This window comes from Polynucleobacter sp. UB-Raua-W9, from assembly GCF_018687435.1.
Taxonomy (GTDB): Bacteria; Pseudomonadota; Gammaproteobacteria; order Burkholderiales; family Burkholderiaceae; genus Polynucleobacter.
The window spans coordinates 171,532-229,202 of sequence record NZ_CP061290.1 but is presented as its reverse complement, the minus strand read 5'-3'; the positions used below and the strand labels follow the sequence as shown (position 1 = coordinate 229,202).

At 46.3% G+C, this 57,671-nt stretch carries 55 protein-coding genes and 2 pseudogenes (1 of these 57 running past the window's edge); 25 read left to right on the top strand and 32 right to left on the bottom strand.

Annotated features, from left to right (window positions below; genetic code table 11):
* The 3 genes in view from leuS to AOC07_RS01210 are tightly spaced (at most 56 nt apart) and all read right to left on the bottom strand, a layout consistent with a single transcriptional unit that may run on beyond the window.
* Positions 1-234 carry the start of a leucine--tRNA ligase gene (leuS, locus tag AOC07_RS01220; protein ID WP_215357814.1) on the bottom strand. 2,439 nt of this gene lie to the left of the window's left edge, so only the first 234 of its 2,673 coding nucleotides appear in the window; the start codon lies at positions 232-234; the stop codon falls past the left edge of the window.
* A gap of 56 nt (positions 235-290) precedes the next feature.
* Positions 291-1,091, bottom strand: a complete 801-nt coding sequence (gene dapB / locus AOC07_RS01215) for a 4-hydroxy-tetrahydrodipicolinate reductase (RefSeq protein WP_215294259.1) — start codon at positions 1,089-1,091, stop codon at positions 291-293.
* A 33-nt stretch (positions 1,092-1,124) separates the two neighbouring features.
* The gene (locus AOC07_RS01210) at positions 1,125-1,766 is read right to left on the bottom strand and encodes an outer membrane protein assembly factor BamE (RefSeq protein ID WP_251369657.1); all 642 of its coding nucleotides are present in this window, start codon (positions 1,764-1,766) and stop codon (positions 1,125-1,127) included.
* A gap of 136 nt (positions 1,767-1,902) precedes the next feature.
* Between AOC07_RS01210 and fur the strand changes: the two genes are divergently transcribed.
* Positions 1,903-2,358, top strand: coding sequence for a ferric iron uptake transcriptional regulator (fur, locus tag AOC07_RS01205; RefSeq protein WP_215294257.1), 456 nt, complete (start codon positions 1,903-1,905; stop codon positions 2,356-2,358).
* Between the two features lie 102 nt (positions 2,359-2,460).
* On the opposite strand, the gene gap is transcribed toward fur, so the two are convergent.
* Both gap and tkt read right to left on the bottom strand, forming a co-directional pair.
* Positions 2,461-3,489, bottom strand: a complete 1,029-nt coding sequence (gene gap, locus AOC07_RS01200; protein WP_215357813.1) for a type I glyceraldehyde-3-phosphate dehydrogenase — start codon at positions 3,487-3,489, stop codon at positions 2,461-2,463.
* A gap of 34 nt (positions 3,490-3,523) precedes the next feature.
* The gene (gene tkt / locus AOC07_RS01195; protein ID WP_215357812.1) at positions 3,524-5,527 is read right to left on the bottom strand and encodes a transketolase; all 2,004 of its coding nucleotides are present in this window, start codon (positions 5,525-5,527) and stop codon (positions 3,524-3,526) included.
* Between the two features lie 44 nt (positions 5,528-5,571).
* Between tkt and AOC07_RS01190 the strand changes: the two genes are divergently transcribed.
* The gene (locus tag AOC07_RS01190; protein WP_215357811.1) at positions 5,572-6,333 is read left to right on the top strand and encodes a 16S rRNA (uracil(1498)-N(3))-methyltransferase; all 762 of its coding nucleotides are present in this window, start codon (positions 5,572-5,574) and stop codon (positions 6,331-6,333) included.
* Between the two features lie 34 nt (positions 6,334-6,367).
* Here the strand turns inward: AOC07_RS01190 and AOC07_RS01185 are convergent, their stop codons facing one another.
* Together AOC07_RS01185 and AOC07_RS01180 are read right to left on the bottom strand one after the other, a co-directional pair.
* Positions 6,368-6,988 carry a barstar family protein gene (locus tag AOC07_RS01185; RefSeq protein ID WP_215293588.1) on the bottom strand — a complete coding sequence of 207 codons (621 nt, stop codon included), beginning with the start codon at positions 6,986-6,988 and terminating at the stop codon, positions 6,368-6,370.
* 128 nt (positions 6,989-7,116) lie between these two features.
* Positions 7,117-9,438 carry an NADP-dependent malic enzyme gene (locus AOC07_RS01180; protein WP_215357810.1) on the bottom strand — a complete coding sequence of 774 codons (2,322 nt, stop codon included), beginning with the start codon at positions 9,436-9,438 and terminating at the stop codon, positions 7,117-7,119.
* A gap of 84 nt (positions 9,439-9,522) precedes the next feature.
* Here AOC07_RS01180 and thiL point away from each other — a divergent pair, with 84 nt between their 5' ends.
* From thiL to AOC07_RS01165, 3 genes are read left to right on the top strand one after another with little or no spacing between them, the layout of a single operon-like run.
* Positions 9,523-10,548 (top strand): thiamine-phosphate kinase, encoded by a 1,026-nt coding sequence (thiL, locus tag AOC07_RS01175; RefSeq protein WP_215293586.1) that lies wholly within the window; start codon positions 9,523-9,525, stop codon positions 10,546-10,548.
* Complete coding sequence (locus AOC07_RS01170) at positions 10,545-11,105, top strand: phosphatidylglycerophosphatase A (protein ID WP_215357809.1); 561 nt, start codon at positions 10,545-10,547, stop codon at positions 11,103-11,105. Before thiL ends, AOC07_RS01170 begins: the two co-directional genes overlap by 4 nt.
* Positions 11,102-11,596 (top strand): CinA family protein, encoded by a 495-nt coding sequence (locus tag AOC07_RS01165; protein WP_215357808.1) that lies wholly within the window; start codon positions 11,102-11,104, stop codon positions 11,594-11,596. The genes AOC07_RS01170 and AOC07_RS01165 overlap by 4 nt, the downstream gene beginning before the upstream one ends.
* On the opposite strand, the gene corA is transcribed toward AOC07_RS01165, so the two are convergent.
* Entirely contained in the window at positions 11,597-12,562 is a 966-nt protein-coding gene (gene corA / locus AOC07_RS01160; RefSeq protein WP_215293583.1) for a magnesium/cobalt transporter CorA, read from the bottom strand.
* 73 nt (positions 12,563-12,635) lie between these two features.
* Here corA and pyrF point away from each other — a divergent pair, with 73 nt between their 5' ends.
* Positions 12,636-13,478, top strand: a complete 843-nt coding sequence (pyrF, locus tag AOC07_RS01155) for an orotidine-5'-phosphate decarboxylase (RefSeq protein ID WP_215293582.1) — start codon at positions 12,636-12,638, stop codon at positions 13,476-13,478.
* A 16-nt stretch (positions 13,479-13,494) separates the two neighbouring features.
* Here the strand turns inward: pyrF and mtgA are convergent, their stop codons facing one another.
* The 6 genes from mtgA to mpl are packed head-to-tail and all read right to left on the bottom strand — an operon-like array spanning position 13,495 to position 20,250.
* The gene (mtgA, locus tag AOC07_RS01150; RefSeq protein WP_215357807.1) at positions 13,495-14,247 is read right to left on the bottom strand and encodes a monofunctional biosynthetic peptidoglycan transglycosylase; all 753 of its coding nucleotides are present in this window, start codon (positions 14,245-14,247) and stop codon (positions 13,495-13,497) included.
* A gap of 24 nt (positions 14,248-14,271) precedes the next feature.
* Entirely contained in the window at positions 14,272-15,177 is a 906-nt protein-coding gene (aroE, locus tag AOC07_RS01145; RefSeq protein ID WP_215357806.1) for a shikimate dehydrogenase, read from the bottom strand.
* Between the two features lie 44 nt (positions 15,178-15,221).
* Positions 15,222-16,076, bottom strand: a complete 855-nt coding sequence (locus AOC07_RS01140; protein ID WP_251371683.1) for a TonB family protein — start codon at positions 16,074-16,076, stop codon at positions 15,222-15,224.
* Between the two features lie 16 nt (positions 16,077-16,092).
* Entirely contained in the window at positions 16,093-18,096 is a 2,004-nt protein-coding gene (locus AOC07_RS01135; RefSeq protein ID WP_215357804.1) for a ribonuclease catalytic domain-containing protein, read from the bottom strand.
* A 2-nt stretch (positions 18,097-18,098) separates the two neighbouring features.
* Positions 18,099-18,833, bottom strand: coding sequence for a beta-ketoacyl-ACP reductase (locus AOC07_RS01130; protein WP_215293577.1), 735 nt, complete (start codon positions 18,831-18,833; stop codon positions 18,099-18,101).
* A gap of 16 nt (positions 18,834-18,849) precedes the next feature.
* Positions 18,850-20,250, bottom strand: coding sequence for a UDP-N-acetylmuramate:L-alanyl-gamma-D-glutamyl-meso-diaminopimelate ligase (gene mpl / locus AOC07_RS01125; protein WP_215357803.1), 1,401 nt, complete (start codon positions 20,248-20,250; stop codon positions 18,850-18,852).
* A gap of 26 nt (positions 20,251-20,276) precedes the next feature.
* Between mpl and AOC07_RS01120 the strand changes: the two genes are divergently transcribed.
* The 7 genes and pseudogenes from AOC07_RS01120 (at position 20,277) to AOC07_RS01095 (ending at position 25,929) form a co-directional block, all read left to right on the top strand.
* Complete coding sequence (locus tag AOC07_RS01120; RefSeq protein WP_215357802.1) at positions 20,277-20,804, top strand: TlpA disulfide reductase family protein; 528 nt, start codon at positions 20,277-20,279, stop codon at positions 20,802-20,804.
* A 191-nt stretch (positions 20,805-20,995) separates the two neighbouring features.
* Positions 20,996-21,445, top strand: a complete 450-nt coding sequence (gene aroQ / locus AOC07_RS01115) for a type II 3-dehydroquinate dehydratase (protein WP_215293574.1) — start codon at positions 20,996-20,998, stop codon at positions 21,443-21,445.
* A gap of 36 nt (positions 21,446-21,481) precedes the next feature.
* Positions 21,482-21,943: an acetyl-CoA carboxylase biotin carboxyl carrier protein gene (gene accB, locus AOC07_RS01110; protein WP_215293573.1), complete on the top strand. Its 462-nt coding sequence runs from the start codon at positions 21,482-21,484 to the stop codon at positions 21,941-21,943.
* A gap of 44 nt (positions 21,944-21,987) precedes the next feature.
* Positions 21,988-23,352 carry an acetyl-CoA carboxylase biotin carboxylase subunit gene (gene accC / locus AOC07_RS01105; RefSeq protein ID WP_215293572.1) on the top strand — a complete coding sequence of 455 codons (1,365 nt, stop codon included), beginning with the start codon at positions 21,988-21,990 and terminating at the stop codon, positions 23,350-23,352.
* Between the two features lie 16 nt (positions 23,353-23,368).
* Positions 23,369-24,286 (top strand): annotated as a pseudogene (prmA, locus tag AOC07_RS09380) (50S ribosomal protein L11 methyltransferase); the annotation flags it as partial.
* Positions 24,278-24,898, top strand: a complete 621-nt coding sequence (locus tag AOC07_RS09375; protein ID WP_251371734.1) for a DUF3426 domain-containing protein — start codon at positions 24,278-24,280, stop codon at positions 24,896-24,898. The pseudogene prmA and the gene AOC07_RS09375, both read left to right, overlap by 9 nt.
* A 71-nt stretch (positions 24,899-24,969) precedes the next feature.
* Positions 24,970-25,929 carry a carbohydrate kinase family protein gene (locus tag AOC07_RS01095; protein ID WP_215357800.1) on the top strand — a complete coding sequence of 320 codons (960 nt, stop codon included), beginning with the start codon at positions 24,970-24,972 and terminating at the stop codon, positions 25,927-25,929.
* A gap of 184 nt (positions 25,930-26,113) precedes the next feature.
* Here the strand turns inward: AOC07_RS01095 and AOC07_RS01090 are convergent, their stop codons facing one another.
* From AOC07_RS01090 to AOC07_RS01070, 5 genes are all read right to left on the bottom strand, one after another.
* A complete protein-coding gene (locus AOC07_RS01090; protein ID WP_371816721.1) occupies positions 26,114-26,353 on the bottom strand; it encodes a hypothetical protein in 240 nt (79 codons plus the stop codon).
* 334 nt (positions 26,354-26,687) lie between these two features.
* Entirely contained in the window at positions 26,688-27,872 is a 1,185-nt protein-coding gene (locus tag AOC07_RS01085) for a ribonucleotide-diphosphate reductase subunit beta (RefSeq protein WP_215357799.1), read from the bottom strand.
* Positions 27,873-27,917: 45 nt separating this feature from the next.
* The gene (locus AOC07_RS01080) at positions 27,918-30,902 is read right to left on the bottom strand and encodes a ribonucleoside-diphosphate reductase subunit alpha (protein WP_215293568.1); all 2,985 of its coding nucleotides are present in this window, start codon (positions 30,900-30,902) and stop codon (positions 27,918-27,920) included.
* Between the two features lie 275 nt (positions 30,903-31,177).
* The gene (gene ampD / locus AOC07_RS01075; protein ID WP_256437847.1) at positions 31,178-31,996 is read right to left on the bottom strand and encodes a 1,6-anhydro-N-acetylmuramyl-L-alanine amidase AmpD; all 819 of its coding nucleotides are present in this window, start codon (positions 31,994-31,996) and stop codon (positions 31,178-31,180) included.
* Between the two features lie 3 nt (positions 31,997-31,999).
* The gene (locus tag AOC07_RS01070; RefSeq protein WP_215357797.1) at positions 32,000-32,848 is read right to left on the bottom strand and encodes an inner membrane protein YpjD; all 849 of its coding nucleotides are present in this window, start codon (positions 32,846-32,848) and stop codon (positions 32,000-32,002) included.
* 20 nt (positions 32,849-32,868) lie between these two features.
* On the opposite strand from AOC07_RS01070, the gene ffh reads away from it, so the two are divergent.
* Positions 32,869-34,251 carry a signal recognition particle protein gene (gene ffh, locus AOC07_RS01065; RefSeq protein ID WP_215357795.1) on the top strand — a complete coding sequence of 461 codons (1,383 nt, stop codon included), beginning with the start codon at positions 32,869-32,871 and terminating at the stop codon, positions 34,249-34,251.
* 23 nt (positions 34,252-34,274) lie between these two features.
* On the opposite strand, the gene AOC07_RS01060 is transcribed toward ffh, so the two are convergent.
* A complete protein-coding gene (locus tag AOC07_RS01060; protein WP_215357793.1) occupies positions 34,275-36,017 on the bottom strand; it encodes a proline--tRNA ligase in 1,743 nt (580 codons plus the stop codon).
* A 48-nt stretch (positions 36,018-36,065) separates the two neighbouring features.
* On the opposite strand from AOC07_RS01060, the gene AOC07_RS01055 reads away from it, so the two are divergent.
* Positions 36,066-36,665, top strand: a complete 600-nt coding sequence (locus AOC07_RS01055) for an RNA pyrophosphohydrolase (protein WP_215293564.1) — start codon at positions 36,066-36,068, stop codon at positions 36,663-36,665.
* Positions 36,662-37,231, top strand: coding sequence for a CNP1-like family protein (locus AOC07_RS01050; RefSeq protein WP_215357792.1), 570 nt, complete (start codon positions 36,662-36,664; stop codon positions 37,229-37,231). Before AOC07_RS01055 ends, AOC07_RS01050 begins: the two co-directional genes overlap by 4 nt.
* Positions 37,232-37,248: 17 nt before the next feature.
* Here AOC07_RS01050 and proB read toward each other — a convergent pair.
* From proB to rplU, 4 genes and pseudogenes are all read right to left on the bottom strand, one after another.
* Positions 37,249-38,019, bottom strand: a pseudogene (gene proB, locus AOC07_RS01045) (glutamate 5-kinase); the annotation flags it as partial.
* A 26-nt stretch (positions 38,020-38,045) separates the two neighbouring features.
* A complete protein-coding gene (cgtA, locus tag AOC07_RS01040) occupies positions 38,046-39,134 on the bottom strand; it encodes an Obg family GTPase CgtA (RefSeq protein ID WP_215293561.1) in 1,089 nt (362 codons plus the stop codon).
* A gap of 87 nt (positions 39,135-39,221) precedes the next feature.
* Positions 39,222-39,482 (bottom strand): 50S ribosomal protein L27, encoded by a 261-nt coding sequence (rpmA, locus tag AOC07_RS01035; RefSeq protein ID WP_112202866.1) that lies wholly within the window; start codon positions 39,480-39,482, stop codon positions 39,222-39,224.
* A gap of 19 nt (positions 39,483-39,501) precedes the next feature.
* Complete coding sequence (gene rplU, locus AOC07_RS01030) at positions 39,502-39,813, bottom strand: 50S ribosomal protein L21 (protein ID WP_011902040.1); 312 nt, start codon at positions 39,811-39,813, stop codon at positions 39,502-39,504.
* Positions 39,814-39,888: 75 nt separating this feature from the next.
* Here rplU and AOC07_RS01025 point away from each other — a divergent pair, with 75 nt between their 5' ends.
* The gene (locus AOC07_RS01025; protein ID WP_215357790.1) at positions 39,889-40,893 is read left to right on the top strand and encodes a polyprenyl synthetase family protein; all 1,005 of its coding nucleotides are present in this window, start codon (positions 39,889-39,891) and stop codon (positions 40,891-40,893) included.
* Between the two features lie 6 nt (positions 40,894-40,899).
* Here AOC07_RS01025 and AOC07_RS01020 read toward each other — a convergent pair whose 3' ends face one another.
* Complete coding sequence (locus tag AOC07_RS01020; RefSeq protein ID WP_215357789.1) at positions 40,900-41,835, bottom strand: reductase; 936 nt, start codon at positions 41,833-41,835, stop codon at positions 40,900-40,902.
* A gap of 55 nt (positions 41,836-41,890) precedes the next feature.
* Between AOC07_RS01020 and AOC07_RS01015 the strand changes: the two genes are divergently transcribed.
* Positions 41,891-42,658: a fumarylacetoacetate hydrolase family protein gene (locus AOC07_RS01015; RefSeq protein ID WP_215357788.1), complete on the top strand. Its 768-nt coding sequence runs from the start codon at positions 41,891-41,893 to the stop codon at positions 42,656-42,658.
* A gap of 82 nt (positions 42,659-42,740) precedes the next feature.
* Here the strand turns inward: AOC07_RS01015 and AOC07_RS01010 are convergent, their stop codons facing one another.
* Both AOC07_RS01010 and AOC07_RS01005 read right to left on the bottom strand, forming a co-directional pair.
* Positions 42,741-43,760, bottom strand: coding sequence for a 2-dehydropantoate 2-reductase (locus tag AOC07_RS01010; protein WP_215293557.1), 1,020 nt, complete (start codon positions 43,758-43,760; stop codon positions 42,741-42,743).
* A 103-nt stretch (positions 43,761-43,863) separates the two neighbouring features.
* Positions 43,864-45,279: a sodium:solute symporter family protein gene (locus AOC07_RS01005; RefSeq protein WP_215357786.1), complete on the bottom strand. Its 1,416-nt coding sequence runs from the start codon at positions 45,277-45,279 to the stop codon at positions 43,864-43,866.
* A gap of 122 nt (positions 45,280-45,401) precedes the next feature.
* On the opposite strand from AOC07_RS01005, the gene AOC07_RS01000 reads away from it, so the two are divergent.
* Entirely contained in the window at positions 45,402-46,367 is a 966-nt protein-coding gene (locus tag AOC07_RS01000; RefSeq protein ID WP_215357784.1) for a squalene/phytoene synthase family protein, read from the top strand.
* Between the two features lie 2 nt (positions 46,368-46,369).
* Here the strand turns inward: AOC07_RS01000 and AOC07_RS00995 are convergent, their stop codons facing one another.
* Positions 46,370-46,882, bottom strand: coding sequence for a methylated-DNA--[protein]-cysteine S-methyltransferase (locus AOC07_RS00995; protein WP_215357782.1), 513 nt, complete (start codon positions 46,880-46,882; stop codon positions 46,370-46,372).
* A 118-nt stretch (positions 46,883-47,000) separates the two neighbouring features.
* Here AOC07_RS00995 and AOC07_RS00990 point away from each other — a divergent pair, with 118 nt between their 5' ends.
* Genes AOC07_RS00990 through zapD form a run of 6 tightly spaced genes read left to right on the top strand, consistent with a single transcriptional unit; the run spans position 47,001 to position 52,308 of the window.
* Positions 47,001-48,290, top strand: coding sequence for an HlyC/CorC family transporter (locus tag AOC07_RS00990; protein WP_215293553.1), 1,290 nt, complete (start codon positions 47,001-47,003; stop codon positions 48,288-48,290).
* Positions 48,287-49,366: a GspE/PulE family protein gene (locus AOC07_RS00985; RefSeq protein ID WP_215357780.1), complete on the top strand. Its 1,080-nt coding sequence runs from the start codon at positions 48,287-48,289 to the stop codon at positions 49,364-49,366. The genes AOC07_RS00990 and AOC07_RS00985 overlap by 4 nt, the downstream gene beginning before the upstream one ends.
* Entirely contained in the window at positions 49,357-50,403 is a 1,047-nt protein-coding gene (locus AOC07_RS00980; protein WP_215293551.1) for a type II secretion system F family protein, read from the top strand. Before AOC07_RS00985 ends, AOC07_RS00980 begins: the two co-directional genes overlap by 10 nt.
* Positions 50,403-50,903 (top strand): A24 family peptidase, encoded by a 501-nt coding sequence (locus AOC07_RS00975; protein ID WP_215357778.1) that lies wholly within the window; start codon positions 50,403-50,405, stop codon positions 50,901-50,903. Before AOC07_RS00980 ends, AOC07_RS00975 begins: the two co-directional genes overlap by 1 nt.
* Positions 50,858-51,544 (top strand): dephospho-CoA kinase, encoded by a 687-nt coding sequence (coaE, locus tag AOC07_RS00970; RefSeq protein ID WP_371816720.1) that lies wholly within the window; start codon positions 50,858-50,860, stop codon positions 51,542-51,544. The genes AOC07_RS00975 and coaE overlap by 46 nt, the downstream gene beginning before the upstream one ends.
* An 11-nt stretch (positions 51,545-51,555) precedes the next feature.
* Positions 51,556-52,308 carry a cell division protein ZapD gene (gene zapD / locus AOC07_RS00965; protein WP_215357776.1) on the top strand — a complete coding sequence of 251 codons (753 nt, stop codon included), beginning with the start codon at positions 51,556-51,558 and terminating at the stop codon, positions 52,306-52,308.
* Here the strand turns inward: zapD and AOC07_RS00960 are convergent.
* From AOC07_RS00960 to secA, 4 genes are all read right to left on the bottom strand, one after another.
* Positions 52,305-52,721, bottom strand: a complete 417-nt coding sequence (locus AOC07_RS00960; protein WP_215357774.1) for an NUDIX domain-containing protein — start codon at positions 52,719-52,721, stop codon at positions 52,305-52,307. The genes zapD and AOC07_RS00960 overlap by 4 nt on opposite strands.
* Positions 52,722-52,735: 14 nt before the next feature.
* The gene (locus AOC07_RS00955) at positions 52,736-53,593 is read right to left on the bottom strand and encodes an ATP-binding protein (protein ID WP_215357773.1); all 858 of its coding nucleotides are present in this window, start codon (positions 53,591-53,593) and stop codon (positions 52,736-52,738) included.
* 14 nt (positions 53,594-53,607) lie between these two features.
* Positions 53,608-54,843 (bottom strand): bifunctional glutamate N-acetyltransferase/amino-acid acetyltransferase ArgJ, encoded by a 1,236-nt coding sequence (gene argJ, locus AOC07_RS00950; RefSeq protein WP_215293546.1) that lies wholly within the window; start codon positions 54,841-54,843, stop codon positions 53,608-53,610.
* A 62-nt stretch (positions 54,844-54,905) separates the two neighbouring features.
* Positions 54,906-57,671, bottom strand: a complete 2,766-nt coding sequence (gene secA, locus AOC07_RS00945) for a preprotein translocase subunit SecA (protein ID WP_215357772.1) — start codon at positions 57,669-57,671, stop codon at positions 54,906-54,908.

Here is a 57,671-nt window from a genome sequence, read left to right as displayed (position 1 = left end):
GTTAAAACCCTGCATACGGAGCTGACGCGCCATTACATCATTGATGGTGTAGTTACGTACATGCCCCATATGCAACTTACCAGACGGGTAAGGCAACATAGAGCAAGCGTAGTACTTTGGCTTTTTCTTACCAAAGGAATCTACCGCATTCTCAGTAACTGTATAGACTTGCGCACTTTCCCAATCAGCCTGCGCTGCCGCTTCAATTATGCGGTAGTCGTAATCCTTACTCATTCAAGACAACTCTTTTCTTCTATTTTTAATGATTGGCTAATTGCTTAAGCTGACTCTTATTTACGCAGACCCAAAACATCTTGCATGTCATACAAACCAAAAGTTTGTGTTTGCAAAAAGCGTGCGGCCCTCAATGAACCCTGTGCGTAAGATTGACGGCTGGAGGACTTGTGACTAATTTCAATACGTTCACCATCACCGGCAAATAGAACGGTGTGATCGCCAACAATGTCGCCGCCACGGATAGTGGCAAATCCGATTGAGCCTTCCTTGCGCTCGCCCGTATGACCTTCGCGTGCATACACAGCGACGTCGTCTAACTTTTCGCCCAGGGCGTCTGCAATCACTTCTCCCATCTTCAGCGCCGTACCTGAAGGCGCATCTACTTTGTGGCGATGGTGAGCTTCAATAATTTCAATGTCGTAACCTTGATTGAGCATCTTGGCTGCAATCTCTAGCAGCTTGAATGTGGCATTGACGCCAACACTCATATTGGGAGCAAAGACAATTGCTAATTTTGCCGATGCTTTCTGAAGATGAGTAATTTGCTCTGCACTTAACCCCGTTGTACCAATAATCATTTTGGTTCCGGTTTTCTCTGCAACAGCTAAATGAGTCATCGTGCCTTCAGGTCTAGTAAAGTCAACTAAAAACTCAGCGCCTGCCAAAACCTGCTCAACATCGGAAGAAATTACCACGCCTGTTTTCTTACCCAAGAATGCTCCAGCATCCTCGCCCAGTTGCGGGCAAGAAGCATGCTCAAGCGCACCAACCAATTGGGCATCGGGCGTATTGAGTACCGCCTCAATCAACATCTTCCCCATGCGGCCAGTTGCTCCAGCAATTGCAATCTTCATCATTTATTTCATCGCTTAAGTTATAGGTAATTCTTACTTCTTGGTCTCAGTGGCCTGCGGAATATTCATAGCACCAGGCCCTAAAGTTTCTGACGCTGGTACAGCTTGCCCATCTGGCTGTTTTGAGAAACTGAAGTAATCCCAAAATGAACCTTTACTTGCAGCAGGCACTGCTGGCACAGCCGCACCCTTAGGTAAGTTATCTGTTGGGCTTGCTACTAATAACTCTGGTTGTTGTAAGGGCGGAGTAACAGGCCCCTTACCTGTGCCAGTAATCATCTGCCAAAATGAGCGCTTCGTTTTAGCATAGCCATCAATTTCAGCAACCAGCTCGACATCAGTCGGCAAAGCGTCGCCCTCAAACTTCACAACCTTATCTCCATCAAAAAATACCGTGACTCGACGCTCTTTACCGATGACCTGATTCTGTCGCTTAAATTCAAAAATATAGTCCCAACGATTGGCATGGAAATAGCTTGCCAATAAAGGTGTGCCTAAAATTTGACGCACTTGCTCACGGCTCATGCCTAATTCCAACTTTGCATATTGCTCGCTAGAAATAAAGTTGCCTTGCACTATATCTGGGACATAGGGTCTGAATACTTTATTCATCCAAGCGCGTTGGGTTTCATCAACAGCGGAAGTGCAACCCGTAACCCCCAATAAAGCGCTCATGGCAATAGCGGCGAACCCGAGGCGGGCAGGACTGAAAATACCCTTTAAAAGGGTCTTCAAAAAACGACTAAAAAGTTCAAGGCAATTTTGCATGGCTGGCCGTATCATTAAGACATTGATTTTAGCTCCCAAAGCCATGAATATGAACCAAAACCCTACGCCCGCAGATTTGCGAGACATTGGCCTAAAGGCCACCGGTCCGCGCATGAAAATTCTGGATTTTTTTCATCAAAATGGCGGTACCCACTTTAGCGCTGAGGATGTTTTCATGGCCTTAGCCAAGGAAGACCAAGAAATTGGTTTGGCCACGGTCTATCGTGTACTTACTCAGTTTGAACAAGCGGGGCTCCTACTCCGCAGTCATTTTGAGTCTAGTAAGGGGGATGGCAGAGCGATCTACGAACTCAATGAGGGTCAGCACCATGACCACCTGGTTTGCCTTGATTGCGGCCACGTTGAGGAATTTGTTGACGAAGCTATTGAGAAAAGACAGCGGGATATCGCAAAGAGCTTAGGATTTAAGCTCCAGGAACATTCCCTGGCTATGTACGGACATTGCCAGAAGAAAAACTGTCGAAATAAGCAAAAATAGGCACTTTTAAGGGCTTTTTACTGCCCCCAAAATGAAAAAAGACCTCAAATTGAGGTCTTTTATATTTTTTAGCTACTTTTAAAAGATTTTAAATACTTTTAATCACTTTACAGCCATTAATGCTTCAGCAGCATTGAGCATTTGGACCGAGTAACCCCACTCATTGTCATACCAGGCCAATACCTTGACCAACTTGCCATCAGCAGAAACACGAGTTTGGGAAGCATCATAAATACTCGGGCGAGGATCATGATTGAAATCAATCGAAACCAAGGGCAAAGTGTTAAAGCCCAAAATACCCTTGAGCTCACCCTCGCTCGCAGCCTTCAGAATGGAATTCACTTCGTCTACGCTAGTAGCGCGGCTAGCCGCAAAAGTGAGATCGACCACAGAAACATTAATGACAGGAACGCGCATTGCAAAACCATCGAAGCGCCCTGCTAATGCTGGCAAAACCAAGCCAACTGCTTTTGCAGCGCCGGTTTTCGTTGGAATCATGCTGGTTACAGCAGAGCGTGCACGACGCATATCCTTATGATAGACATCAGTTAATACCTGGTCATTCGTAAATGCGTGAATAGTTGTCATCAAACCAGACTCAATGCCAATTTTTTCTAGTAATGGTTTTACCAAGGGCGCCAAACAATTGGTTGTGCAACTTGCATTAGAAACCACGACATCAGTTGGTTTTAATACATTTTGATTAACGCCATACACAATTGTTGCATCGACGTCTTTTCCACCAGGAGCAGAAATCAATACTTTCTTCGCGCCCTGTTGAAGATGAATCAGGGCTTTTTCTTTGGAAGTAAATTTTCCGGTGCACTCCAAAACTAAATCAACACCCAACTCACCCCATGGGGTTTCAGCTGGATTACGTGTACAGAACATTTTGATGCGATCGCCATTGACTACCATGCAATCGCCATCTACTGAAACCTCTGCAGGAAAACGGCCGTGTGCTGAGTCATACTGGGTCAGATGGGCATTAATGGCAATATCCCCCATGGCATTGATGGCAACGATCTTGATATCTCGACGTGGCTTACCATTAACCTGATCTTCGTATAAAGCGCGTAAGACCATGCGCCCGATACGTCCATAACCATTGATTGCGACACGAATTGTCATTTATTTTCCCTCGCTAATTTTAAATTCTTGCTGATTATTTCTTCGCGATACATTGCTTAACAGTATTGGCAATTTGATCCACTGTTAAACCAAAATATTCATACAGCTGACCCGCAGGAGCAGATTCACCAAAAGTGTCTACACCATGCACTGCTGCGCATCCATACTTCCACCAGAAATCAGTCACGCCAGCTTCAACAGCAATGCGTGGAATCTTGGCCGGCAATACTTTAGATTTGTAGTCAGTATCCTGCTGATCGAATACTGTAGTCGAAGGCATCGAAACTACCCGAACGCCAATTTTTCCTGGGCTTTGTTTTTCTAGATGCTCAGCAGTTTGTAATGCAAGCGCAATTTCAGAGCCGGTAGCGATAATGACTGCATTAATTTTTCCAACTTGAGGATCGCGCAACACATAGCCACCACGCGCAATATCTTTAACTTGCTGAACACTACGCGAAACAAATGGGCAGTTCTGACGGCTGAAGATCAGGACGCTAGGGCCATTTTTGCGCTCAAGGGCTGAACCCCAAGCGACAGCACTCTCAGTAGTGTCGCAAGGACGCCAAACCATGAGATTTGGGATCAAGCGCAAGCTAGCAACATGCTCTACTGATTGGTGTGTTGGGCCATCTTCTCCAAGGCCAATAGAGTCATGGGTGAATACAAAAATACTGCGTAATTTCATCAAAGCTGCCATGCGCAAAGCATTGCGGCTGTAGTCTGAGAACGTTAAGAAGGTACCACCAAAAGGAATGTAACCACCGTGCAAAGCGATGCCATTCATGATGGCACTCATACCAAATTCACGCACACCGTAGTTGATGTGATTACCCCATTGATCGCCACGCACCGGTTTGCATGAAGACCAATTAGTTAAGTTCGAACCCGTTAAGTCAGCAGAGCCACCCATAAATTCTGGCAGGGCTGGTGCTAATGCTTCAATCGCATTTTGACTCGCCTTACGGGTGGCAATAGTTTCCGCTTTTGCTTGGCAGGTCTTTAAATAAGCATCGAGTGTGGCCGAAAAGTCTTTTGACAAATCGCCTTGCATACGACGTTGCAATTCTGAAGCAAGTTCTGGAAATTTGTTTTTATATTTCTGAAATTCTTTATTCCACTCATGTTCAGCTGCTTGACCACGCTTCTTAAAATCCCAGGCAGCGTAAATATCTTCTGGAACTTCAAAAGGAGCATATGGCCAATTCAATGCCACACGAGTTGCAGCAATTTCTGCTGCGCCCAATGGTGAACCATGTACCTTGTCGCTGCCAGTCATATTGGGCGAGCCCTGGCCAATCGCCGTCTTGCAGCAAATCAGCGTTGGTTTATCACTCTTTTTAGCCTTAGCAATGGCAGCAGATACAGCTTCAGCATCATGGCCATTTACATTACGAATGACATTCCAGTTGTACGCCTCAAAACGTTTCGGAGTATCTTCGTTAAACCAAGAAACGACTTTGCCATCAATCGAGATGCCGTTGTCATCCCAAAGTGCAATCAACTTGTTCAACTTTAAAGTACCAGCCAATGAACACACTTCATGACTAATACCTTCCATCAAACAGCCATCACCTAAAAATACATAGGTATAGTGATCGATGATATTAAGACCGGGACGATTAAATTCTTCTGCTAATAATTTTTCAGCAAGAGCCATACCAACTGCATTGGAAATTCCTTGTCCAAGTGGACCAGTTGTTGTCTCAACACCAGGCGTAATTCCATACTCTGGATGACCTGGAGTTTTACTATGCAACTGGCGGAAATTCTTTAACTCTTCAATTGGTAAGTCGTAACCAGAAAGATGTAAGAGGGAATACAACAGCATCGAACCATGACCGTTAGATAAAACAAAACGGTCGCGATCCATCCAATGTGGATCGGTTGGATTATGTTTTAAATGATCGTTCCAAAGTCCAACGGCGATATCTGCCATCCCCATTGGCATACCAGGGTGGCCTGAGTTTGCCTGTTGAACTGCATCCATGGATAAAGCACGAATGGCATTGGCCATGCGGATTTGAAGGTTTGACATCGTAAAAGTGGTCTCGAGGAAAATAAATTGGCTATATTTCAGTAATGCCTCAATTTTATCTTCCCGAACCATGGGAATCCCAAAAGCCAACTACCCTCACCCCTGAGGTTGCCCACCATTTGCGCGTTCGGCGTATCCAGACCGGGGAATCCTTTCCAGTATTTGATGGAAAAGGTCAGGTAGCCAAGGCCGAGCTACTCTCTTTGAGCGGAAAAACAGGGCAAGTTCAGCTCAAGGAGATCCACACTGACACCCGCCGTGAAGCCCCTTATGCCATTACTTTGGCCCAAGGTCTTGCCGGTGGCGACAAAATGGATTGGATTGTCGAGAAAGCGGTTGAAACCGGCGCCCAAATTATTACCCCCTTGCAATGCGAACGCTCGATCTTAAAGTTGACCCGTTCAAGCGATCTTGATCGCGCCCAAAAACGCCTTGCCCATTGGAATGGCATTGTTCAAGCAGCATGCGAACAATGTGACCGAACGGTGCTTGCCACCCTAGAACCCATTCAAACTTTTGAGGCCTACTTAAAGGTGCCTTCAAAGCCAACCCTAAAACTTCTTTTAAGCCCCGAGGCCACTAAAAGCATGCATTCAGTTCTGTTAGAAAGTGCCCCACAAGATATTATTCTCATGATCGGCCCGGAAGGTGGTCACTCACCAGAAGAAGAGGCGCAAGCCCAAGCAGCTGGCTACCAAATTGTTTCACTCGGAGAGCGTGTGCTGAGAACGGAAACCGCTGGCACTGTCGCCATCACAACTGTCCACAGCATATGGAACCCTGAAATGCAAAATCGCCTCAAGTAGAGGCGATTCCAGGGGGCTTGAGCAGCCTAAGCGATTAAGCGAAAGAGTAAAAGACCCTGTAAGGCGTGCGGCGCTCGGCCCAAAAATCAACGGCATCGCGGAAAACGTCTAAGAGAGTTTCACGCGCTTCTTTGTCAAACTTCTGAGTGCAAGGCAGACCTTCGAGAACCACAACAAATCCAGGCTGTTGGCCAGCTTTATCTGTCAATGTTGTCAATGCATCCAATAAAGGATCGAAGTTTTTTGCTTGTTGCTTAGTAAAGGAATATGCAATTGCAATTGCTTCGAGCACTTCACCTTTAGTCATTGCATTTGTGCAATTGGCGTAGATGAAATGCTGACCGAGTTCAGTCGCTGCTTCCTGCAAATCTGGTGTACGAAAAGCACGAATGGATTGAACGATATTTGTACGCACACTGCGCAACATTGCCGGCGGTCCGGCATCACGAACGGCCAAAGCGGCACGCCAAGAAGCTGTCACTTTTTTTCCCGACACTTGATTTGCTGCATAGGTTTGTAAACGAGATAAACCACCCTGGGCATAAACATTGGCGGCAGATGATTCTGTTTCTAGTCGATCATTACTGTCCCAACTTTCGGCGCGGCTATGTTCTTCGAAGCTAGCTAAATCGGTGTTTTCAGTGCGATTATTCATGATGGGTGCTAGGTTACCCGTAACACGCCATCAAATCAAGCCCAAATACAGTGCATTTTATATAAACCATTGATTTATATAGGATAAATATATGTAAGTTATTACTAACTTACATATATAAAAATGCCTTAGGAGATGCCTCTCGTGTTGCTAGCCGCCTCTACGACTGCCAAAGTTGTCACATTCACGATCCTGCGTACAGTAGCTGCTGGAGTCAGAATGTGGATTGGTTTAGCCACACCCAACAACAATGGCCCGATAGCAATACCGTTACCCGCTGCAGTTTTTAACAAATTGTAAGAAATATTAGCGGCGTCAATATTGGGCAGAACTAAAAGATTTGCATCGCCCTTCAAGGGGGAAGAAGTTACTGCACCAGCACGAATGGTTGCATCTAAAGCGCTATCACCGTGCATTTCACCATCAACCTCTAATGTAGGGTCTGCTTTCTGCACCAAGGACAGTACTTCGCGCATTTTCACTGCCGAAGGCGCGTTGCTTGAACCAAAATTAGAATGAGAAAGGAGGGCAACTTTTGGTACTAAGCCTAACTTCCGCATTTCACTAGCGGCCATCAAGGTCAGCTCCGCCAACTCTTCTGCATTTGGATCAATATTGATATGCGTATCTACCAGGAATACTTGGCGACCCGGCAGAATCAAACCAGACATCGCTCCATAAACATTCGCGCCAGCCTCGTGACCAACCACCTCATCAATATATTTAAGATGAGTAGCGGGATTACCAATCGTGCCGCAAATCATCCCATCGGCCATCCCTTTGTTAATCATGATGGAGCCAATTAAGCTGTTACGACGACGGGTTTCCAATTTGGCGTAAGACTCAGACACCCCCTTGCGCTCAGTCAAGCTCAAATAGGTTTGCCAGAAGTCCCGGAAACGAGGGTCATTCTCTGGGTTAACAACCTCAAAGTCGTCACCCGTCTTCATGCGCAGACCAAACTTATCAATGCGGTGCTCAATCACTGCCGGGCGGCCAATCAAGATTGGAGTAGCCAGGTTTTCATCAATAATGATTTGGACTGCACGCAATACGCGCTCATCTTCACCCTCGGCAAACACAATCCGTTTTTGATTTGCTGGTACACGCTTCGCAATGCTAAAGAGCGGCTTCATCAAAGTACCAGAGTGGTACACAAACTGTTGAAGCTGATTACGATAAGCATCGAAATCTTTAATAGGGCGAGAAGCCACCCCATCATCCATGGCAGCTTTCGCTACAGCAGGGGCAATCACCGTGATCAAACGCGGATCAAACGGTTTTGGAATCAAGTACTCCGGGCCAAAAGAGAGGTTCTCAATGCCGTATACAGAGGCAACCACTTCGCTCTGTTCCGCTTGCGCTAACTCTGCAACCGCCTTCACCGCAGCGACTTCCATGCCGCGTGTAATGGTTGTGGCGCCTACATCTAATGCTCCACGGAAGATAAACGGAAAGCACAACACATTATTTACTTGGTTTGGATAATCGGTGCGGCCTGTAGCCATCACTGCATCAGGACGAACCGCCTTTACCTCTTCGGGAAGAATTTCTGGGGTTGGATTTGCTAGGGCATAGACCAATGGATTAGGTGCCATCTTCTTCACCATGTCTTGTTTTAATACACCACCAGCAGAAAGACCCAAGAAAATATCCGCGCCCTCAATTGCTTGGTCCAGAGTGCGCAATTCTGTCTCTTGACAAAATGGCTCCTTCTCGGGATCCATTAATTCCTTACGACCCTTATATGCGACACCAGCTAAATCCGTTACCCAAATATTTTTGCGAGGAATACCCAAATCAACCAATAAATCCAAACAGGCTAGAGCAGCAGCGCCAGCCCCAGATGTCACTAACTTCACGTTGCCAACATCCTTACCAACCACCTTTAGGCCGTTTAGAATCGCGGCGGCTACCACAATCGCAGTGCCATGTTGATCATCGTGAAAGACTGGAATCTTCATACGAGCTTGTAATTTGCGCTCAACCACAAAGCAATCAGGCGCTTTAATATCTTCTAGATTAATACCGCCAAATGTTGGCTCCAATGCGGCGATGATTTCAACCAACTTATCAGGATCGTTTTCATTTACTTCGATATCAAAAACATCAATACCGGCAAACTTTTTGAAGAGAACAGCTTTTCCTTCCATCACTGGCTTGCTTGCCAGCGGCCCAATATTTCCCAAGCCAAGAACAGCAGTACCGTTGGTAATTACACCAACTAAATTTCCGCGAGCAGTGTATTTAAAAGCATTAGCGGGATCTTTAACAATCTCTTCGCACGGTGCAGCAACGCCTGGCGTATAAGCAAGCGCTAAATCGCGTTGATTGGTCAACTGCTTAGTTGGCGCGATCTCAATCTTCCCCGGGGTCGGAAACTCGTGATACTGGAGAGCAGCCTCTCTTAGGGCTGCAATTTGTTGCTCTTTATTGTTTTCTTTGCTCATCAGCGTACTCTTTGGTAAGACACATAGAAGAGTCTAATTCTATTCCTCTCGAGCGCACCTCTCCCAAGAGCCATAAAATAAGATATGCATCCTGAATCCAGCCCTCTCGGCGAATTTGATCTCATTGAGCGTTTTTTTAAAACGGGGTCAGATGCCATGGGCTCAAATAAAGAGCAAGCTATCGCCCTGGGAATGGGGGATGATTGCGCCCTTCTCAAATCCAGACCTAACGAAGAAATTGCCATTACTTCCGATATGCTGGTTGAGGGGAGGCATTTTTTTGCCGATGCCGATCCAGAGTTACTCGGCCGCAAAGCTCTAGCAGTCAACCTTTCAGACCTGGCGGCTATGGGAGCAAAGCCTATCGGATTCACCTTGGCAATCGCTTTACCGATGGTCAATACCGCTTGGCTTGCAGCCTTTTCCAAAGGCCTCTTTGCTATTGCAAATGAATATTCTTGCTCACTCATTGGCGGCGACACCACTGCTGGCCCCCTCACAATTTCCATTACAGCATTTGGCAGCATCCCCTTCGGAAAAGCCATTCGAAGATCAGGGGCAAAAGTTGGGGATGATATTTGGATTTCAGGAACGATTGGTGATGCGAGACTCGCTCTTGCTGCGCTGCGTCATGAAATCATTCTTTCCGAGCAAGATTTAAAGCAAATAGAACATCGTATGCATGACCCCGCTCCCCGAATAGAGCTTGGTATCAAACTTCGCGATATCGCAAGCGCAGCCTTGGATGTATCGGATGGATTGCTTGGCGACCTTCAGCACATTCTCAAACAGTCTGAAGTGGGGGCGGAAATATTTTTAGCGCTTCTGCCAAAATCTGCAACCTTACAAAAACAGAATGAGGCCATCCAAAATCAATTTGCCGCCAGCGGTGGTGACGATTATGAAATTTGTTTCACTGCTCCGATTGAGAAGAGGGCTGCTATTGATGGGATCAGCAAAGATCTTAATTTATCCCTCGCTAGAATCGGCAGCATTAGGAAAGCAGCAGGCGAAGCCGGAAAATTACATTTACTCAATCAGCATGGCGACCTACTAAACGCTACCCAAACAGCAACGCTGCTTGCATCCTTTGACCACTTTGCAAAATGAGTATCCCCAAAGATCCCGATCCAGTAATACCCACTTTTAAATGGGTAAGACAAACTGCAAGTCGCACTATTGCGTTTGGCTTTGGCAGCGGCCTAAGCCCTGTGGCACCTGGTACTGCAGGCACTCTTTGGGCTTGGGCAGCGTTCTTAGTAGGGGAGTATTTTCTATCTACAGAGGACTTTCTCTGGATTATTGGTGGCGGCATTATTTTGGGATGCTGGATCTGCGGTCACGTCAGCGAAGAGTTGGGTAAAAAAGATTTTGGTGGAATTGTTTGGGATGAAATCATCGCCTTTTGGATTGTGCTGCTGTTGATCATGCCAAGCAGCATTTGGATGCAGACAATCGCTTTTGGACTCTTCCGTTTTTTTGATGCCCTCAAGCCAGGACCCATTGGAATGATTGATTGTCACTTTAAAAATCTAGAGAATAATCACAACCCATCAACCATATTACAAATTATCTGGCGCGGGTTTGGCATCATGGTGGATGACCTTGCTGCAGCCTTTTTCACGCTTCTAGTGATTGCTTTGATACAAAAGATGATGCCACTATGAACTCTATTAATCACGCTAAAGAACTAGCTCAACTATTAACTACCAAAAGCTGGAAACTGGCGCTGGCTGAATCTTGTACAGGTGGCCTCGTCTGCGCCACCCTAACGGAACTATCAGGATCAAGCGCATGGTTTGAGCGTGGCTACATCACCTATAGCAACCAAGCCAAAACTGAGTGCCTAGGGGTTCCGGCAGAACTCATAGAGTCCCACGGTGCGGTCAGTGAACCGGTGGCTAAAGCCATGGCACAGGGAGCTCAAATCAACGCAGGCGTTGATCTTGCCATTGCCATTACTGGAATTGCCGGCCCCACCGGAGGGTCAAAAGATAAGCCTGTGGGAACTGTTTGTTTTGGGTGGGTCATCAGAAATGTTGCCGGCACAAATATCACCACTTGTGAAACCAAACTATTTGATGGAGATCGGCAAGCGATACGCCAACAGGCAACTGATCATGCTTTAGCAGGTCTAATTCAATTGCTAAAGAACTAATTACTTCATCCAACCCTTACTATGGAAGTAAACCAACGGAATAATGGCTGAAACAATCATTGCGCCAATTGCCATTGGATAACCCCAAGTGGCATCTAACTCAGGCATGTGTTTGTAGTTCATGCCCCAAATGCTGGCCAAGAGAGTAGGCGGCATTAAGGCAACAGATACCACCGAGAAGATCTTGATAATCTTAGATTGGTTCAAGTTAATGAAGCCGACTGTTGCATCCATCAAGAAGTTGATCTTGTCGAACAAGAATGCAGTATGGTTCTCGAGCGAGTCAATATCTCGCAAAATTTGACGCGCTTCCTCTTGCTGTTCATCTGATAACAACTTACTTCGCATCAGAAAAGATAAGGCTCTGCGCGTATCCATCACATTACGACGGATACGTCCGTTGGTATCTTCTTCCTTAGCAATCGTCTCTAAAACCTCTGCAGCATCAGCATCGTTAATGCTGTCAGAAAGAACTCGCTTACCGGCTTGCTCGAGATTTTCGTAAACCTCTTCTAGCGCATCGGCAGAGTACTCAGCATCGGTGGAATACAGATCCAGCAAAACATCTTTTGCATTGCTCACTGAACCAGGTCGCAAGCGTGCGCGCAAACGCACCAAGCGGAACACTGGTAAATCTTCATCATGAATCGAGAACAGGACTTGCTTGGTCAGGACAAACGCAACTCGCACGTTGCGAGAGGTTTCTTCTTCATCCAATAAAAAATCAGTGCGGATATGAAGATGACCATCGTCGGCCTCAAAATAGCGCGCGGAAGCTTCCAAATCGCCCAAATCATCCAATTCAGGTAAGAGCACGCCAAACGCCTCTTTAATCCAAATCAGCTCTTCTTCTTCTGGATCAACTACGTCAATCCAGATAGGATTAGCGTATTGCAACAATTCATTGCGATCTTCCACTTGCTCTTGAGAGAGGCGGCCATTTTGCAGGACGAACAAGTTGATCATGGTGAACTCCTAAGGAATGTGCGCTAGTTTATCCTATACACCATGACAGTTTCACTAAAATAAGCCAAATCCAATGAACTCTCGCTCAAATACCTTTAACCAGCAACTCCAGTCTGCATGGGCTTCCCAAGGCAGTATGCTGTGTGTTGGTTTTGACCCTGATCCTAAGCGCTTGCCCTCATCCCTCCAGGGCAAACCTGAGGGAATATTTGAGTTCTGTCGCGAAATCGCTGATGCGACTGCCGATTTAGTGTGCGCATTTAAACCCCAGTTTGCTTACTTTGCCTCTCAAAGAGCCGAGGCGCAACTAGAAAAACTCATTCAGCACCTCAAGGATAAGTACCCCCATATTCCTGTAATCTTAGATTCCAAGCGCGGAGATATTGGGAGCACTGCAGATCACTATGCTCTCGAAGCCTTTGAACGGTATGGAGCAGATGCAGTCACAGTAAACCCCTATATGGGCTTTGACACAATCGAGCCGTATCTGAAGCATGCTGGCAAAGGTGTCATTGTGCTTTGTCGCACATCAAATCCCGGTGGATCAGATTTGCAATTTATCAATACCGCTTCTGGTGAACCCCTTTATTTGCATGTTGCTAAACTGGCCGCACAAAAGTGGAATAGCTCTGGCCAAATTAGCCTGGTAGTAGGCGCCACATTTCCTGAAGAGATTGCTAAGGTGCGTGCGATTATTGGCGATATGCCTTTACTCATTCCAGGCATTGGCGCCCAGGGCGGTGATATTGATGCTACCGTTGCAGCAGGTCGCATTACCCATGCTCCGGGCACTGGAATGATCATTAATTCATCTAGAGCCATTTTGTATGCCAGCGTTGGTAGTGATTTTGCCCAGGCAGCAAGAGCGGTAGCGCAAAGCACGCGTGATGCCCTCAGGGTTGCTAGTGCCAAGTAGACTGAGAGGCAATAAATTATTGCTTGATTGATTTACTGCTTTTAGCTGACGAATAAGGCGCTAAGGCAACCCGATCCATATTTTCCAAGATGAACTCTTGGCGAGTTGGAAAATGAATATTAGCCTTACGACAATATTGCGGCTTATCAAAACACTTTGGTGCGGGCAAGGCAGAGGCCAATGCGGCGGCATGGTCTCGATCCAATGCGGCTGGAGTGCTTGCGTAATAGTAGTGAGCAGCAGATCCTATACCAAAGATACCCTCACCCCACTCAACTGAATTGAGATAGATCTCAAATAAACGTTGTTTTGAGAGGGTTAGCTCCAAAAGTTCAGTAATGATGAGCTCTTGCCCCTTACGCAAATAATTTTGCTCAGAAGAAAGAAAGAGATTTTTTGCTAACTGCTGAGTAATTGTTGAGCCACCACGCAAAGCGGTCCTAGAGCTACCCACCTGAGTTCTTTGTTGATTTTTTTCCCAAGCTTTTTTCATATCTTCAAACCGAAAACCGTTGTGCTGAAAAAAAATATCATCCTCACTGACCAATACCGCACGCTTAAGATTGTTGGAAATCTTGTCATAAGGAGTCCACTCAGAATAGACTGGGCACGACCAATGCCATGAACACAAACGCCAACGTTCAGCCCTCTGAAACGCAGTACTAGCAGGATTGAGTCCGATCCAGAGGGCGATTTGAATCACAAAGTAAATCTGCATTGCGACAAAACCACAGAGCAAACACTTGACCAGGTAAGTAAGCCAACGCATTAGAAAGTCAGTCGAATAGTAGAACTAACTGCGAAGCTTAGCTAAGACTGCACGTGAATCAATTGCTGTCGCCAAGTCTTCACCGCGCCACAATAAAAATGCATCAGCGGCTTGCTCAACTAACATCCCTAAGCCATCACTTACCCGTGCACCTTTTTGCAAAGCTTGTTGCATAAAGGCCGTAGATTTGCCGTAGACCATCTCGTATGCAAAGGAACTTGGCACAAAAATATTGATGGCTGCCGCAGGAGTCAAAGGTGATTCATCCACTAATCCTGCGGCTGTAGCATTGATTACCAAATCAAATGGGTAAGGGGTAGTTGAAGAATCCTCTAATTCCAATAAGGATCTAGATTCCAGAGCAACTTCTTTAGAAGCCGCTAGATCAGCAAACAACTTCACGAGTTCATCCGCTTTTGCAGTAGATCGATTAGCAATCACCAAACACTTTGGTGATTGCTCTAGCAATGGTCCAATCACACCGCGTGCGGCACCACCAGCACCTAGAAGCAATATCCTAGATTGATGAATCGCAAGGCCCTGTGCTGACAAGTCGCGCACCAGTCCAGCACCATCGGTATTGTCGCCAAAGACTTTGCCCTCTTTTATCCATAAGGTGTTGACCGCTCCTGCTAACTTGGCGCGCGAACTTAATACATCCGCAAAAGCTTGCGCGTCCAATTTAAATGGCACTGTGATATTCATGCCTTTTCCACCTGCGGCGAAGAAAGATTTGGCTGCGGCAGCAAATGAATAAATTTCAGGCTGCAAGCGACCATAGTGCATTTTTTGGCTCGCCTGCTCTGCAAAGTGTTGATGAATTACGGGAGATTTGCTATGGGCAATTGGATTGCCAGCAACAGCATAAACATCCAGCCCCGAAAATAGACCGGGATCAGTATGTAGATCGACAGATTTAGGTGAACTCATGATGACTACAGAATAAGCGAATTTAGAAACTATCTTTAAAAAAGTTAACGCTTAAGCTCTAAGTAGTCAGAGCCATCTCGAGTGAACTCAAAGGTAGAAACCCAATCGAGCACATCGATCTGATTACGCATTTCTGAAGGAAATGGTCCGAAGGGGGCGGAGGCACGCACGATGGCAAGAGCCTGCCTATCCAACTCAGGATTGCCTGAGCTGCGACCTATTGATAGGCCATCTTTACCCTGGGCGTTTGTAGTAATGCGTCCTTGGGCATCCACACTGACCACAATCACTAAGCTGCCATACAAAGGGTGGCCATTAGCGCGTGGGAAAAATGCACTTCCATAAGCTTCTATCTTCTGACGCATAGCGTCGTAGTAGTGCGCAAAAGTCACTGCTTTGGCATTGGCGCCAGTCAACACTTTACGTCGAGGCTCGCGCCCATCAGTCTGCAAACGCTTGGCTAATTCAGCCTCTAGCGAATTGAGTTGTGGGGTCATTTTTTGATCATCACCACTCTTACGTCCGCCCGAACGAGTAAATTGCTCATCCAGTTTTGCCAACATTTGCTTCTGTTGTTTCTCTAAAACCTCTAGTCGAGCCTCTGCCCCTAAACGCGCACGGTGCAAAGCAGTTGCATCTTGGTTCATTGTTTTGCCGCCGCCTTGTAAATCAGCTTGGGCTAATTTATTGGCCTCCTTCGGCGGCGTTTTATTGCTGGCATTTACCAACACAACGCTCAGGGGGGTGTTAAGGCGACGATTCTCAACTTCTCCAATTCCCCAGCGTATCGAGAGAAAAATAATATGAATGAGAAGCGATACACAAAGGGCTAGACGAAATGGGTGGCGTCGCCAAGCAGTTTGAAAATAAAGTATTCCCTTATTTAATGTTTTAGGCATCACGAATCCTGCAGATTTAATCTGGGCTACCATCTTCTGCAGCGCTAACTTCAGGCACCTCGACTTTAGCTTCAATTTCCAATACCCTGACGGCGGCACTTAACTGCAATAGATCGATATCTTCCAAGACTACCTCAGCACGGGTCATCCGCGGATGACTTGCCAACTCCGGTATAGGCAAATGGAGCGGCACCAGCTCGAGTCGAGACATTCCTTCCTTTAAATGACGAACGTGTACATTTTTTGATTCACCATCTTGAATAGCCCAACGCAAACACCAATACTTCTCCAATCTATCTTGATACTCACCGTAAGTTTGATAACAAGACTCAAAATCTGCCGCAATCCCCATCAAAGTGGCATCTCGAGGCGGAAAAGGTGCGACCATCTTTGCAGTCACACCATGTTTAGCCAGGGCAATCAATTGCCATTGGTTTACCAAATCAGAGTAACGACGTAGAGGTGATGTACACCATGCGTAGTAATCCAAGCCTAAGCCTTCATGAGGACCCGGGGTGGTTTGCATACGGGTGCGTAGAGGCCCCCAACCCTTTTGGGTTCTGAATAAGCCAGGCAAACCATGATCAGCTAACAGCTGCCCTGAGGCGCTATTACAGAAAATCATCCATTCCGCAACGATCGTATCGAGAATCGATCCGCGCTGACGGGGCTCAATCTCGACGCGCTGGACCCCATTCACATCCTGAATCTGGAAATGAAAATCTCTTGCTAAAGCGTTGGGATCAATGAGACCTAACTGCTCTGGGCGAAGGCCATTAGCCACTCGCTTTTCTTGACGTCCAGCATGCAGATGTTTAGCCGCTTTCCATAAAATGGCGAGCTCTTTACGATATGGATAAGCCGCACCCTCATCCAGCAAGCTATCTTCGCTAACAAGGTGTTCAATATTCTCTAAACGCAAATTAGCTGCCATTGGCACCATCTCAGCACGCATTTGCAGGGAATCCCTGTTCGCAACCCCTTCTGGATCGACATCAACATAAATCGATAAGGCCGGCCTCGAAGCACCTGCATCCAAAGAGAATTGCTCAATGACCGAGTCAGGCAACATCGTGATTTTGTCACCTGGGAAATATACGGTAGACATACGAGTACGCGCTACCTGATCAAGTGAGTCATCTTTGGTAATCGCTAAGCCGGGGGCAGCAATATGAACACCAATGCGATGAACTCCTTCTCCCAAATCAGTTACTGATAAAGCATCATCAATCTCTGTTGTACCCGAGTCATCAATTGAGAAAGCTTTCACGTCTGCGAGTGGCAGATCTGCAATGGCAGCAGCGTAAGCAGATTGATCAACCCCAATGCCCTGACTATGCGCAGCGCCATTGGGGAAGTGTGCTTTCAGAAACATGCCTTGGTGATAAGCCAGGGGCGAAAGAATTGCACCGCACCGAATCATCAACTGCGCCGGAGATTCACCAGTCTCAGCGCATGCGGCTAACAATGCTTTATACGCAGTGGTATTTTTATCCGGTGAAAACAATAATTGCTGAGAAGAAGATTTGAGCACTTCCGGGAAAGTGCCGGCAACCAATTCTTGTTGCCATGCAGACTGCTGCTCCAATTCTTTTTGTTTGCGCTCAAGCGCAGCTAAGCCGGCCTGCAGTTGCTCTAGGGGCGCCCTCTGAAAGCGGCCACGCCCCTTGCGACGAAAAAATACTGGGGCTCCTTGCAAAGCAATTGCTAAAGAGACTTGCTGCGGGATAGTTGCTTGTGCGCCAAAATATTCATGAGAAACATCGACCAAACCAAACTCTTCATCTGGAGCGCAATCCCACAGTAACTGCAAATCGATATTCTGAGATAAAGCAGTGGCCTCGTCCATCACGGCTTGAGGCTCAGGCTTTTCAAAGCGGAGCCAAACTTCCTTTGCTTTGAGTTTGATCTTCTTTCCAGAAAGACTAGTGGCCTGCCAAGACTCGGCATCACCTGTGCCCGATGCAGACTGCACTGCGGCAATCTTAATATCGCCACCTTCTTCGTATAAAAGATTCATACTCAGAGGGAAATTCCGCCGCTAGCCTCTAATGCAACTCCATTGACATAGCTAGCTTCATCGCTGGCTAAGAATAAATAGACATTGGCCATTTCTTCTGGAGTGCCAAGGCGGCCAAGCCAACTTCGCCTCTCAATATCTTGCAGAATATTTTCAGGCATTGCTTTAACCATTTCGGTAGCAATAAAGCCGGGGCAGACTGCATTCACTCGAATACCTTTGGGGCCCAACTCTCGAGCCCAAGTCTTGGTAAAGCCAATCACCCCAAATTTGGTGGCTGAATAATTGGTTTGACCAAAGTTACCGTAAATACCAACTACACTAGATGCATTCACAATCGCACCTGATTTAGCCTCTAGCATATGCGGAACAATTATCTGCGTGCAATTGAAAACACCCTTCAAATTGACATCAATTACAGAGTCAAATTGCGCCTCTGTCATCTTCACCAGACGGGCATCTTGCGTAATACCAGCGTTATTAATCAAGATATCTATACGACCGTGTTTTTGCATCACCTGATCCACAACCGCCTGAATACTGGCACGATCAGTCACGTTCATGGCATAAGCTTCTGCCTTCGGAATTTGTGCGGCAGCGCCTTTTACAGACTCTAAATTCATATCCGCAACGATTGTGATTGCGCCTTCTCCCGCAAAGCGCTGAGCAGTAGCGAAGCCAATCCCTTTAGCGCCACCCGTGATAATTGCTACTTTGTCTTTTAATCTGTCACCCATTTTTTACTTTCTTTTTCTATTGGCCTGCAATAGCTTTTAATAGTTTTTGATGTACGCCACCAAATCCGCCATTACTCATCACCAAGACATGATCCCCAGGCCTTGCTTCTTTTGCAAGCACACCTACTAAAACATCAAGGTCATCAAAAGCAAATGCTTTGCCCTGCTCTTTCATATTGAGCGGAGATAAGACCTCTGCCAAGTCCCAACCTAGAGACTCCTTACCAGTATTGGCACCATAGGCAAAAACTTTATCCACCTGCTCCAAGCTGCCAGGTAACTGAGCCTTCATCACCCCAAGCTTCATCGTATTAGAGCGAGGCTCCAAGACAGCCAAGATGCGGCTCTTACCAACGCGACGACGTAAACCATCCACAGTTGTCGTAATGGCAGTTGGATGATGCGCAAAATCGTCATAGATAGTGATGTCATTTACAACACCGACGGTCTCGAGGCGTCGTTTGACATTCTTAAATTCTGCCAGGGCGCGAGCAGAATCTGCCGGGGGAATACCAACGTGGCTTGCCGATGCAATTGCTGCAAGAGCATTTAATTGGTTATGACGACCCATTATTCCGGAGTCTACAGCCCAATGCACTTTTGCGACTTCTTTACCGGATCTGTGGACAATAAACCCATCGCCCTCTTGAGAAATAAATGACCATTCGTTACTAGTAGCATGACCAAAACACTCTACTGGCGCCCAGGCACCCTTTGTAATCACACTCGCTAGGGCAGGCTCTTCACCATTCACCACCAACAAACCTTCGCTCGGGACCGTGCGAACTAAATGATGAAACTGGGTTTCAATGGCTGCTAGATCAGCAAAAATATCGGCGTGATCAAACTCCAAGTTATTTAGCAAGGCAGTGCGCGGTCTGTAGTGGACAAACTTACTGCGCTTATCAAAGAATGCGGTGTCATATTCATCGGCCTCGATCACAAAATATTTGCTCTCACCTAAACGTGCAGATACCGGGAAATTCAGCGGCACTCCGCCAATCAAATAGCCAGGCTTATAGCCATTAAATTCAAGTATCCAGGTGAGCATGGCTGATGTTGTTGTCTTACCGTGTGTGCCAGCAACCGCCAAAACATGTCGGCCATATAAAACTTGCTCGCCCAACCACTGCGGCCCAGAAATATAAGGGAGTCCTTGATTGAGAATGGCCTCCATTAGTGGATTGCCACGAGAGACCACGTTGCCGATAACAAATAAATCAGGCATCGTCTCAAACTGTAATAATTGATCCGGTGAAAATCCTTCAATCAATTCGATGCCTTGAGCCTCAAGTTGAGTACTCATTGGTGGATACACATTAGCATCACAACCAGTTACACGGTGACCGGCTTGCCGAGCGATTGCGGCAATCCCGCCCATGAAAGTACCGCAGATGCCTAAGATATGTATATGCATCTACGAATTTTAGCGAAGGAGTTGCAATGAACCGAAGACAATTACTGATCATCTGCGGAATCAGTCTCATAGCCTTACTTGGCGGCGTCTTCACTTCCCAATGGATTTCGCAAACTGGCTTAGCCAGTGAACCATCCGTTAAGGCCTTTTTTGCGAACCCTTGGCAAAGTCCAGATGGAAAAACAGCCAATACTGCGCAATGGCGAGGGAAAGTCTTAGTAGTTAACTTTTGGGCCTCCTGGTGCCCTCCCTGTGTTGAAGAAATGCCGGCCTTAGACCAGCTTCAGCGGGAATATATGCAGCAAAATGTAGTATTTGTCGGCATCGGCATCGATTCACCCTCTAATATTCTAGAATTTCTGGAAAAGACCCCTGTAAGCTACCCTATTCTCATTGGCGGCCTGGAAGGCAGCAGTCTCTCCAAGCAAATGGGAAATACTCAAGGTGCACTCCCTTACACCGTAATCATTAATAGCAAAGGTAAATCTACTTTTACTAAATTAGGAAAGATAAACGAAGAAGAGCTCAGAAAAGCAATTAAGTCTGCTTTATAGGCCATCTTATTGATTTTCTGTACTGATACCCCTTCTCTTTATTGCATAGAAAATAGGCAATAAATCGAATTTGTTTCAGTAACTTCATCTAAAAACCCCAAAAATTCGCTTTTTTAGACGCCTAGGAAGGTATACTTCGGGCATAACATGTGAAGCAATTAACATCTAACTGCCTCTAAAAACAGGGATCTATGTCGAAAAAAGCTTCAATTCTCGTAATTCAGGGCCCAAATCTCAACCTATTAGGCACTCGTGAACCAGAGGTTTATGGAAAAACTACGCTTGAAGACATTCACCAAAAGCTGGAAGATTTAGCCAAAGCTGAATCTGTAAACCTCAGCACCTACCAAAGCAACCATGAAGGCGAGCTAATTGACCGCATTCAAAAAGCCAAACTAGATGGGGTTGATTTCATCATCATTAACCCAGGCGCCTTTACCCACACTAGCGTTGCCCTGCGGGATGTTTTAGCTGGGGTAGCCATTCCCTTTGTGGAAATTCATTTATCTAATATTCATCAGCGCGAAGAGTTTCGTAAGCACTCCTATTTATCTGACATTGCTACGGGAGTAATTTGTGGTTTAGGCGCTATTGGTTATGAATTAGCGCTCAAAGCAGCCATTACCCATTTACAAAAATAATTCTATTCAAAGTATTAGAAGAGAGGAAGCACTCGTATGGATCTGAGAAAACTAAAAACCTTGATCGACCTAGTTTCTGAATCAGGCATTTCTGAGTTAGAGGTGAACGAAGGTGAAGACCGTGTCCGCATCGTAAATGCTGGCTCTTCAGCCCCTGCTGGACAAACAGTTTATGCAAACCCGGCGCCCATTCATGCTGCTCAAACTGCCCCTACAGCAGTTGCGGGAGTAGGAGCGGTAGCTGAAGCGCCTGCCACTGAAACTGGCTCTGTTGCGCGCTCACCAATGGTGGGTACTTTCTATCGTGCCCCAAATCCAGAATCCCCAAATTTTGTAAGCATTGGTGACACTGTAAAAGTAGGCCAAACCCTTTGCATTATTGAAGCCATGAAATTGCTCAATGAAATTGAGTCAGAGTATGCCGGTGTCGTGAGAGAAATTCTTTGCGAAAACGGTCAAGGCGTTGAATTTGATCAACCACTTTTCATCATTGCTTAATTCTTTAAGCCCTCTAGTCCATCTTTACCTAACTTAGAGCCTACATGTTCGATAAGATTCTGATCGCCAATCGGGGGGAAATTGCTCTCCGAATCCAACGTGCTTGCCGCGAATTGGGAATTAAAACTGTAGTGGTGTATTCCACTGCAGATAAAGAAGCTAAATATGTGAAGCTTGCTGATGAAGCGGTGTGTATTGGTCCAGCGCCTTCCCCACTCAGTTATCTCAACATGCCGGCCATTATTTCTGCAGCTGAGGTGACTGATGCCGAAGCAATTCACCCTGGCTATGGTTTTCTTTCCGAGAATGCTGACTTTGCTGAACGGGTTGAGAAATCAGGCTTCGCCTTCATAGGTCCGACTGCAGCATCGATTCGGCTCATGGGTGACAAAGTTTCTGCGAAACGCGCCATGATTAAAGCAGGCGTCCCTTGCGTTCCTGGCTCTGAGGGTGCACTGCCGGATGATCCAAAAGAAATTATTGCTGCCGCAAAAAAAGTTGGCTATCCGGTCATCATTAAAGCTGCCGGTGGTGGTGGTGGTCGCGGCATGCGAGTTGTGCATACCGAAGCAGCTCTGATCAACGCAGTAAACATGACTCGTGAAGAAGCAGGCCGCGCTTTTGGTAATCCAGAAGTCTATATGGAGAAGTTTCTAGAAAAACCCCGGCACGTAGAGATTCAAATTCTGGCCGATACCCATGGCAATGCGATTTGGTTAGGCGAACGTGATTGCTCGATGCAACGTCGCCATCAAAAAGTCATTGAAGAAGCTCCAGCGCCTGGCATTGATCGCCGCTTGATTGCAAAAATTGGTGAGCGCTGCGCAGAAGCCTGCCGAAAAATTGCTTATCGTGGCGCAGGAACCTTCGAATTCCTCTATGAGAATGGTGAATTCTTCTTCATTGAGATGAATACCCGAGTTCAAGTTGAACATCCAGTGACTGAAATGATTACCGGCGTAGACATTGTTCAAGAACAGATTCGGATTGCAGCTGGCCTCAAATTAAATTATCGCCAGAAGGATATTGTGTTCCGTGGTCATGCAATCGAATGTCGCCTAAATGCTGAGGATCCATTTAAATTCACGCCAAGCCCAGGCAAAATTGGCTCATTCCATATGCCAGGCGGCCCCGGAATTCGTGTCGACTCTCATGCCTATAGCGGTTATGTAGTTCCTTCGAACTATGACTCCATGATTGGTAAATTGATTTCTTATGGCAACACTCGCGAACAAGCGATCCGCCGCATGCAAATAGCCCTTTCAGAAATGGTCATTGACGGCATCACTACCAATGTGCCCCTCCATCGCGAATTGATGTTGGACCCTAATTTCATCGAAGGCGGTACCAGTATCCATTACCTTGAGCATCGCTTGGAAGAGCAAGCTGCAAGTCGCGGAAAATCTTAATTCATGCGAGCACCTCATGTCTTACCGTGAACTGGTCTTCACGGTAGCTGCTGAAACTGCTGAATCCTTAGGTGATGTTCTGCTTGAGCTGGGGGCACTTTCTGTCACGGTAGAAGATGATGCAGCTGGTGGACATGATGAAAACCCGCTTTATGGAGAACCTGGTCTATCGCCAGAAATTCAGGCTTGGGATAGATCTGCTGTTACAGCCCTTTTCAATCCAGACATCGACGCCTCAGCTAGCGCAGAATTTATTCCTGAGTTACTTGATTCCCTGAAAGAAGCTGGCTTTAATCTTACAGCCCCTCAAGAAAAAATCGTTGAAGAACAAGATTGGGTAAGGCTCACTCAAAGCCAATTTGCACCTATTCAGATTGGTAAGCGCATTTGGGTTGTGCCATCTTGGCATGAAGCTCCCTCCGATCCGGATGCGATTTGCTTAGCTGTAGATCCAGGCCTTGCCTTTGGCACGGGCAGTCACCCCACCACCCATCTATGCTTACTGTGGCTTGAAGAACATCAGGGCCTACAACAACAAAGTCTTTTGGATTACGGTTGTGGGTCTGGCATTCTCGCGATTGCAGCTGCAAAACTCGGTTGCAATCCAGTCGTAGGCACTGATATTGATCCTCAAGCAATGATTGCCGCCCGCAGTAATGCGCAAATTAATCACACCGTAATTCAGTTTGTTTTGCCAAACGAAAACGCCCCTCAGCTTGCTGCAGAAACAAAATATGACATCGTGATGGCCAATATCTTAGCCAACCCACTACAAGTTCTGGCGCCAGCATTGGTAAACAAAATGCGCCCAGGCGGACAGATTGTTTTATCCGGCGTACTTGCGCGCCAAGCTGATGAAGTAATCTCCACCTACAGTCAATGGCTGACCCTTACCGTTTGGAAAGAGAGTGATGGCTGGGTTTGCTTGCATGGGGCCCTGAGTCAAGACAAGCAGAATGTCAGCAAAACTGATATTGCTGCACCTGCTGAAAAAAAAAGAACTAAGTTAGCCCTACAGCTCTGCTTTTTTGCCCTGCTACTTGTATTTGGTGAGCATCTTTCTAGAAATTCTTTACTGCCTACATTAGCACCACGTGTTGATGGCACATCACATTCGTTTGCTGTCAGTGCATTTTCTGTTTTGCAGCGTGTTGATCAAAAATTATGTCACGCACTAGGCTGCGTAAATCGCCCTGTAAGCGATTTTGCAGCTTGGAAAATAATCTCAGCCACGCTATCACCTGAAAGTGCAGGAGAGGGCCTTAAAAGCGGCGTAAATCAATCATTACTGCAGGTTGAAATACAAAATCGTCTCGCAATAGCTGTTTTACCCCCAAATTTAGAAATTTCTCTCACTGATGCAGAAGAATCTGAGATCCAATCAATTCAAATAAGCCCAAAAGAATGGTTGCCTATTGCTTGGCAAGAATCTCATTCTGATTTTTTGCGGACAGGCATCCCCTCAGGCGAGCAGATTCAGTCCGAGTTACCAATTTCCTTGCCACAGAATGCTGCTGGCTATCGCGTCAGAGTCTTTTACCCCTAAGCAACTCACTGATTTCACTTTTTCTTTATTCTCATCCTTAATTCCTATTCATTTTTTACAGAAAGCAATTTATGGCTAGCTTGATCTGCGGCTCTATCGCCTATGACACCATCATGAACTTTGAAGGCAAATTTGCCGACCAAATCCTGCCTGAGCAGATTCATATTCTGAATGTGGCCTTCTTAGTACCAACCATGCGCCGAGAATTCGGTGGCTGCGCAGGTAATATCGCCTACAACCTCAAGATCTTAGGTGGTGACCCGATCATCATGGCAACGGTTGGCGGTGATGCCTCTCCCTATATGAGCCGTCTTGAGCAGCTGAAGATTGATGCTAGCCACATACGTCAAATTGACCAAGCCTTCACGGCGCAGGCGATGATTACAACCGATCAAGCCAATAATCAGATTACTGCCTTTCATCCAGGTGCAATGGGTGAATCCCATCTCAACCAAGTTTCTGCAGTACTTGCAGAGCGCAGTAAAAACTCTAAGGGCGCAGCCAAATTTGGCATCGTCGCTCCAGATGGTCGTCAAGGCATGTGGGAGCACTGCCATCAATTAGCAGAAGCCAACATTCCATTTATTTTTGATCCAGGCCAAGGTCTGCCGATGTTTAACGGTCCAGAACTACTGGAGTTGGTTGATATTGCAAGTTATCTGGCTGTAAATGACTATGAAGGCGAAATGCTTTCACAAAGAACCGGGCTGAGCCTAGCCAAGGTAGCTGAGCGAGTAAGGGCCTTGATTGTTACCAAAGGAGCCGAGGGTGCTGACATCTATTCTGATGGTAAGTGCATCTCCATTCCATCCGTACCAGCGACAAAGGTAGTTGACCCAACCGGATGTGGTGATGCTTTTCGTGGTGGCTTACTTTTTGGACTCGAAAATGGCATGGACTGGGAAACAACCGGTCGCCTAGCCAGTTTGATGGGCTCAATCAAAATTACCCATCAGGGACCACAAAATCATCAATTAAGCCAGGCTCAGATTGCTGAGCAATTTAAAACTGCTTTTGGCTTTAGTTACTAAGCGCAATCTAAAATCGCTCAGCAATAAAAAAGGGGTCTCGTTAGAGACCCCTTCTGGTAACACCCGTCTGATTAAGGACGTGTGCCAGTTGGGAAGGGCCAAGCAGCAGCAGATGTTGCTAGAGCAGCTTTCTTAGCCACGGGCTTTTTTACAGCAGAGCCCGCTTTCTTCGCAGCAGGCTTACTTACTTTTTTTTTGCTACGCGTTTTTTAGCAGCTGGACGCTTCTTAGCGGCTGGCTTTTTAGCGGCAGCTTTTTTAGCAGCTGGGCGCTTCTTAGCAGCAGGACGCTTCTTAGCAGCTACTTTTTTCTTCGCAGCAGGACGCTTCTTAGCAGCTACTTTTTTAGCAGCAGGCTTCTTAGCAGCTACTTTTTTCTTCGCAGCTGGTTTCTTTGCAGCAGGTTTTTTCTTGGCGATTGCCATAGTCATACTCCTTCACGTGAGGATTGATACAAACTACCGATTAAGAAGACCCGACCACTCATTTCCGCCTGGTTTTGCAACCAATTAGATCTGACGAGCGAGCCATTCATCGGCGCGCGGCTTGATGCTAAGTGCTGCACGCTAATGAATCCTGGAAAAAAAGCCGCAGCCCCAAAGGGCAACGGCTTCTTAAATGTGGTGGAAAAAATAGAGAGAATAGCTCTGGCACCCTTGAGTAAGGGTTTTCGGATTTGAGTCTGTTTCTGCTGACTTCTTAAACTATCCAACCGTCTAATCTCCTATTTAGCCAGTTGTGCGCTTACTAATTACTTTACTACTCCCAACTTAGCGCACCACCGGTCTGATACTCAATAACGCGTGTCTCAAAAAAGTTTCGTTCTTTTTTCAGATCAATCATTTCTGACATCCATGGAAATGGATTCTCTTCATTTGGGAACATCGCGTCAAGTCCTATTTGCAAACATCTGCGATTACAAATGTATCTTAGGTAACCTTTGAACATTGGAGCGTTCAATCCGAGCACTCCTCGAGGCATCGTATCTTCGGCATAACGGTACTCTAATTCGACTGCTTTTTCAAAGATAGATTTAATCTCGTCTTTGAACGCGGAAGTCCATAACTGCGGGTTCTCCAGCTTGATTTGGTTAATCAAATCGATGCCAAAATTGCAGTGCATTGACTCGTCACGAAGGATGTATTGATACTGCTCAGCAGCACCCGTCATTTTGTTTTGACGACCCATTGCAAGTATTTGCGTAAAACCAACATAAAAGAACAAACCTTCCATCACACAAGCAAAAACGATGAGTGAACGAAGCAACATTTGGTCAGCTTCTAGCGTGCCAGTCTTGAAATTTGGGTCTGTCAACACGTTAATAAACGGAATTAAGAATTGGTCTTTGGCGCGAATAGACTCAATTTCGTTGTACGCATTGAAGATTTCGCTCTGATCTAAACCTAAAGATTCGACAATATATTGGTACGCATGAGTATGAATCGCCTCTTCAAAAGCCTGACGCAATAGGTATTGACGGCACTCTGGAGCAGTAATGTGGCGATAAGTACCCAAAACAATATTATTTGCCGCCAAAGAATCAGCAGTGGTAAAGAAACCCAGATTGCGTTTGATGATGCGACGCTCATCTTCAGTCAAACCATTAGGATCCTTCCAAAGCGCGATATCGCGGTTCATATTGATCTCTTGTGGCATCCAATGGTTTGCACATCCAGCCAAATATTTTTCCCAAGCCCACTTATATTTAAATGGCACCAGTTGATTTACATCAGTCTTGGCATTAATCACGCGCTTATCAGCCGCGTTTACACGCAATGCCGCGCCACCAGCTAAGTTAGCGGCTTCTACCGGTGCCGACGCGACAGTTTGCGGTGCCATTGCCACTTGATCTGGCCGTGGACGTTGTGGCTCCACTGCAACCGGCTGCGGTGGAACACCAGCTTTCGCTAACGCTGGAGCAACTTCCTCATCCCAATTCAACATAACTTTCTCCTAAATTCTTTTATTTCTGACCAATAAGCAAATTGCTTATTGGCATGCTTCACATTCTTCAAAGCCGGCGTCGCCAGGGCGCATAGTACAAACTGGACCGTCTGCCTCAACCGCACCACCAGCACCTGCTGCCGCAGCTGCATCTGTACCGTTTACGCCGCCGCCACTTGAAACTGAGTTTAATTGACCGCTAGCAACAGTTGATTTCTCAACGTGAGTTGCAGCCATAGTGCGGAGGTAATACGTTGTCTTCAGGCCGCGCAACCATGCCAACTTGTAGGTGTCATCCAATTTCTTACCAGATGCGCCGCCCATATAGATATTCAATGACTGAGCCTGGTCAATCCACTTCTGACGACGAGAGGCAGCTTCAACCAACCAGCTTGGCTCCACTTCAAAGGCGGTCGCATATAAATCACGCAAGTCTTGTGGAATACGATCAATCTTAGATAGAGTACCGTCAAAGTACTTCAAATCAGCAATCATGACTTCATCCCAAAGGCCGCGATCCTTCAAATCACGCACCAAGTACTCGTTTACCACGGTGAACTCACCAGAAAGATTCGATTTCACGAACAAATTCTGGAAAGTAGGTTCGATACAGGCGGAAACGCCAATGATGTTTGAAATCGTTGCTGTTGGTGCAATCGCTACGCAATTAGAGTTGCGCATTCCGTGCTGTTTGATGCGTGCACGCAAACCGCTCCAATCCATGGTTGAGGAGTTATCTACCTCAACATAGCCGCCACGCTCTTGCGCTAATAGCGCTACTGAGTCTTGCGGAAGGATGCCACGATCCCACAAGGAACCTTTATAGGTACTATAAACGCCACGCTCTTCAGCCAATTCGCATGAAGCCTGATATGCGTAGTAGCAAACCGCTTCCATAGAGGAGTCGGCGAACTTTACCGCCTCATCGCTAGCGTAAGGAATTCGCTGCATATGCAAGCAATCCTGGAAGCCCATAATGCCCATGCCAACGGGACGATGCTTCAAATTGGAATTACGGGCCTTAGCAACTGCGTAATAGTTAATATCAATCACGTTGTCCAGCATGCGCATAGCAGTACGAACAGTCTTCTGAAGCTTCTCATGGTCCAAAATCATCTTGCCGTTAGCGTCAGTCGTCATGTGTGCTGTCAAGTTCACGGAACCCAAGTTACAAACAGCAATCTCTTCCTCATTAGTGTTGAGGGTAATTTCAGTACACAGGTTGGACGAGTGAACCACGCCAACGTGCTGCTGTGGGCTACGAATATTGCAAGGATCTTTGAAAGTAATCCATGGGTGGCCTGTTTCAAACAGCATACCCAGCATCTTGCGCCATAACTGTTGCGCCGGAATTCTGCGGAATGGTTTTAACTCGCCACGGTCAGCTTTTTGTTCATAGGCAACATAAGCCTCTTCAAATGCTTTGCCGTACTTGTCATGCAAGTCAGGAGTGTTGGATGGGGAGAACAGAGTCCAATCGCCGTTTTCCATAACACGCTTCATGAACAAGTCAGGAATCCAGTTGGAGGTATTCATATCATGCGTACGGCGACGGTCGTCACCAGTGTTCTTGCGCAACTCTAAGAACTCTTCAACATCTAGATGCCATGTTTCCAAGTAGGCACAAACTGCACCCTTGCGCTTTCCGCCTTGGTTAACAGCTACCGCAGTGTCATTAACTACCTTCAAGAATGGCACAACGCCTTGTGATTTACCGTTAGTACCTTTGATATGGCTACCTAGGGCGCGGACGTTAGTCCAGTCATTGCCCAAGCCACCAGCGAACTTGGATAACAGAGCATTTTCTTTCAAGGCTTCGTAAATGCCATCGAGATCATCTTCGACCGTTGTCAAGTAGCAGCTAGAAAGCTGTGGGCGAGTTGTTGCTGAATTAAATAGAGTTGGTGTGCTAGACATGAAATCAAATGTAGAGAGGATTTCATAGAACTCAATCGCACGGCGCTCACGGTCCATCTCATTTAAAGCCAAGCCCATCGCCACCCGCATAAAGAAAGCCTGCGGCATTTCAATGCGACGCTCTTCAATATGCAAGAAATAACGGTCATACAACGTTTGCAAACCGAGGTAGTTGAACTGCAAGTCGCGGCTCGCGTTTAAGGCTGCAGCCAAGCGCGGTAAGTCAAACTCACGCATACGTGGGTCTAACAACTCCGCAGAAATACCTTCATTGATGTACTTGGCAAAGTAAGTGCCGTATTCAGTCTGTGTATCGCCTTGCAATACCTCTTTACCAAAAATCTCTTTACGGATCACGTGCATCAAGATACGAGCTGTCACCTGACTATATGCAGGATCCTTCTCGATCAAGGTACGGGATGCCAAGATGGCAGAGTCATACACTTGCGCCATTGGTACGCCGTCGTACAAATTCTTAATGGTTTCAGTAATGATTGGTGTAGCATCAATCTGATTACCCAAACCTTCGCAAGCTGCCTCAATCACAGTGCGCAAAGCAGCCATGTCAAGCCACTTCTCGACGCCGTTATCGGTAACCTTGATGCCAGACTCACCGGCTTGATTGGCCACTTGAGTATCTTGCGAGGCTACTTGCTGAGCAGCACGCTCTTGGTTGCGCTTTTCGCGGTAAAGAACATAGGCACGAGCAACGTTGTGCTCACCACTGCGCATTAAAGCCAATTCAACCTGGTCTTGAATATCTTCAATGTGGAAAGTGCCACCATTTGGGCGACTACGCAATAAAGCACGCACCACTGAATGTGTTAGTTGCTCGACTTGCTCGCGCACACGTGCAGATGCCGCTCCTTGGCCACCATTCACCGCTAAAAATGCCTTAGTTACAGCAATCGCAATCTTAGATGGCTCAAATGCAACAACAGAACCATTGCGGCGAATAATCTTATAGTCAGACAACTGGGTTGCCTGGCTGCCGCCAACACCACCCGCCACAAAACCGGCAGAAGGGGTCTGATTAATTGCCCCCGCAGGACTGATTCCTGGGTTATTTGCTCCAGGTGTTTGGCCTGCTGTCTGTGGATTTGCGTATGTCATGTTATTCCTGCGTCTATATATAGTGATTTGGACAAAATACCGTTAAAAAACAATGGGGTATTGCTACATTCAAACACTACATCTAGTGTCTCGAAGTGCATTTGATACTAAGTATAGGGAAATATTTAGTCTTTGGTAAGCTTTTTCTGACTATTGCTTATTAGTATTTTTACTAAGTTTTACAATAATTTAGGGGTCATTTTGGTGCGGAATTTTTAGCCCTTTTTAGCTAAAGGCTAAAAAAGTGAGCGTATGCTCACATACAAAGATTTGAACTAACGAGAAACTACGCCGTACGGTATTTTTTCTTCCGAAATACCTGTCTCTTTTTGGAACTTTCCCCAATCAAAATATTTTCCAGGATCTGTTTTTCGCCCCGGGGAAATGTCGCTATGTCCTGCAAATTGCAAATTTGGATAAGTCCGTAGCAATTTCTGCACAAGTCCTGCTAATGCTGTGTATTGAGCATCTTCAAATGGCGTCTCTCCATCACCCTCCAACTCAACGCCAATCGAAAAATCATTACATCTTTCTCTACCCATGAAGGAGGATGCGCCAGCGTGCCACGCCCTCTCCCCAGCAGAAACAAACTGAATCAGCTCGCCAGATCGCGTAATTAGAAAATGACTTGAGACTTTTTGTTCGGCAATCTCTGCAAAATAGGGATGTGCGTTTGGATCTAATGTGTTTTGGAAAAAGTTGATGATGTGTTGATTAGATGCACGACTTTGAAATTCGCCAGGCGGCAGACTAATGTGATGAATTACCAGTAACTCAGGAGCCACTCCTTCTGGCCTTGGGTCCTTATTTGGCGAAACATGTCTACTGGCGACGCCAAGCCAGCCATGAGGATCCAATACATCAAGATGCTGTTTTGAACAATAAAACCGGCCATCATGAAGAATTGCATCAGATTGCGGTAGATGTACTTTGCAATGCTGGCATTGAATCATTGTCTTGGGCTCAGTGAGCGTCTGATCATTACCAGTCCTGGGGCTGCTTGATTGCTCCCGATCAAATTTGGCTTGCTTTTTTCCCTTAAGCCACAAATAGAAGAGGCCCGCTCCGGCAAGTAGTAAAAGCCACTTAATCAAAGGTCATACTCTCTGAAGAATCACTTCCAACACAAAACGGCTACCGACATAAGCGAGAAGCAAAGCGGTGTATGCGCTCAATACCCAACGAATCGCAGCCCTGCCGCGCAATCCAACCCTCCAACGCGCAATGAGTAAACCTGCAAACAAGAACCAAGAAATCAGCGCAAAAATAGTTTTGTGATCAAAAACAAAAGGCTTGCCAAATAAGGCTTGAGAAAATAGCAGGCCTGAAAACACTGTCAGGCTTAACAGGGCAAAGCCAACGTAGAGCAAATTAAATAATAGGCTTTCCATTGTCATCAATGGAGGTAACTCCTCCAACCAATGCGCAAGACGGCTATTGGGAACAATAGCTAACTGGCGATGTAGTGCTCGGTCCTGAACACTCATTAACATGGCATGCATCGCAGCCAAACTGAGCAAGCCTACAGAAATCGTTGCCACTATGAAGTGGCCTTTGAACCAAGGGTCCGATACTGCTTTAGGTGAAATTAATGTCCCAGGGAATAAATTGGGCAACATAGTACAAACAAGGGCAAATAACAAAGCCATCCAGCGCAAACTGGAGATTGGCAAAAACCAAGACTGGAACCAGTAAAAAGCAAGGCCAACCCAGGCAATCAGTGATAAGTCCTGGGCAAACCCAAAAACAAATCCTTGGGAAGTAAAGACTGAGTCATGAAGTTCAATGGCATGAACCAGCAAAACCAAGAAAATACCCGCCTGCACAAGCCCAGAAAATAAAGGCGACTCTATGCTGCCTCTAGCTCCCGAGCCCAAAATCAGCAAAAGGAGCAAGTAAAGCACAGATGGGAGCCATCCCGAACTTGAGTAACCTAAAATATCCATCTAGAAAGTCTAATCCATAAATGCTAGAGAACCTTACCGACCGCTTATCCCGCGTTGTTAAAACAATGCGGGGGCAAGCCCGCCTAACTGAAGCCAACACCGCAGAAATGCTGCGGGAGATCCGCCTGGCCCTATTGGAGGCTGACGTAGCGCTCCCAGTAGTCAAGTCTTTGCTCGAGCAAATTAAATTTAAAGCCCTTGGCGAAGAAGTGGTTGGCAGCCTTAGTCCAGGACAAGCTTTAGTTGGCGTAGTACAGCATGAACTCGCCCAAGTCATGATGGGCGACACCAATCAAAGTGGCGAACTCAATTTAGCCACCCAGCCTCCAGCAGTGATTTTGATGGCGGGGTTGCAGGGCGCAGGCAAAACAACCTCTGTTGGCAAGCTAGCTAAGTGGCTCCAAGAAAAGAAAAAGAAGAAAGTTCTTACAGTTTCTTGCGACGTCTATCGGCCAGCCGCCATCGAACAACTTGAAACGGTTACCAAGCAGGTTGGTGCGGAATTTTTCCCAAGCAATGTTAATCAAAAACCAAACGACATTGCTCTCGCAGCTTTAGATTGGGCACGCCGTCATTATTTTGATGTGGTCTTAGTCGATACCGCAGGTCGCTTAGGCATTGACGAAGCACTCATGCAAGAAATTAAAACGTTGCATGCAAGCCTGAATCCAATTGAAACCTTGTTTGTAGTGGACGCCATGCTCGGTCAAGATGCTGTTAATACTGCTAAAGCCTTCCATGAAGCGCTACCACTGACTGGCGTGATTCTTACCAAGCTAGACGGCGACTCACGCGGTGGTGCCGCCCTTTCAGTGCGTCAAGTGACTGGCGTGCCACTCAAATTTATTGGCGTAGCTGAAAAAATGGATGGTCTTGAGGCCTTTGATGCCGAGCGCATGGCCAATCGTATTTTGGGTATGGGCGACATTCTGGCTTTGGTGGAACAAGCGCAGCAGCATGTTGATGTTGCTAAAGCTGAAAAGTTAGCAAGCAAGATCTCTAAAGGTGGATTTGATCTAGGAGACTTTCGCGATCAACTCATGCAAATGCAAAAAATGGGTGGCATGGCAAGCTTGATGGATAAATTACCCAGCCAGGTTACTCAAGCAGCTTCCAAAACAAATCTTAGTAATGCCGACAAACAAACAACCCGTATGCGCGGCATTATCGACAGTATGACGCCACGTGAACGTAGCAAACCAGAGCTACTCAAAGCCAGTCGCAAGCGACGTATTGCGGCAGGTGCCGGTGTAGAAGTACAAGAAGTGAATCGCCTACTTGCTCAGTTTGAGCAAATGCAAACCATGATGAAACAATTTAAGGGTGGGAAGATGGCTCGCACCATGGCAAGTATGGCCGCAAAGGGAGCCGCCAAAGGTATTGGCGGGCTCTTTAAAAAATAAACTAATTAAGTGCTACGAAAAAATTATTGAATTAAGTTCTTCGCAGTTTGAACGGCAGCGATGACTACTGCTTTGATATCCGCTAGCGGAATATTTTGAGACTCAGCATCAATGCGCCCTTTAAATTCCACTTCAGCATTGGCTAAGCCGCGATCACCAACCACAACGCGGAATGGTGCACCAATGAGCTCCCAATCTGCAAACATCGCACCTGGACGCTCATTGCGATCATCCAGAATCACATCGACACCAGCAGCGCGCAATTCATCATGCAGTTGATCACATACAGCCTTCACTGCTTCTGACTTGTCATAACCCATTGGGCAAATCACTACTTCAAATGGTGCCATGGAAATTGGCCAAATAATGCCCTTCTCATCGTGCCCCTGTTCAATTGCTGCGCCAAGCAGGCGAGTTACACCAATGCCATAACAACCCATCACCATTGGCTGTGCCTTGCCTTGTTGATCGAGATAGGTGCAGCCCATTGCTTCTGAGTAACGTGTGCCCAATTGGAATACGTGACCAACCTCGATACCACGGCAAATATCCACTACACCTTTGCCGTCTGGAGAAGGATCGCCAATCACTGCATTACGAATATCCAACACTAAAGGCTCTGGTAAATCACGCCCCCAATTCACACCAGTTAAATGGTAGCCAGCATCATTGGCGCCACAAACAAAATCAGACATATTGGCAACCGTACGATCTGCCACTACGGTGACATCAGCACTCACGCCAACAGGGCCTAAATAGCCTGCAGGCGCATTGCATGCTTGTTTGATTTCTACTTCAGTAGCAAAACGTGACTCAGCCATGCCAGGAATCTTGCTGGCTTTGACTTCATTGAGTTCGTGGTCGCCGCGCACCAAAAGCATAAAGAGTTTGACAGGGCCTTTTTCTTGATCTGCTGCAAACAATAAAGTCTTTACCGTCTTTTCTAATGGCAGATTGAGAAACTGGGCGACATCAGCACAAGTACTCTTATTAGGCGTAGAAACTTTAGCTATTGCGGCACTTGCTGCATCTCTTATTGCTGTCAATGCTAGAGATTCGGCAGCCTCTAAATTTGCTGCGTAGTCAGAGTTAGGGCAATACACAATGGCATCTTCACCCGTATCAGCAATCACATGAAACTCTTGGCTACCAGATCCACCAATTGCGCCATTATCGGCGGTGACCGCGCGGAACTTCAAACCCATACGCTGAAAGATACGGGTGTAAGCATCAAACATAATTTGATAAGACTTTTTCAATCCTTCGGTATCGCGATCAAATGAGTAAGCATCTTTCATGCTGAACTCACGACCACGCATAATGCCAAAACGCGGGCGGCGCTCATCGCGGAATTTTGTTTGGATCTGATAGAAATTAATTGGCAACTGTTTGTAACTCTTAATCTCATTGCGAGCTAAATCAGTAATCACCTCTTCAGAGGTTGGCTGAATTAAGAAATCTCTATCATGACGATCTTTAATGCGCAGTAATTCAGGGCCCATTTTTTCCCAACGACCCGTCTCTTGCCATAATTCTGCGGGCTGGATCATTGGCATGAGTAATTCAATCGCGCCAGCACGATTCATTTCTTCGCGAATGATGTTTTCGACCTTGCGAATCACCTTCAAACCGAGCGGCAAATAGTTATAAATGCCTGCGCTGAGCTTGCGAATTAAACCTGCTCGCACCATCAGCTTGTGCGAAACCACCTCAGCGTCAGAGGGCGCTTCTTTTAGGGTGGCGAGAAATGATTGCGATGCTTTCATGTATAGATATAATCAAATCATTGATTTTAAAGGATTTGAGGCACGATCATGCTTGACCGTGAAGGGTATCGCCCCAATGTCGGCATTGTCCTCCTTAATAGCCGTAACGAGGTTTTCTGGGGAAAACGCGTTGGGCAGCATTCGTGGCAGTTCCCACAGGGTGGGATTCAGCATGGTGAAAGCCCTGAACAGGCAATGTACCGCGAATTGCATGAGGAAGTTGGCTTGCTACCAGAACATGTCCAAATTATTGGACGGACTAGGGATTGGCTTCGTTATGACGTCCCCGAGGAATACTTGCGCCGTCAACATGCCACGCGCGTTCACCGTAACGCTTACCGCGGTCAAAAACAGATTTGGTTTCTCTTGCGCTTAGTAGGCTTAGATAGCGATATTCAGCTACGCGCCTCAGATCACCCAGAGTTTGATGCCTGGCGATGGGTTCCCTTCTGGATTCAGTTAGATGCTGTCATTGACTTCAAACGCGAGGTTTATGAGTTAGCCCTTTCAGAACTCGCCCGCTATCTTTCCAGAGGGTTGCGCCTGCAACAACTAGCCTGGGGGACCCCGCTAGATCTAATTCAATCTTTTTACGCCGGCGACGACGATCAAAACAATACCTCTACTAAATCGGATAATGAAAAATGAATGCTACATTACGCAAAATAAGCGCCTATGCGATTAGCATTACTATCAGCGCAAGCTTGCTAGCTTGCGCAGGTGACCCACTAGAAAGTGGTTTAGATCCATTTGCGCCCATGGTATTTAAGGAGGGCACAACCACAATGCCTTTGAACCCTCCGAATAAATCTACTCTACAGTCCTTTTATGTTTCTGAACGCTCAGTATTTAAATTCGCCATAGATACTGACTCCATCTTGATCGGTAAAGATGGGGTTACACGCTATATCGTAGTAGTGAGCAATCCAAGCGGTGAGCAGCAGGCCCAATACGAAGGTATTCGCTGTGACTCATTTCAGTGGCGCCTATACGGAACGCTTGAGAATGGAATCTGGAAAGAAAATCCCTTATCCACTTGGCAAACAATTCAAAGCAAAGTGCCGAATCGCTATCAGGCAGCTCTGGCACAAGGTGCTTTTTGTAACTTCACCACCCAAGAGAAGAGCATGAATGCGATTCTGAAGGCCTTAAATCCAAGCAATTTTACCGGCGGGACTCAGCCCAGCAACTCATTTGGAGTGATAGCGAACTAGCTATTTTCAGTGGAAGATAAATGCGTGCCAATTTTCTCGCCGGCTAAGAGGCGAGTAAGTACATTGGGCTCACGACCAGACGCAATCACAGTCGATGTATCAGTTTGAGCGGCAATTTTTGCAGCCAGTACTTTAGTTAACATGCCGCCCTTGCTCAATTCACTTGCGGCGCCACCAGCCATTTTCTCCAAAGCAGGATCACCTGCAATAGCATGTGTTAGCAAGGTAGCGTCAGCGTTCTGACGAGGATCAGCAGTATATAAACCACCTTGATCAGTCAAGATCACTAGCAAATCGGCATGAATTAAATTACTGACTAAGGCAGCGAGACTATCGTTATCGCCGAACTTAATTTCATCAGTAACTACAGTATCGTTTTCATTGATGATCGGAACGACACCCAGCTTTAACAAGGTGTCTAAGGTTGCCTTAGCATTCGCATGACGCTCTGGATCTGCCAAGTCAGCATTAGTCAACAAAATCTGTGCGCTGCGTAAGTTAAAACGCGCAAAACAACTTTCATAAACCTGGACTAAGCCCATTTGGCCAACTGCAGCAGCAGCCTGAAGTTGATGAATTTCCCGTGGGCGCTTGGTCCATCCCAAACGCTGCATTCCCTCAGCGATAGCCCCTGAGCTCACCATCAACACTTCATGGCCAGTCTTTAATAAAGCAGCCATTTGCTCAGCCCACATCCCAATCGCAGCATGATCCAAACCCTCACCATTATTGGTGACAAGGCTAGAGCCTACTTTAACAACGATACGTTTAGTTTCTTTGGCGTTCATAACAAATAAGAATCTGAATGAATACTTTAATCGGGTTTTTTATCTTCTAACTGATCTTTGTAGCGAGGATCTTGGGCGCGCTCGTCTTGCTCATCACGATCACGACGCACAGAATCCAAATAATCTTGCAGGGCATAACAAAGCTTATCGCAGCCAAGTCCAGTTAAAGCGGAGATCTCAAACATGGGACCTTTCCACTTAAACTTTTTCACAAAGTCTGCAACAACCTTTTTACGATCCTCTTCAGGAATCATATCCACTTTATTGAGCACCAGCCAACGTGGCTTCTCAACTAAAGCCTCATCGTACTTGCGCAGCTCATTCACAATCGCGTTTGCATCCGCCACAGGGTCGACATTCTCATCAAAAGGTGCAATATCAACCAAATGCAACAGCACGCCTGTACGTTGTAGATGTCGCAAGAAACGATGGCCTAAGCCAGCACCTTCAGCGGCACCCTCAATCAAACCCGGAATATCCGCAATCACAAAGCTGCGCTCATTACCCACACGAACCACACCTAAATTAGGATGCAGAGTTGTAAATGGATAGTCGGCAATCTTTGGTCGCGCATTTGAAACAGCTGTAATCAAAGTAGATTTACCAGCGTTAGGCATGCCGAGCAAACCAACATCAGCCAACACTTTGAGTTCCAATTTCAATTTACGACGCTCACCTGGCTTGCCATTCGTTTTCTGACGTGGCGCTCTATTGGTACTGCTCTTAAAGTGAATATTTCCCCAACCGCCTACGCCCCCTTGCGCAAGACATAGGCGCTCACCATGGGTTGTTAAGTCAGCAATCGGCTCACCCGTTTCGTAATCAGCAATGATCGTACCAACCGGCATACGTAATTCGATATCGTCGCCTGCGCGACCATAGCAATCAGCACCACGACCAGGTTCACCATTTTTTGCGGTGTGTGTTTTAGCGTAACGGTAATCAATTAGAGTATTGATATTGCGATCAGCAACAGCCCATACACTTCCACCTTTGCCGCCATCACCGCCGTCAGGCCCGCCAAATTCAATGAACTTTTCACGGCGCATAGAGGCACTCCCGGCGCCACCTTGGCCGGCTATGACTTCAATACGCGCTTCGTCTATAAATTTCATGAATAAAAAAGGCCTCGCTTAGCGAGGCCTGTTCCTAAGAGTTAAATTCGGAATAAATCTGAATCAAACGAGTCTCAGTCAGGCACCTTATGAACGAGGCAAGACTGAAACTTGGGCCTTCTTCAAAGCACCCTTAACGCCGAATTCCACTTGGCCGTCAATTAAGGCAAACAAAGTGTGATCTTTACCAATACCAACGTTTACACCAGGATGAACCTTAGTGCCACGTTGACGAATGATGATGCTGCCAGCATTAATCTGCTCGCCGCCAAATACCTTAACGCCTAAGCGTTTCGATTCTGAGTCGCGGCCATTTCGTGTTGAGCCGCCGCCTTTTTTCTGTGCCATATCTTTCTCCTACCCTGAATTAGGCTTTAATCGTGTTGATCAAAATTTCAGTGAAATTCTGACGATGGCCTTGGTGCTTTTGGTAATGCTTGCGACGGCGCATCTTAAAGATTGTCACTTTATCGTGACGTCCCTGGGAGACGACAGTGGCCATCACAGCTGCACCATTAACCAATGGATCACCTAATTTCAGTGAAGCGCCTTCGCCAACGGCGAGGACTTGGTCAAGAGTGATTTCGCTGCCGATTTCCGCTGGTATCTGTTCTATTTTCAATTTTTCGCCTGCAGCAACTTTATACTGTTTGCCACCGGTTTTTATGACCGCGTACATGGTTTGAAACCTCAATTAATATTTACATTTAAGCCAATCCACCCTGGATAAGCTAAGCCCATTATTATATCTTGCATGTCGAGCACTGTCAAAATCAATGACTTAAGCCAAATCCTGGCCCCAATTGCCTTAGATTTCAAGGCCTTAGATGGAGTGATTCGCCATCGTTTAGCCTCAAAAGTAGCCTTAATTGACCAAATCTCCACATACATCATCCAAGCTGGTGGAAAACGGGTCAGACCAGCCCTATTAATGCTAGTAGCTAAAGCTCTAGCTGACGGGAAAGAAACCGCGCACACCCTAGAAATGGCCGCTGTAGTGGAATTTATCCATACCGCCACCCTCCTCCACGACGATGTGGTCGATGAATCCACCCTCAGAAGAGGCCGAGAAACCGCAAATGCGGCTTTTGGGAATGCAGCCAGCGTTTTAGTGGGTGATTTTCTGTATTCCCGGGCATTTCAAATGATGGTTGCTCCAAATGACCTGCGAGTCATGCAAATTCTGTCAGACGCCACCAATACGATTGCCGAAGGCGAAGTGCTGCAGCTCTTAAATATGAACGATCCTGAAGTGGATGAAGCAAGCTATTTGCAAGTTATTCGCTACAAGACTGCCAAACTATTTGAAGCGTCAACCGAGCTGGGCGCAATTTTGGCAAACGGATCTGACGTTCGGCGCGAGCAAGCTGCCGCGTTTGGTCGTCACATTGGCACCGCATTTCAACTCATGGATGATTTATTGGATTACACGGCCAATGCTGCGCAGATGGGCAAGAACGCTGGCGATGATTTACGTGAAGGTAAACCGACGCTACCGCTCATCTACTTATTAGAAAATGGCAGCAATGAAGAACGTCTTCTAGTTCGTGCCGCCATTGAACAAAATCAAGATTTACCAGATGACGTATTCGCACAAATCTTAAGAGCCGTACAAACTTCTGGCGCATTGGATTACACCCAGGCTGCCGCCAAACGTGAAGCAGATTTAGCTCTGGCCTGCATTCAAGACTTTCCAGCTAACGAGGCTTCATCAGCATTGCATGCCTTGTGCGAATACTCTCTGTCGCGCCAAACTTAAAACCTATTAAGCTCCCACGCTGTTCACTCTGAGTTCACGCGCAGTAATGCGCGCCTGTTCCGCCTCTGCACTTAAGCGCGCAATCTCTCCAGGAGATAGCTTTTCTAGATTCGAGTAATCGAACTTCCAAGAGGGGTTAGAAGACCAAATTAGTGGTGACTGTAATGTCGTGCGTGGCGCAGGAACGTTTTCTAAAAGGCTTAGCGCTAATTCAAAATTGAGCGCACGAGAACTTGGATCATTTGGCTTTGCTGCTGCATTTCCCAATGGAAAATCGCTAAATAAAAATCTCGGCACACCGCAATACTCAACAATATCTTTTGCAGCTCCCATGATGACTGTAGAAATACCGTTTATCTCTAAATATCGCGCCAACAAACTTTGGCTCTGATGACATATCGGGCAATTTGGAATTAATACCGCAACATCAACTTTGTCAATACGCAGCATTTCCAAAATAAGAGGCGCATCTATTTCCAAAGTATGACGCTGACTTCGATTGGTTGGCAAACCATACAAGTTCGACGATAGAGTCTTCACCCTTCCGGACTGAGCTGCTTGCTTAGCGACCTCTAAGGGAAGCCAACAATTGCTATCTTCCATATTGGCATTTTTACGATCAATGCCTACGTGAGCAATTCTTAAATCGATATCAGGGTTGATTGGTTTTTGATATGGCTGATAGAACTTTGCAGCAGCATTATAAGAAGCGCCCTGACCCTGCGGACCTTTATCAGCATCAAAGGGCACCGCCGTCGTAATCAGCCCCAAGACTGATTGATTGAGTGGTTTCTTGAGCGGGGAAAATGGCACATCGATGTAATGCGCCCAAACATAAGGGTTCTCATAACCTAAACCGAGGTAATAGCTTCGAGTCCGCTCGATATAGCGAATGGGCTGATCCATTTCTGGAGCAAATGCGAGTTCAGAAGTCTTCGACATCAATACGTCCCTGTAAGATATTGCTTATCAAATATTTACTTCTCAGGAACTCATTATGGCTCAGTGGCTTAGATTTCAGCACCAAGGTAAAAGTGGCTTAGGACAAGTGCAAGGCGACCAAATCGCGGTGTACTCAGGAGACTTATTTCAGAATCCAAAACCTACTGGCGAAACACTTCAATTAGCAGATGTCGTCATTGACATACCATGCACCCCATCCAAGATGGTTGCAATGGTCGACAACTTTCACGCTCTCGTTGCCAAGCTAGAACACGCTATACCTGCTGAGCCTTTGTACTTTCTAAAGGGGAACAATTCTTTCCTGGCAACGAACCAAGTCATTCGCACACCCAAGTCCTATTCAGGAAAAGTTGTTTATGAGGGGGAACTTGGCATCGTGATTGGCCAACGAATCCATGAAGCAGATGAATCTGAAGCAGCGAAAGCCATCTTTGGATATACCTGCATTAACGATGTCACTGCCATTGAAATTCTCAATCGTGACCCTGGCTACGCACAGTGGACTCGCTCCAAGAGCTTTAATACCTTCGGCGTCTTTGGCCCCTACATCACCACTGATGTTGACCCAAGTAAATTGACCATTAAAACCATTCTCAATGATCAAGAGCGCCAAAACTATCCAGTAGCGGATATGATTTTCCCGCCAGCAAAATTGGTAAGCCTCATTTCACAAGATATCCCTTTAGAGCCGGGCAACATCATTGCCTGTGGAACTTCAGTGGGCGTTGGCTCAATGAAACCTGGCAGCAATGTCAGCATCATGATTGATGGCGTTGGCCAATTAGATAATCGCTTCGAATAAATTGGCTGCTACACAACAAAAATCCTTGCTATGCTGAGTAGCAAGGATTTTTTAATACTAAAAAACTGGTTTAGTTTTAAGCCTAGTAGCCAGATACCGATGGCAATGCCAAGCTCCCTTTAGAAGCCTGCACGTTTTCATCTAAATACTTTGTCAAAGCAAAGACGGTATTCAAACAAGGTGTAGGTGTTTGAGTAATCTTGCCAAGCTCAATTACTGAGCCCAAGAGCGCATCGATCTCTAAGCTACGACCAGCCTCCAAGTCCTGCAACATTGAAGTCTTGTGCTTGCCGACTTTTTCAGCGCCAGCAATGCGACGCTCAATATCAACCCGAAAAGTAACGCCAAGCTTTTCTGCAATGGTTTGCGCTTCTGCCATCATGTTGCGCGCTAACTCTTTAGTCAATGGGTATTGGCAAATGCCTTCCAAGGTTCCATGAGTTAAAGAGCTGATTGGGTTGAAAGTCATGTTGCCCCAAAGCTTGAGCCAGATCTCAGAGCGAATGTCATCAAGGATTGGTGATTTAAACCCAGCCGCACCCATCATCTCTGACACCTTCAGGATGCGCTCGGTAGATTTGCCATCTAACTCACCCAATGGAAAACGATTGCCCTCAACGTGACGAATCACTCCAGGGGCTTGGGTAAAGGTTGCTGGATATACAACGCAACCAATAATGTTATTTGGATTAATTGCCTTCTTCGCAACGCCGCCAGCATCAACAGTTTCAACTGAATGATCTTGATACTCCCCGCCAAGCTTTTGGAAATACCACCATGGAATACCATTTTGCATTGGAATCAAAATAGTCTCTGGCCCCATAATGGCAGCTAAGTCATCAATGATTGGTTCAACTTGATGTGCTTTTACTGCCAAAATGACTACATCCGGTGTTTCAGCATCTGTAATTTTTTCGACTGCTTTGACTTCAGCAACTAAAGGTTCTGGCTGGTCATTCATAATCAACGCCAAACCACGTTCTTTAATAGCAGCTAGAGTTGCACCACGCGCCACGACCGTTACTTCATTACCCGCTCGCGCCAACATGACAGCGAGATAGCCACCAATGGCGCCACCTCCACCAATTACACAGATTTTCATAGAAACTCCATAAGAACAATAATTTTTGAATTAATGTCATATTAGAGGAGAATATTTTGCAGTGCAACAATTTATATTGCCTAATTTTTAGGCGAAATAAGCCTTAAACTGCTTTAAGTAGATCTTTGGGCACTAAGCTACCCAAGATCATGCCTGCAAGACTGGCAAATAAACCTGCCAACTGAGGCGGCAAAATACTATTTGGAGCCAGAATTTCGCAACTAATCCAAATCGTCAGGCCGCAGATCACTGCCAGTAAGCCGCCCAAAGAGTTAGCTCTGGGCCAATACACCCCAAACGCCAGCGGGACAAATGCTGCCACCAAAGTTACCTTGTAGGCGCTCTCAACCATCTTAAAAATAGAGAGCTCAGAATTTACAGCAAAGAAAGTGACCACCACTGCAAAACATAAAACGGTGATGCGCATGATTTTTAGCAAATCATGATCCGATAGGTGCTTAAAAAATCCTCGAACGATATTCTCCGCAAAAGTTACGGAAGGTGCGAGTAAGGTTGCACTCGCACAGCTCTTAATCGCTGAGAGTAAAGCGCCGAAGAACATCACCTGCGCAATGATCGGCGCATGATTCAGAATCAGCTTTGGCAAAATCATCTGCGGATCAGTATCCAAATACTCCTTAACCAAGTCCGGATTAATGAGGGTTGCTGAATAAGCCAAATACATTGGTACGAAAGCAAAAATAAAGTAAAGAACGCCGCCCAAGATTGCAGCCTGCACAGCAATATTCACATTCTTGGAAGAGGTAATGCGCTGAAAAACGTCTTGCTGGGGAATGGATCCAAGCATCATGGTGCACAGAGCGGCAACAAACCCCAGGATGGAAGCAAGGTTCATATCGGGCCAGAAGTTGCTAAATTGACCAGCAGCTGCCGCATGCTCAATCACAACCCCGATACCACCGGTTTGCATGGTCATTTCTCCGCCGATATACAGCATACCAATCACAATAATGATCATCTGAATGAAATCCGTAATCGCTACAGACCACATACCGCCAAATAAGGTGTAGATCAACACACTAGCGGCACCGATCATCATGCCGCCCGTTTGAGAAATCGCTCCTTCAGACACCACATTGAATACTAGGCCCAAGGCTTTAATTTGAGCAGCCACCCAGCCCAAATAAGAAACCACAATACAAAGGGTTACCAGGACTTCAACAGTACGTCCGTATTTCTCGCGAAAGAAATCGCCAATCGTCAGCATCCGACGGTTATAAAGATGGCGTGCAAAAAAGAGGCCCACCAAAATGAGACAGAGGGAGGATCCAAAGGGATCAGAAACCACTCCGCCCAAACCTTCTTTAAGAAAAGTAGCTGGAATACCTAGAACAGTCTCAGAGCCAAACCAGGTAGCAAATACAGTGGCTGTAACAATTGGAAGCGGAAGGCTATGGCCAGCAGCAGCAAAGTCGGCCGTATTTTTTACACGTAGAGCAGCCCACAAGCCAATGCCGACAGATATAACCCAGTAAATGATGACGAACCAAATCAGCACGCCCGATTTCTCCCTGAAGAATTTGGTGAAATTATATGGCCTTGTCACTTTTGTTAGTAAGGGAATAAGTACCAATTTAGAGCATGCCACTCTGACATAATTCAAGGGTGAATTCACCCCAAATGAGCCTGAGCGAAAACCCAAGCACTGACCTGGCTTATCAAAAAGCCATTTTGGGCTCAGTCTCTCGCACCTTTGCCTTAACCATTCCACTTTTAACTCCCATCATTGAAAAAGTAGTGGGCAACACTTATCTGCTCTGCCGCATTGTTGACACCATTGAAGATGCAGCCGATTTAAACCCAGAGATCAAGCAAAGACTTTCTCAATTATTTTTAGATGCTGTCCTTGAGAAAGGGTCAGTAGAATCTTTTGTAAAGCCCTGCCTTGAAGCGCTCCACCATTACGGTAACCAAGATGAGTTAGACCTCATTGCCCATACCCCAACTGTTTTACGAATTTTGCATACCTGCTCGAAGGATGATCAAGCAGCAGTGAGTCGCTGCGTCTCCATCATGTCAGAGGGGATGTCCCATTTCCACGGGAAACAAACTCAAGCGGGCCTAAAAGATTTGCCGGAGTTTGAGAAATATTGCTATGTGGTTGCGGGTGTAGTGGGAGAGCTCTTGACGACTATTTTTAGCAATCACTCGTCTGCATTTACAAAGAGTATCAAGGGCCACGAGGACCTCGCTATTGCCTTCGGTCAAGCCTTGCAGATGACCAACATTCTTAAAGACTCCCCTGAAGATCACGCCCGTGGTGTATCTTGGAAGCCAGCCGATATGAGTCAAAAAGCACTTTTAAAGATCTCCTATGAAAAGCTGCAAGACTCCTTAAGGTACATTTTCTTGATTCCAAAAGAGGAGCTTGGAATGCGGCGTTTTTGTTTCTTAGCCTTTGGCTTAGCTGTCATGACACTCTCAAAGATTGCAAAGCAGAAAGAATTTAGCAACAAAGAGGAAGTAAAGCTCTCCAGAAATACCGTGATGGCTTTTTATGCCTTTACTCAATTCGCAGTGAAAAGTGATGCCCTAATGAGTACTTTCTTTGACATCTCGTCTAGCGCTTTAAGAAAAATTATCTGAACTTACAGCGCACCTTCATGCTTTAAAAGCCACAGCTTGATTTGACGATAAAGTCCCGGCGAATTTTCTTTCATGAAACCACCAATTCCTTGTGCAGAAACCACCCGGTGACAGGGCGCTATTAATGGGTAGGGATTTGCACCACACGCTGTCCCCACTGCACGCGGGCCACTCTTAATCTTGCTAGCAATCTCACCGTAGGTTTTTGTTTTGCCAACGGGTATTGTCTGAATATTTCTCCAGACCTTTTGCTGATGCTCGGTACCTGAGGACTTAATGGGCAAATCAAACTCATGATGTGGATTCTGAAAGTAGGCCTTGAGCTGCTTTTCAGCCTCTTTTGCCAGTTGATTTTGGGGGCTTACTAAGGTCGCAGAAGCCGGTAGATACTCAATCCCCGACAACATCAAACTTCCCTCAACCATTTCAGTCCAAATGCCTAAGCGCCCAAAAGGGGCTGCAATCACGCAGTATTGCGCGCTATCTGAGGAAACTTGTTTTTTAACTGGGGCCATAGAAAGCAATTCTCACATAATTAAACGCCAAAGACGACGCGGGTTTCTTCCGTATCTATAGCTTGTGAAATGCCACTTTGCTATATTGATTCATCCTTACTTTTTGCAGGCAGACCTCATGGACACTTTTTTTGACGATTGGCCCTTTTATGGCCAAGTTGCTCTGGTCCTATTTTTACTCGCACTTTCTGGCTTTTTCTCAATGGCAGAAACCAGTATGCTTTCCGCTAATCGCCATCGCCTACGCGCCATGGCAACGAGTGGTAATGCGGGGGCAGCCTTAGCAGAGCGACTCCTTAAACGCATTGATTCGCTTTTGTCGGTGCTTTTAATTTCCAACAATCTCATTAATACCATCCTGCCCATTTTGGTGACGGGAATTGCTTTACATATCTTCGGAGATAGTGGCCTCGTACTATCTATTGCAACTTTAGTCGTTGCTTTGCTCATCATTATTTTTAGTGAAATCACCCCGAAAGTCATCGGGGCAGCTTTTCCAGAAAAAATTGCATCTCGAGTGGGCTGGTTTATTCTGCCGCTGACTTTTTTCCTAAAGCCACTGCTCTGGTTTATCAATAGCTTTGTATCCGGCCTGATGAAGGTCTCTGGGCTGCAATCCTCCTCTGATAGCAGAACCATGAGTAAAGAGGAGCTTCGCAGCTTAGTTTTAGAGTCCAATCGCTTTGTTTCAAACCATCATCGCAATATCTTGCTCAATTTATTCAACCTAGAAAATATTACGGTTGACGATGTGATGACCCCCCGATCGAAAATTGAAGTTCTTGACCTCTCACGACCAATTGAAGAGGTAATTCAACAATTAGAAACCTGCTATCACAATAAGCTTCCAGTTTGTGACGGCGATTCTGAGCGCATCGTAGGCATCCTGTCTGTCAAAAAAACTTTATCTCTGCTGGGTGATACAGACCTGAAGCATGAGGACTTTCAATCCTTATTAAATGAGCCTTATTTCATTCCAAGCGGCACCCCTGTCTTACAGCAGATGCAATTCTTCCAGGACAACCAGCAGCGCCTAAGCCTAGTTGTCAACGAGTATGGCGAAGTCCTTGGTCTAGTCACCTTCGAAGATATTGTGGAGGAGCTCATTGGTGAGTTCACCACTTCTTTTTCCAATTTATCAACTGACCCTCATTGGCTAGCTGATGGTACTTATCTGGCGAGTGGCACTGCATCGCTAAGAGATCTTAATCGCCTTCTCAACCTCAACTTGCCTTTGGATGGTCCTCGCACTTTAAATGGCCTCATCCTTGAAAAGCTCGAAGCAATTCCCGATCATGACGTCAGTTTAAAAATTGCAGGAATTGTGATGGAGATCGTGCAATTTGATGAGCAGGGAGTAAAGACTGTAAAACTGTATCAACCTGCCCTCACTCAAGAGCAAGATTGAGTAACACCCATGATGACTCACTCATTATTCGCACCTGGCATGAAATCGCAGTTAATGCGCTTGAATCTAGGGCGAGTGATGTTCATATTGAAGCCGCTTCCCAGGGTACTTTAGTCCGCATTCGAGTAGACGGCCTGCTACAAATCCAGGCCCAATTTGGGATTGAACTTCACGAACGCTTAATCACTCGCATCAAAATATTGGCACGGCTCGATATTGCAGAGAAACGCCTTCCCCAAGATGGACGACTCTTAATTGGCTATGATTTTTCCAAGCCAAATATTGACTGCCGAGTATCGATACTCCCCACTCTCTATGGTGAAAAGGCTGTTGTGCGGATTTTGCCTAGTTGCATCAATGATCTGGCTATCGATCAAATTGGCTTGCATCCAGAGCAACTAACCATTTTCCAAGATGCTCTCAATCAAACAAATGGCTTGATATTGGTTACGGGACCAACTGGTAGCGGTAAAACCAGAACTCTGTATAGCTGCTTACGCGCCCTAAATCAAAGTCACCGAAACCTGTGCTCCATAGAGGATCCCATTGAGATTCGTCTACCTGGAGTAAATCAAGTCGCCTATCACCCTCGCTCAGGTTTAGATTTCTCCACGATTATTCGCGCGCTCTTACGACAGGATCCGGATGTCATCATGATTGGTGAAATTCGGGATAGCGCTACCGCCCAGATCGCCATACAGGCCGCGCAAACTGGTCATCTTGTCCTGAGCACATTACATACTCGCAATGCTAGAGGCGCTTTAATCAGACTGAAAAGTTTAGGGCTTGACCAAGAATCACTGGAATCTTGTTTGCGCACAATCAGCTCGCAACGCTTGATTCGAAAAATATGTCGGCAATGCCAGGGTCAAGCTAAACATAAAGTGACCCCGTGTGCCGCTTGCAAAGGTAGCGGACGTCATGGTCGTATCGGAGTGCATGAAGTATTAGGTGTGCAACACTTATTTGACTCATCCTTAAAGCCCCTCACCATGCATGAGGCTGGGCTTCGATATGTAAAAGAGGGCTTGATTAGAGAGTCTGACCTAGAGAGCGAGGTCGGCACATGGCACTAAGCAAATCAGATCAACTGACATTCGCTCAGCAGCTCTTATCGCTTTTAAGCGCTGGTCTTGCACTCTTAAATGCGATGGAACTTATTCTAGCGTCTGCCCCCAAGCACTGGCAGATCTGCTTGGCTAATTTATGCGCCCAGCTCAGGCGGGGAGAGGGCTTTTCTCAAGCATTGGTGGCGCAGAGAAACCAATTTTCTGCGGAATTTATTAATCTTATTCGGGTCAGTGAGCGCACCGGTAATATTGAATTGGCACTAGAAACGATTTGTCGACAACTGGAAGCGCAAATTGAATTACGCCGCAAAATCCAGCAAGCGCTTAGCTATCCCATCATCACCCTTGCCAGCTCTGTTCTGCTGATTCTGGTCATGATGATTTGGGTTGTGCCGGTATTTAAGGACGTCTTCGCCCACTTTCAGGCTGAATTACCAGCGCCCACAAAAGTGCTCATACAGATATCGACTGTCATTGAACACTTCTACCTGGAAATGACTGGCCTCTTCATTGTTAGCGTTGGATTATTTTTATTCGCTTGGCTAAAAATACCTCGCCTACAGAAAACATGTGATGAACTGAGTTTTCAGATTCCCGTTTTGGGTAAATTATTTCGCCTGGCAACGCTGACCCACTGGTGCAGGACTTTCGGGCATTTATTAGACTCAGGCTTAGCACTTCCAGACGCGCTCCGGGTGACGGCGCAATCCTCTAACCATTGGCTTAGCCACGATTTAAGCGCAGAAATCTTTAAACACCTCACTAGAGGCTGGCCACTAGGTGATGCACTAATTCGTGCTGACCCTAAACATGTCTTATTTGATATTGAAACTTTGCAATTACTCCGAATCGCCTCAGAAAGCGGCTCTCTTCCAATAATGCTGAGCAAACGAGCCCATACCTTAGGCTCCCAACTGAGCAACCGCCTGAATACTTTGAGTCAAAGCTTAGAGCCCTTGCTCATTATCTTTGTTGGGGTTGTAATCGGCAGTTTTGTCATAATCCTATATCTCCCAATCTTTAATCTAGGACAGATTGTCTAATGGGCTCTCCAGAAGTTGTCGACCTTATTCGGGTTTTGCTGATCCTGATATTGGCTTACTTGGCCTATATCGATCTACGAACTTTCCGGCTACCCGACTTCATCACTCTTCCGCTGATCTTCACTGGTCTTTGCTTCAATAGCTTACCGGGCCTGCAGTTTGTAAGTCTTCAAGAATCGATCTTTGGCAGCCTACTTGGCTACCTACTGTTATGGCTATTGAATCGCCTATATCGATATATCAAGAAACAAGATGGGATTGGCATGGGTGATGCCAAGCTTCTCGCTGCGCTCAGTGCTTGGCTGGGATGGGCAAGCCTGCCAAGCACCCTGCTCATAGCTTCTATAACCGGAATCATTGGCGGCATAGTATGGCTACGATTTAATCAGAAGAATCATGAGACGCCCTTTCCTTTTGGCCCATTTCTGATCTTTGCTGGCATCATTGAGTTGTTATGGCCACAGTTCCTCCAAAACCTACTGCTGAGCAATCTGACTTAAGCGCACTCAAGGGGCATATACCCCTTATTGGCCTAACCGGTGGCATTGGATCCGGGAAAACCACTGTAAGCGACTTACTGGCCAAACTAGGCGCAGGCATTGTGGACAGCGACCTCATTGCCCATCAAGTTACCGCATCCAATGGACCAGCCATTGCACTAATCGAGGAACAATTTGGCCCAGGCTTTATTACAGTCAATGGGGCGCTGAACAGAGACAAGATGCGTGCTCTCGTTTTTGCAAAGCCTGAGGCCAGAAAATCCCTGGAGGCGATTACTCACCCGCTCATTCGCCAAGAGACCATCAGACAGGCCTTGCAGCTCAGCAAAGATGGTGCGCCCTACCTAGTCTTTGTCGCACCTCTACTCATTGAGTCCGGCTCCTGGTTAAGTTTGATAGATCGCTTGGTAGTGGTGGACACCCCGGAAGAGATTCAGATTAAAAGAGTGATGCAGCGCAGCAATTTAGCCAGAGAGGAGCTACAAGGAATTCTCGCGGCCCAAGCCAGTCGCCACGAACGTCTCAAGCATGCCGATATGGTGATTGAAAACCAGGGAACTCTTAGGGACTTAGAATCAGAAGTAGCAAGCTTGCACCAAGAAATCTTGCAGATTCAGAAAGATCAGCTCAGTTCGTCATAGAATATGGGCTTGTGATTGTCTACGAATACCCATTTAACGAATTAGTTCGAAGCATGCTTCGACTGGAGTATTTGTTCGCCCGCTTCAATCACTTTCTTCGCTCAGACGATCCAGAGCTTCACCATAATGCAATCTCTATTTTGTTTGATCTAGGAGACATTGGCGCCAGGGGTGACATCAAATCACTATTGCTCAAAGAATTCGAGCGCCAAAAATATGCTCTCAATGATCTCAAATCATCACAAAAAGTAGATCAAGAAGCGCTATCCCAAACTCTTACTGAAATTGACTCTGTTGCTAGCGGAATTAATCACTCCACCGGTAGACCTAACTCCGCTATTGCCGAGAGTGAATGGTTAAATGCGATTCGCACACGCCTCAATATTCCTGGTGGAACTAGTCCAATTGATTTACCTAGTTATCACGCTTGGAAAAATAGTCCCTCAATTGAGCGGCGCAAACTTTTAGAAAATTACGTAAACCCGCTTTTGCCATGGCAAGAGGCATGCCAATTATTTTTGCGTCTATTGCGTCAATCTGGCGAAGCAAAAGATGTGCTTGCTCACAATGGTTCATTTCAGCAAGCGCCCTCCGGCAAGGTATACCAATTAATGCGAATTACATTAGAAGATGACACCTTCTTCTCAGAAATCAGCGCCAATAAATATCTGCTTTCAGTACGCTTCTTAAAGGCTGATCGGGATAAAAAAGCGCAAGCTGTTAATGCGGATGTGCCATTTAAACTGACACTCTGTCAGCTCTAAGCCAAAGACCTTCTAAGGCACTCCAGCATTGGCCAAGCAGCCGGCAGCAGAGGCTCAACACTCGGTGCCTCAGCACCAATGAACTCCCAAGATAAGGCTTGTCCCTCGCACCCCATTGGAGTGCCTATCCAATTGCGGATGATGCTGACATATAAGCGAACATAAGCATGCGGATAGTCGTGCTCTAGAATAGTTAATTCTTCGCTAGCCTCAATATCAATACCCAGCTCTTCCTGTAGCTCACGTCTCAGGGCCTGAAAAACAGTTTCACCTTTTTCGACTTTTCCACCCGGCACTTCCCAGTAGCCAGCATATGGTTTTCCTGCGGGTCTTTGACCTAAAAGATAGCGATTCTCAGAATCAATCAATATTCCCGCAGCAACAACAGTGACAGGGCGATTTATTTCATTCATAGAAATAAATCAGATTAGGCATGAGTGCCCGCCCAATGCTTTGCAAATTGCCAAGCAACCCGGCCGGAACGTGAACCACGCTCTAGCGCCCAAACTAATGCCTCTGCACGAGCAGCTTCAATTTGCACCGTACTTAAACCAAAATGGTTTAACCAATGTGCAACGATAGCCAGGTACTCATCTTGCTTGGGTGGATAAAACGAAAGCCACAACCCAAAGCGCTCAGATAAGGAAATTTTTTCCTCCACCACTTCGCCCGGATGAATTTCCCCATCATCACCATGAACATAACCTTCGTTATCTTTCATGTACTCAGGTAATAAATGACGTCGATTTGAGGTGGCATAAATCAAAATATTATCTACCTGAGCAGAAACTGAACCGTCTAGGGCGGATTTCATGGCTTTATAGCCAGATTCCCCATCCTCAAAAGAAAGATCATCGCAAAAGATGATGAAACGCTCAGGACGCTCGGCCAAAAGGTCAGTGATATCTGCCAAGTCAGCCAAATGCTCTTTTTCAACCTCCACCAAACGCAGGCCTTTACTGGCAAACTCGTGAAGGCTAGCCTTGATCAATGATGATTTACCAGTTCCCCTAGCACCAGTCAGCAAAATATTATTTGCTGGTTTTTTTTGGATGAAATTTTGGGTGTTGTCCCGGATGGCATCGCGTTGACGGTCAATATTCTTTAGATCTTCGAAGGTAATGTCTGAGACATGCTTCACAGGCTGCAAGAAGCCAATGCTGCCAAAAATACTATCGCGGCGGCGCCATCTAAATGCAGTCGACGATTTCCACTGCTCATCACTTAAAGGCTTCGGTAAAAAGGTTTCAAGATGACTTAAGAGTCGGTCTAATTTTTCATTCATCTATCCAAAAACCTTTATGAGCGATAGTCCGCATTAATTGAAACGTAATCATGGGATAGATCGCAAGTCCACATAGTTTGAACTGCATTACCACGGCCCAAATCAATCTTGACAGTAATTTCTGAAGCCTGCATCACTCTCTGACCATCGGCCTCTTGATAGCTGGGATTTCGACCCCCATCCTTAGCAACCCAAACATCTCCAAGCCACATCTGCACACGACCTACGTCTAAATCCGCAATGCCTGCATAACCAATCGCTGCCAAAATACGGCCCAAGTTTGGATCGCTAGCAAAGAAAGCGGTTTTCACTAAAGGTGAGTGAGCGACGGCCTTAGCAACTAAACGGCACTCTTCCTGAGTCTTACCGCCAACAACTTCAATGGTCATAAACTTGGTAGCGCCTTCACCATCACGCACAATCATTTGCGCTAACTTTCTGGCAAGCGCAATTAAAGCATCGCGCACCAATACGTAATTGGGCTCAGCTGCCGACTTGATCTGCACTGCAGACTGGCCAGTCGCCATGATGATGAAAGAATCATTGGTTGAGGTATCGCCATCAATCGTGATTGCATTAAAAGACAGGTCAGCAATCTCACGAGTGAGATTGCCCAATAAGCCTGGAGCAAAACCAGCATCAGTGGCAATGAAACCCAACATGGTTGCCATATTTGGATGAATCATGCCTGCGCCTTTACAGATACCAGTAATCACAACTGGTCCCGCTGGCGTTGGTACTGTGATTGAAGTTGCCTTAGGCTGGGTATCGGTGGTCATGATTGCTTCTGCAGCATCAAACCAGTTATCCCCTCCTAAATTGGAGACCGCCTTAGGTAAAGCAGTAATAATTTTTTCTACCGGCAATGGCTCCAAAATTACCCCAGTTGAAAACGGCAGAATTTGTTCTGGATGAATCTTGAGTTCTTTCGCTAATGCAGCACATGTCTCTAAGGCATGCTTCATGCCTGGTTCACCGGTACCAGCATTGGCATTGCCAGTATTAACAACTAAAGCCCGAATTTCTCCATTGCGACCCTCTTGCGCCAAATGCTCACGACAAACCTGAACAGGTGCAGCGCAAAAGCGATTTAAAGTAAATACGCCGGCAACCTGAGATCCAGGAGCCAATGTCATGACCAATAAATCTTTGCGATTTTTTTTCTTGATGCCAGCTTCAGCGATGCCCATCTCAAAACCTTTAACCGGCTTAAGATCTGCTTTCTGGGGGAGAGGTAGATTAACTGTCATAGTTTGACAATTGTAGATGAGGGTTTAAGGGGTTGCTCACTCGCGCCCCCTTTAAATAACTACTAACTTAAGGCGCCGCAGCAATTTTTATATTTTTTACCGCTGCCACAGGTGCAAGGATCATTGCGACCAACCTTAGGACCAGTTCGCATCGGCGCTGGAATAACCTCAATCGGAGCGCCACGATCACCTGTTGAGCCAGCCACCTCTTTATCAGGATCCGCATGTTGATATTGGACATCCGCCAATTTAGCCAAGTCATCATTCATGGATTCAGCTGCTTCGTCCAACTCGCTAGCGCTTCTGATCTTGACAGTCATGATGCTTTTCACAACATCATTCTTAATAATGCTCAGCAACTCGCCATACAACTCAAAAGCTTCACGGCGGTACTCTTGCTTTGGATCTTTTTGGGCATAGCCACGTAGATGAATACCTTGACGTAAATGATCTAAGGCTGCCAAATGCTCACGCCAATGGGTATCAAGGCTGTAAAGCAGAACAGAACGCTCAAATCCTGCAAAAGACTCGCGGCCTGATAGCCCCACCTTAGCATCGTAAGCATCTTTAGCTGCTTGCAGTACTCGATCAACAATCTCTGTATCGTCAACCGTCTCGGCACCTTCAACCCAAGCACGCAAATCGACAGTCAAACCCCAGTCACTTGCCAAGACATTCTCGAGTCCAGCCAAGTCCCATTGCTCTTCCATGGACTCAAGAGGAACATAAAGAGAACAAACAGAACGCAAAACATCTTCACGTAAATTGGCAATTAAATCGCCAATATCTTTGCTTTCAAGAACTTCATTTCTTAAGCGATATGTTTCCTTACGTTGATCGTTGGCAACGTCGTCATACTCCAATAACTGTTTACGAATATCAAAGTTACGGCCTTCAACCTTACGCTGAGCCGACTCAATCGATCGAGTCACCATACCAGCCTCAATTGGCTCGCCATCAGGCATCTTTAAGCGCTCCATGACGGCGCGCAAACGATCGCCAGCAAAAATACGCAAGAGTGAATCATCTAAAGAAAGATAGAAACGAGATGAACCTGGATCACCCTGACGGCCTGAGCGGCCTCTTAACTGGTTATCAATACGGCGACTCTCATGACGCTCGGTACCAATAATGTGCAAACCACCCGCAGCTAAAACATGGTCATGAAGACCTTGCCATTCGTCTTGCAACGCTCTAATCTTGCTGGATTTTTCTGCATCAGAAAGCGCGAAGTCCGCCTCAATCAAGGCGGATTGTTTGGCTACATTACCGCCAAGCACAATGTCTGTTCCACGGCCAGCCATATTGGTGGCAATGGTGATCATTTTTGGACGACCGGCTTGCGCAATAATTTCAGCCTCACGTGCATGCTGTTTTGCATTAAGTACTTGGTGAGGTAATTTGCGCTTATCCAATAAACCAGCAATCAACTCAGAGTTTTCAATTGAGGTAGTGCCTACCAGAACTGGCTGACCGCGCTCGTAACAATCTTCAATATCTTTAACAACGGCGTCATAACGCTCGCGAGATGACTTAAAGATTTGATCTTGACGATCTTTGCGCTGGCTAATTCTGTTGGGAGGCATCACCACCGTTTCAAGGTTGTAGATTTCCTTGAACTCATATGCTTCAGTATCAGCGGTACCTGTCATGCCAGACAATTTGCCATACATGCGGAAGTAGTTTTGGAAAGTAATTGTGGCTAGAGTTTGATTCTCATTCTGAATCGGCACACCTTCTTTAGCCTCTACTGCTTGATGCAAGCCATCAGACCAGCGACGACCTTGCATTAATCGTCCCGTGAATTCATCAACAATGATGACTTCTTTATTTTGCACAACGTAGTGCTGGTCACGGTTATAGAGACAATGCGCACGTAATGCCGCATAAACGTGATGCATCAAAGTAATATTTTGTGGAGCATACAAAGAAGCGCCATCATTTAAGGCACCCAACTGCACCAGGATTTCCTCGGCTTTGTCGTGACCCTGCTCCGTTAAATAAACCTGTTGCGACTTTTCATCCACCCAATAATCGCCAGGCTTCTCAACGCCAGTACCATCCGTTTTTTCTTCACCGATTTGACGCTCTAAGTAAGACGGGAGTGCATTGATTTTGATATACAGATCAGTGTGATCCTCAGCTTGACCAGAAATAATCAGTGGTGTGCGCGCCTCATCAATCAGAATTGAGTCGACCTCATCAACAATCGCATAGGCTAAGCCGCGTTGCACACGTTGATCCAAGTCTTGGACCATGTTGTCACGCAGATAATCAAAACCAAACTCATTATTAGTGCCGTAAGTAATATCTGCAGCATAAGCCTCTTGTTTTGTCTTGTGATCCATCTGAGATAGATTCACGCCGACTTGCATACCTAAGAAGTTATATAAGGTTGACATCCACTCAGCATCGCGCTGAGCCAAATAATCATTTACTGTAACGACATGAACGCCTTTACCAGTCAAGGCATTTAAATAGACTGGCAAGGTTGCTGTTAAGGTTTTTCCTTCACCAGTTCCCATCTCGGCAATCTTTCCTTGATGTAAAGCCAAGCCGCCCATGATCTGCGCATCAAAGTGACGCATCTTCATCACTCGAACGCTAGCTTCCCGGACTACGGCAAATGCTTCTGCAGCCATATCCTCCAGAGACTCCCCTGCAGCAAGGCGAGATTTAAACTCAGCCGTTTTGGCAGCAAGAGCGGCATCATCCAAAGATTGCAGGCTGGCCTCAAAGGCGCCAACCTTGGCAACGACTTTGCGATACTGTTTTAAGAGGCGGTCGTTACGACTGCCGACCAGGGTTTTAAGAAGACCGATTACCAT

Excerpts from the sequence above, each read along its gene's own strand:
- dapB (WP_215294259.1), bottom strand. The coding sequence starts at position 1,091 with ATGAAGATTGCAATTGCTGGAGCAACTGGCCGCATGGGGAAGATGTTG.
- AOC07_RS01210 (WP_251369657.1), bottom strand. The coding sequence starts at position 1,766 with ATGAGCGCTTTATTGGGGGTTACGGGTTGCACTTCCGCTGTTGATGAA.
- fur (WP_215294257.1), top strand. The coding sequence starts at position 1,903 with ATGAATATGAACCAAAACCCTACGCCCGCAGATTTGCGAGACATTGGC.
- gap (WP_215357813.1), bottom strand. The coding sequence starts at position 3,489 with ATGACAATTCGTGTCGCAATCAATGGTTATGGACGTATCGGGCGCATG.
- tkt (WP_215357812.1), bottom strand. The coding sequence starts at position 5,527 with ATGTCAAACCTTCAAATCCGCATGGCCAATGCCATTCGTGCTTTATCC.
- AOC07_RS01190 (WP_215357811.1), top strand. The coding sequence starts at position 5,572 with ATGCCTCAATTTTATCTTCCCGAACCATGGGAATCCCAAAAGCCAACT.
- AOC07_RS01185 (WP_215293588.1), bottom strand. The coding sequence starts at position 6,988 with ATGAATAATCGCACTGAAAACACCGATTTAGCTAGCTTCGAAGAACAT.
- AOC07_RS01180 (WP_215357810.1), bottom strand. The coding sequence starts at position 9,438 with ATGAGCAAAGAAAACAATAAAGAGCAACAAATTGCAGCCCTAAGAGAG.
- thiL (WP_215293586.1), top strand. The coding sequence starts at position 9,523 with ATGCATCCTGAATCCAGCCCTCTCGGCGAATTTGATCTCATTGAGCGT.
- AOC07_RS01170 (WP_215357809.1), top strand. The coding sequence starts at position 10,545 with ATGAGTATCCCCAAAGATCCCGATCCAGTAATACCCACTTTTAAATGG.
- AOC07_RS01165 (WP_215357808.1), top strand. The coding sequence starts at position 11,102 with ATGAACTCTATTAATCACGCTAAAGAACTAGCTCAACTATTAACTACC.
- corA (WP_215293583.1), bottom strand. The coding sequence starts at position 12,562 with ATGATCAACTTGTTCGTCCTGCAAAATGGCCGCCTCTCTCAAGAGCAA.
- pyrF (WP_215293582.1), top strand. The coding sequence starts at position 12,636 with ATGAACTCTCGCTCAAATACCTTTAACCAGCAACTCCAGTCTGCATGG.
- mtgA (WP_215357807.1), bottom strand. The coding sequence starts at position 14,247 with ATGCGTTGGCTTACTTACCTGGTCAAGTGTTTGCTCTGTGGTTTTGTC.
- aroE (WP_215357806.1), bottom strand. The coding sequence starts at position 15,177 with ATGAGTTCACCTAAATCTGTCGATCTACATACTGATCCCGGTCTATTT.
- AOC07_RS01140 (WP_251371683.1), bottom strand. The coding sequence starts at position 16,076 with ATGCCTAAAACATTAAATAAGGGAATACTTTATTTTCAAACTGCTTGG.
- AOC07_RS01135 (WP_215357804.1), bottom strand. The coding sequence starts at position 18,096 with ATGAATCTTTTATACGAAGAAGGTGGCGATATTAAGATTGCCGCAGTG.
- AOC07_RS01130 (WP_215293577.1), bottom strand. The coding sequence starts at position 18,833 with ATGGGTGACAGATTAAAAGACAAAGTAGCAATTATCACGGGTGGCGCT.
- mpl (WP_215357803.1), bottom strand. The coding sequence starts at position 20,250 with ATGCATATACATATCTTAGGCATCTGCGGTACTTTCATGGGCGGGATT.
- AOC07_RS01120 (WP_215357802.1), top strand. The coding sequence starts at position 20,277 with ATGAACCGAAGACAATTACTGATCATCTGCGGAATCAGTCTCATAGCC.
- aroQ (WP_215293574.1), top strand. The coding sequence starts at position 20,996 with ATGTCGAAAAAAGCTTCAATTCTCGTAATTCAGGGCCCAAATCTCAAC.
- accB (WP_215293573.1), top strand. The coding sequence starts at position 21,482 with ATGGATCTGAGAAAACTAAAAACCTTGATCGACCTAGTTTCTGAATCA.
- accC (WP_215293572.1), top strand. The coding sequence starts at position 21,988 with ATGTTCGATAAGATTCTGATCGCCAATCGGGGGGAAATTGCTCTCCGA.
- AOC07_RS01095 (WP_215357800.1), top strand. The coding sequence starts at position 24,970 with ATGGCTAGCTTGATCTGCGGCTCTATCGCCTATGACACCATCATGAAC.
- AOC07_RS01090 (WP_371816721.1), bottom strand. The coding sequence starts at position 26,353 with ATGGCAATCGCCAAGAAAAAACCTGCTGCAAAGAAACCAGCTGCGAAG.
- AOC07_RS01085 (WP_215357799.1), bottom strand. The coding sequence starts at position 27,872 with ATGTTGAATTGGGATGAGGAAGTTGCTCCAGCGTTAGCGAAAGCTGGT.
- AOC07_RS01080 (WP_215293568.1), bottom strand. The coding sequence starts at position 30,902 with ATGACATACGCAAATCCACAGACAGCAGGCCAAACACCTGGAGCAAAT.
- AOC07_RS01070 (WP_215357797.1), bottom strand. The coding sequence starts at position 32,848 with ATGGATATTTTAGGTTACTCAAGTTCGGGATGGCTCCCATCTGTGCTT.
- ffh (WP_215357795.1), top strand. The coding sequence starts at position 32,869 with ATGCTAGAGAACCTTACCGACCGCTTATCCCGCGTTGTTAAAACAATG.
- AOC07_RS01060 (WP_215357793.1), bottom strand. The coding sequence starts at position 36,017 with ATGAAAGCATCGCAATCATTTCTCGCCACCCTAAAAGAAGCGCCCTCT.
- AOC07_RS01055 (WP_215293564.1), top strand. The coding sequence starts at position 36,066 with ATGCTTGACCGTGAAGGGTATCGCCCCAATGTCGGCATTGTCCTCCTT.
- AOC07_RS01050 (WP_215357792.1), top strand. The coding sequence starts at position 36,662 with ATGAATGCTACATTACGCAAAATAAGCGCCTATGCGATTAGCATTACT.
- cgtA (WP_215293561.1), bottom strand. The coding sequence starts at position 39,134 with ATGAAATTTATAGACGAAGCGCGTATTGAAGTCATAGCCGGCCAAGGT.
- rpmA (WP_112202866.1), bottom strand. The coding sequence starts at position 39,482 with ATGGCACAGAAAAAAGGCGGCGGCTCAACACGAAATGGCCGCGACTCA.
- rplU (WP_011902040.1), bottom strand. The coding sequence starts at position 39,813 with ATGTACGCGGTCATAAAAACCGGTGGCAAACAGTATAAAGTTGCTGCA.
- AOC07_RS01025 (WP_215357790.1), top strand. The coding sequence starts at position 39,889 with ATGTCGAGCACTGTCAAAATCAATGACTTAAGCCAAATCCTGGCCCCA.
- AOC07_RS01020 (WP_215357789.1), bottom strand. The coding sequence starts at position 41,835 with ATGTCGAAGACTTCTGAACTCGCATTTGCTCCAGAAATGGATCAGCCC.
- AOC07_RS01015 (WP_215357788.1), top strand. The coding sequence starts at position 41,891 with ATGGCTCAGTGGCTTAGATTTCAGCACCAAGGTAAAAGTGGCTTAGGA.
- AOC07_RS01010 (WP_215293557.1), bottom strand. The coding sequence starts at position 43,760 with ATGAAAATCTGTGTAATTGGTGGAGGTGGCGCCATTGGTGGCTATCTC.
- AOC07_RS01000 (WP_215357784.1), top strand. The coding sequence starts at position 45,402 with ATGAGCCTGAGCGAAAACCCAAGCACTGACCTGGCTTATCAAAAAGCC.
- AOC07_RS00995 (WP_215357782.1), bottom strand. The coding sequence starts at position 46,882 with ATGGCCCCAGTTAAAAAACAAGTTTCCTCAGATAGCGCGCAATACTGC.
- AOC07_RS00990 (WP_215293553.1), top strand. The coding sequence starts at position 47,001 with ATGGACACTTTTTTTGACGATTGGCCCTTTTATGGCCAAGTTGCTCTG.
- AOC07_RS00980 (WP_215293551.1), top strand. The coding sequence starts at position 49,357 with ATGGCACTAAGCAAATCAGATCAACTGACATTCGCTCAGCAGCTCTTA.
- AOC07_RS00975 (WP_215357778.1), top strand. The coding sequence starts at position 50,403 with ATGGGCTCTCCAGAAGTTGTCGACCTTATTCGGGTTTTGCTGATCCTG.
- coaE (WP_371816720.1), top strand. The coding sequence starts at position 50,858 with ATGGCCACAGTTCCTCCAAAACCTACTGCTGAGCAATCTGACTTAAGC.
- AOC07_RS00960 (WP_215357774.1), bottom strand. The coding sequence starts at position 52,721 with ATGAATGAAATAAATCGCCCTGTCACTGTTGTTGCTGCGGGAATATTG.
- AOC07_RS00955 (WP_215357773.1), bottom strand. The coding sequence starts at position 53,593 with ATGAATGAAAAATTAGACCGACTCTTAAGTCATCTTGAAACCTTTTTA.
- argJ (WP_215293546.1), bottom strand. The coding sequence starts at position 54,843 with ATGACAGTTAATCTACCTCTCCCCCAGAAAGCAGATCTTAAGCCGGTT.
- secA (WP_215357772.1), bottom strand. The coding sequence starts at position 57,671 with ATGGTAATCGGTCTTCTTAAAACCCTGGTCGGCAGTCGTAACGACCGC.